This is a genomic window from Pseudoalteromonas sp. Ps84H-4 (genome assembly GCF_024124645.1).
Taxonomy (GTDB): Bacteria; Pseudomonadota; Gammaproteobacteria; order Enterobacterales; family Alteromonadaceae; genus Pseudoalteromonas; species Pseudoalteromonas lipolytica_C.
This window is the reverse complement of record NZ_JAMXSK010000012.1, coordinates 1-57,671: the sequence shown is the minus strand read 5'-3', so window position 1 is coordinate 57,671 and position 57,671 is coordinate 1. Positions and strand designations below refer to the sequence as shown.

Sequence of the window (57,671 nt, the reverse complement as noted above, 5' to 3'; positions counted from 1 at the left end):
ACGTGCCGGCGTCACACTGGCTCTAGGTTTACCACTTTTACAAACGGCAGTGTTACTGCTTGCTGGAGAACGAATTTTTGCAAGGAGCTCATTATGACCGTTTTAATTCAAGCACAAGGCTTGTCAAAAAACTACGGGGCTAAACGAGCGCTCGATAACGTTAGCTTTGAAATAAATAAAGGGGCACCAGTGGCGCTGGTTGGTCCAAATGGTGCGGGTAAAACAACCTTATTCAGCTTGTTATGTGGCTATATTTTACCAAGTTCAGGAAAGCTATCGGTAATGGGGCATAACCCAGGTAGTGCGGCGTTATTTGGTAAATTAACTGCGTTACCACAAGATGCCCAGCTTGATCCCCGTTTTAGTATTGCGCATCAACTTAACTTTTATGGTCAATTACAAGGGCTCAGTGGCGCGGTTCGTAAAAAAGAAACGGCTCGGGTTTTAGAGCTAGTTGGTTTGTCAGAAGTGGCTAAGCAGCGACCGGATGACCTTTCTCATGGTATGCGTAAGCGAGTGACTATTGCACAAGCTTTAATTGGTTCACCCGAAATAGTGATGCTTGATGAAGCAACAGCGGGTCTTGACCCAATCCATGCCCGTGAGGTTCGAGAACTGGTAAGCTCTTTAAGTAACGAGGCAACATTTATTTTAAGCTCCCATGACTTAACTGAGCTTGAGCGTTTATGCTCACAAGTTTTACACCTAGATAAAGGGGTATTAAGTGAGCATCAAGCCCGTTCTAGCACCCAAGATAACAAACACTTTATTACGCTACAGTTGAATCAACAATATGAAGATGTAGAAGCAAAGCTTGCAGGCCTTGCCCATGTACATCATGTTTATATGAGCCAAGCAAAAGAATATGTGATCGAGTTTGAGAAAACAGCTGAGCCTTTTGATATCAATCTTCTACACTTTTGTTATCAACAAGGTTGGCAGTATCGTCAACTGGTGAATGGTCACACACTCGAAAACCAAATTTTTCATAAGGAGAGCTAGTTATGGGTCTATTAAGTGGATTAATGGGTAACGCAAGTGAAGTCGATAATGATGATTTAGAAGAGCTGCTTGCCAATACTCTGATTGATGGTGAAACAGTTCAAAAAGCCTATAAAGTCATTCGTGATATGTTTATCTTTACCAATAAGAGATTAATTATTATTGATAAACAAGGTGTTACTGGTTCTAAAGTTGAAATGTTGAGCATTGCTTACTCAAAAATTACTAAGTTTAGTAAAGAAAGTGCCGGGCATTTTGACTTAGATGCTGAACTGAAAATTTGGGTTGGTTCAGATCCAACGCCAATCAGTAAAGACTTTAAAGCAGGAGATAACATTAATGAGGTTTACAGAATTATTAGTGAATTCTCTTTATAAGGTACTGAAATTATAGACTTTAAATTATAAGTTGGCTTTGAATAGAATTATTCGGCCAACTTTTTCTTTACATTTACCGACACTTTATTACAATTAATCAAGTAAAAACAAACGCTTAGTTAAGTTTCCGTTCAGTTTTCTCACGTTAGCATGTGCCCAACTTAGCCATCAGGCTAGTTTTCAACAGCAATGAAACAATGTTAATAGGGAAATCTGTTTATGAAAAAGTTAGCAGTTATTATTTCGAGTATGCTTCTGTCAACTTCCGCGACTGCTGCGGATAGTTACCAATCAATCAGCCATTTAGGGTACATGGACACCGATGGCAACGACACAGTAAGTGTTGATTCAACATATTACTTCGCGCCAAAGAAAACGATGGGTCCATACGACCAGTTTGAATACATCAACAAAACAACCAATGTATTTGGTTCTTACTCTGATGACGACTTTGGTGATGTAACTAACATCGGCGGTGAGTACTTCGTACAAGATTTTGTAATCGGTGCGGGTTACAGCAACTACGATTACGGTTCAGACACTGATTTATTCAATGTGTCTGCAGGTTACTTCTTTAATCCTAACCTTCTTCTTAAAGCGACATTTATCGATGTAGAAGACGGTGACAACACGGTAATGTTCGACCTTAAATACAATCACCAGCTTAACAGCACGGATTACTTAGGTTTCACATTCACAGCTGACGATGAGTTTGATTACCGTGCTGTAAATGCAAAATACTTCATGGATCTTCAACAAGGTAACTACTTAACAATTGAAGGTACTATTGCTGATACAGATGATAGCGGTAGCTCTTGGGAACTAGGTTCTAACTACTACTTCTCTAAAGCAACGTCAGCATTTGTAACGTTTAATAAAGAAGATGACTACAGCTTTGGTGCACAGCACTTCTTTAACAAAAACGTTGGTTTAAAAGCAGGTTATGCAAACAACTGGGATGACTCAGACTACGATGCATACTTTGCAAACGTAAGCTTACAGTTTTAATCATTAATTTGATGATATAAAAAAGCCCGCATTATGCGGGCTTTTTCGTTTTTGTTATTACCAACCGCACTGGCGGCCTTTATTTTGCTCATCAAGGTATTTTTGTAACGGTGCAAAGTAATCTAAGATTGCTGTTGCATCCATTTCTTCTTTACCAGTGATAGTGGCAAGGGCTTCTTGCCATGGGCGGCTTGAGCCCATTTCTAACATTGCATTTAGTTTTTCACCCGCCTCAGCAGAGTTGTATACAGAACAACGGTGAATCGCTTCTTTATTACCGGCAATTTCACATAAACTTCTGTGGAAGTCGAATTGTAAAATGTGCGCTAAGAAATAACGTGTGTAAGGTGTGTTACCCGGTACGTGATACTTAGCACCTGGATCGAAGTCTGCTTCGCTACGTGCGATAGGCGCTTGTACACCTTGATACTTTTCGCGTAACTCCCACCACGCTTTGTTGTAGTTCTCTGGCGTTACTTCACCTGAGAAAACTTTCCAGCGCCATTGGTCTACTAATAAACCAAATGGGATAAATGCTACTTTGTCTAATGCCATTTTCATTAACAGGCCGATATCTTTAGATTCATCAGGCACTTCGTCTAATAAACCAATTTCTTTTAAATAACCTGGTGTCACAGAAAGAGCAATGGTGTCACCAATCGCTTCGTGGAAACCATCGTTCGCACTTTCTTGATAATAAATAGGTTGCGTGTTGTACGCGCGTTGGTAGAAATTATGACCTAACTCATGGTGAATAACAGAGAACTCTTCACCTGTACGTTGAATACACATTTTAATACGTAGGTCGTCTTTACTATCTATGTTCCATGCTGATGCATGACACTGTACGTCACGATCTTGTGGTTTAGTGAATAATGAGCGCTCATAGAAGGTCTCTGGCAATGGTGCAAAACCCATTGAGGTGAAGAACTTCTCAGCGCCACGTACCATTTTTAGTTCGTCGTAATCGTGCTCAGCTAATAGTTCTGTTACGTCATAACCAGGATCGGCATTTTCTGGTGCAACAACATCGTAAATGTTACCCCAAGTTTGTGCCCACATATTACCTAGCAGGTGTGCTGGGATAGGTTGGTCTTGAGGTACTTTATCTTCGCCATATTTTTCACCTAACTTGGCACGAACATGACAATGTAATGAATCATAAAGCGGTTTAACTTGGCCCCAAATACGGTCAAGTTCTTTTGCAAAATCATCGGCTGGCATATCGTATTTACTACGCCACATAGCGCCTGTATCTGCATAACCTAGCTCTTTTGCACCTTCATTGGTCAGTGCAACTTGTTGCTCATAAAGCGGGCGCATAGGTTTTGAAACTTGACGCCAACCTTGCCATAAATCAAGCAATTCATTGTAATCACGACTCGTTGCCATTTTAGCTGTCATTTCGCCAAGGCTTAAACAGCTACCATCTTCTTTACAGTATTTACCTTTGCCATAAATACCTCCTAACTCAGCCACTAATTGTGAGAGCTTTGCTGTTTTTTCAGCATCTTGTGGTGCAGGTAAAGTGAGCGCTAGTTTAAGTTTATCTAGTTTACGACGTGCATCATAATCAAGCTCTAAACTATCGAATTTTGCAGCTTCATTTGCTAGGCGGACTACGGCTTCGGTCATTTTGCGATTTACTTCAGCAGATAATTCAGCAGTATCGTGAGTGATGAAGTTGGCATAAATCCATTCAGCGCGACTTGATTCTAAATATAGTGCGCTTAATTCTTTTTCAGTATCGGCGATAAATTTATCAGCATCTTGTGCTGTTACTTGGCTTGATTTGACTTCAGCAGTTGTTGTTTTAGTGCTCGTAGCGTCGTCATTACAGCCAGTAAGCGCTAATGCACTTGCGACCATTAATGCGCTGATGCTCAGCTTATATGGAGTCTTCATTTTTATTCCCTAGAAGTTTGTTGTTTTTTATTGCTTTAGCATAATAGCAGTGTCTTACTAAACCACAAACAGTGCGTACTAAAACAACTGAAGTTACCGCTGCTTACGTTGTATTTATGGCACGATCAGTCATACTTGAGAAAACTGACTTAAATAAAAGGATTGCACAATGACGACCGTAATTATTTTGCTATTGGTTGCTGTAATTGTGATTTTTGCAGTGAAAGACATTCGCATTAATCTTGTTACGCGGCCCACGTTTAGTATGTTTAAAAAAGTGTTGCCACCTTTATCTCAAACAGAACGCGAAGCGATGGAAGCGGGCGATGTGTGGTGGGATGGTGAGTTATTTAGCGGTAACCCCGATTGGCAAAAATTACACGGTTTTCCCAAGCCTGAATTAAGTGACAAAGAGCGCGCATTTATGAGCGAGCAAGTCGAAACCTTGCTAGCCATGCTTGATGATTATCAAATCGTGCAAAAAGATAAAGACCTACCAAAAGAAGTTTGGGATTACTTAAAAAAAGAAGGCTTTTTTGCTCTAATTATTCCAGAAGAGTTTGGAGGGAAAGAGTTTTCAGCAATCGCTAACTCAACGATTGTAGCGAAAATTGCCACCAAAAGTTTAACTGCAGCAGTTACGGTAATGGTGCCAAATAGTTTAGGCCCCGGTGAGCTGCTTTTACATTACGGTACTAAAGAGCAACAAGAGCGTTGGTTACCAAGCTTAGCTAAAGGTGATGATGTGCCTTGTTTTGCTTTAACAGGCCCTGAGGCCGGATCGGATGCGGGCAGTATTCCTGATACTGGTGTGGTTTGTAAGGGCATGCATAACGGTGAAGAAGTGATTGGCTTAAAACTTAACTGGTCAAAACGCTATATCACCCTTGCACCCATTGCTACAGTACTTGGTCTTGCATTTAAAATGTACGACCCAGATGGCTTATTAGGTGATAAAAAAGAGCTCGGTATTACTTGTGCGCTCATCCCTACAGACCATGAAGGTGTGCAAACTGGCGAGCGTCATTATCCGCTGAACATGGCATTTATGAATGGTACCACCTACGGTAAAGATGTATTTATACCACTTGATTGGATTATTGGTGGTGAAAAGGGGGCTGGTAGAGGTTGGCGTATGCTAGTTGAATGTTTAAGTGCAGGCCGTGGTATTTCGTTACCGGCACTTAGCACCGCAACAGGTCATTTAGCGTCAAGAATGACATCGGCTTATGCAACAGTGCGTCAGCAGTTTGGTGTTTCGATTGGTCAATTTGAAGGTGTGCAAGAGGCACTCGCACGTATTGGTGGCTTGACCTACATGCTAGAGTCAGCAAGGTTAATGACTGCTGGAGCGATTGATTTAAAACTGAGCCCTTCGGTTGTTACTGCTATAGCTAAATATCATATGACTGAAATGGGGCGTACAGTGATGAATGATGCCATGGATATTCATTCAGGCAAGGGCATTCAAGTGGGCCCTAATAACTATTTAGCCCATGGTTATATGGGGATCCCCGTGTCAATTACCGTTGAAGGTGCAAACATTTTAACTCGTAACTTGATGATATTTGGTCAAGGTGCGACTCGCTGTCATCCGTTTGTTTTAAAAGAAATGGAAGCAGCCGCAATGGAAGATCATGATGTTGCATTGAAAGAATTTGACTCGTTACTGCTTCAACACATTCTATTTGCTGCAAGCAATGCAGGCATGGCATTTGTACATGCTTTAACTCGCAGTTATTTTGCAAAAGCGCCGGTGTGTGGGGCAACCTCGGTGTATTACAAACAATTAAGCCGTATGAGTCGTGGCTTAGCGTTTTGTACAGATGTCGCCATGCTAGTGTTAGGGGGCGAGTTAAAACGTAAAGAGATGATCTCGGCGCGTCTAGGAGACGTGCTTAGCCATTTGTATCTTGCATCATGTGTTTTGAAGCGCTATGAAGACGAAGGGCGTCAACAAGCAGATTTACCTTTTGTAAAATACGCGGTTGAGCATTCGCTATTTTGTATTGGCCAAGCATTCGATGGTTTCTTTAAGAACTTCTCTAACCCTGTGGTCAATTTCTTATTAAAACGCATTGTGTTCCCTGTGGGAAATCATTATCACCGTCCTAGTGATGATATTGCTCAGACTATTTGTGAGCATATGAGTAAACCAGGCGTCTTCAGAGACAGACTCACGCACCTTTGTTATGTTGATGAAAATGCAGGTACCGGGGTAATGGAAAATGCGTTTATCGCGATGATTGATACCCATGAAGATTTTAAACAATTACGCAAATGGCAAAAAGAAGGCACGATTGGTCGTCACTTAGAATTGGAAGATGCGATAGCTGCTGCTGCGGATAAAAACCTCATAAATGAAACCGTAGCTACACGAATGAATGAGGCGAACTCGCTTCGCAAGCAGGCAATAGCAGTAGATAACTTTGCGCCTGGGGAATTGTAGTATAGTAGATATTAATGAAAGCCTTGCTAGTGTAAGGCTTTCATTTTCATACTCTTAGTGAAGACCATTACGTATAATGTTTTCTGCTTCACTGATCGGCATAGGGCGGGCCTTGAGAAAACCTTGGCCAAACTTACACTGAGTTTGTTTTAAAATAGCAAGTTGCTCATTTGTTTCAATACCCTCGGCTACAACATCTAATTGTAGAGATTGTGCTAAGGATAAAATCGCATCTACTAATGGGTTTTGTCCTTTACTTAAGTGATCAATGAAGCTTTTATCTATTTTTAAAATGTGGATTGGTAGTTGATGCAAATATCCAAGTGCAGAATAACCAGTGCCAAAGTCATCTAGACATAATTTAACTTCTAGTGGCGATAATCCCTCAATAATTTTAGTCGCAAGCTCTAAATTTCCAATCAAGCCAGATTCTGTGATCTCAATGCAAAGCGAGCCTAAAGGTAATTGATGCTTTGCGTATAATGCGTGTATTTGCGAAACAAAGTCTAAACTTGCAAAGTGTCGTGAGGAAACATTAACAGTGACTCTACCAAATGATAGGCCTTGTTTTGTCCAATTGGCTATTTGTTGCGCAGCTAAATCTAGAAGATGTAAATCTAGATTGATTATTTGACCAGTATCTTCTGCAACAGGAATAAAGTCGGCAGGAGAGACAAAACCTTTGGTTGGATGATGCCAGCGAACAAGTGCCTCAAAACCAACAACCTGTGTATCTTGAATTGTGAATATGGGCTGGTAATAAAGCTCAAACTCATTGTGCTCAATGCCATGTTGTAAGTCATTTTCAATGTCGGCATGATTTTTTAACTTTTTGCGCATGGTATTGTTAAATAACTTAACTTGCCCACGGCCTGACGACTTGGCTTCATACATAGCTGCATCGGCATGTTGCAAAAGTTTATAAGCCTTATCATTTGTGCTTTCACAGAATGCTACGCCAATACTGGTTGATGCTTGTAATAAATGACCATCAATATTCAGTGGTTTTGCTAAAGCTGCCTTAATACGCTCAAGAGCATCTTGAACTTGTTGTTTATCGGTAATGTTTTCCATGAAAATGGCAAATTCATCTCCACCTAATCTAGCAAATGTATCTGTATTTCGGATCGTACCTTGTATGAGCTCGCAGATTTTTACTAAAAAATGATCTCCCACTTCATGGCCGAGTGAGTCATTGATGCTCTTAAAACGATCAAAATCTAAATAGAGTAGAGCATGGTGTGTGCCTTTATTTGCGCGTGCTAAGCGCAAAATACCATGTTTTATTCGTTCGATGAGGAGTGATCTATTTGCCAGTCCGGTAAGTTCGTCATGTAATGCACGATGTTCTAGCTCCTGACGTGATAACTGCCTGTCGATTGCCATACTGATTTGGCGGCTGACATAAGTAAGTAAAGCACGGTCATGTTCATTATAGTGGTAGTGTTTACTGTAACTTTGAACTGCAATGACTCCACTTATTCGATCATTTACTTTAAATGGCACACCAAGCCAAGACTCTGCTTGTCGACCAACCATTTTAAAATGACCCGCATCAATATGTTGTTGAAACGCCTCTTTATTAAACAACAGTGATTTATCGATTTTTAAAAGGTAGTAAGAGGCCGTATCTTTTAAGAGTTCTTTAGAAATTTTAGTATGTGCATTAGAACGGACACCTTCTTCGATAATATAAACTAAATCTAAAACATCACTTTGTTTATCATATAGCCCAATGAAAAAGTTATCTGCTCTGAGTAACGAGGTGATAATGCTATGTAAAGACTCAAAAAAGCTATCGAGTTCACTTGACTGATAAGTAAGGTTGGCGATTTGCAACATGCAATTTTCCAACTTTTGAGCATCGTTCAATTGTTTTACTGTTTGCTGAAGGTTTTCTACAGTTCTGACTTGATTTAACTTTGCACTGAGTAAATGTGCGACTGTAGATAAAATTTCTAAATGGGCGTCATTAAAATAGTTTTTTTGCGGGTGCTCGCAATCAATAACACCTAATACCTTTTCTTTATATACTAAAGGAACACAGAGTTCAGAAAGTGCAGGGCGGGCATCGGCAATATAGCGTTCGTCTTTTGTTACATCACCAATCATTAACGGTTTACCGGTTGAAGCGACATACCCAGTAATACCTTGCTCAAAACTAATTTCGGTGCGCACAATATGGTATGTATCGTCTGCGAGAGTGGTTCCCATAGACGCAACTTCTCTTAATGTACGAGACTCATCATCGACTAAAAATATGACACATTCTATAAATCCAAGCCTGCTTACTACTTGCGAAGTCACATACTCTAATAATTCTTCAACAGTATCTAATTGCATTAGCGATGAAGAGAATTGATTAATAATATGGAGCTGGTCAGTTTTGACCTCAAGTGCAAACGCTGTATCTAAATTCTTAGACATAGAAAGAAAAGTAACCCAAATGTTTTATTAACTTATTACGGTAACCTACTATCAAACTATCTACAAAGTTATTTTCAAAAAAAACAGCAACTGGTGTAAACTAGGCATCTGAACACAAACTTCAAAAAATAACTTCGTTATTTGTATAAAGTTTGCGCTATCCCTCTAACTTTAGCCGTGGAAACCAGCAATGTCAGATATAAATAAGATTGAAACACTAACAATTACCCGCCCAGACGATTGGCATATTCATTTACGTGACGGTGATCAGCTAACCGATACTGTACGTGATGCAAGCCGCTATATGGGGCGTGCGATTATTATGCCAAACCTTGTTCCACCGGCCACATGCACTGACAGTGCTTTATCATATTATGAGCGAATTAAAGCCGCAGGTCCTCAGGGTGATTTTGAACCTTTGATGGTGCTTTATTTAACGGACAAAACCTCACCAGAAGAAATCAAAAAAGCAAAAGCAACGGGTAAAATTGTTGCGGCAAAATTATACCCTGCGGGTGCAACAACTAATTCAGACTCAGGTGTCACATCAATCAAAAATATTTACCCAGTACTTGAGGCAATGCAAGAAGTAGGGATGTTGCTGCTAGTGCATGGTGAAGTGACAGATTCATCAATTGATATCTTTGACCGTGAAAAAGTTTTCCTCGATACAATTTTAGCCGATGTAGTAACTGACTTCCCTAAACTTAAAATAGTACTTGAGCATATTACGACTAAAGATGCCGTAGAGTTTGTTAATAACGCACCTGATAATGTAGCGGCGACAATCACAGCTCACCACTTACTTTATAACCGTAACCACATGCTAGCGGGCGGTATTCGTCCACATTATTATTGTTTACCAATTTTAAAACGTAATATTCATCAGCAAGCATTGATTGCTGCAGCGACAAGCGGTAGCAAAAAGTTTTTCTTAGGCACAGATTCTGCGCCTCATTATAAAGATAAAAAAGAAGCTGCGTGTGGCTGTGCAGGTGCTTACACAGCACATGCAGCGATTGAATTATATGCTGAAGCATTTGAAGAGGCGGGAGCCTTAGATAAGCTTGAAGGTTTTGCGAGCCATTTTGGCCCTGACTTCTACGGTTTAGAGCGTAATAAAGACACGATCACACTGGTAAGAGAAAGCTGGACTGTTCCTGCAAGTTACAAACTAGGAGACTCTGAGGTAGTGCCGATCAAAGCTGAAGCTAACATGGATTGGCAAGTTAAGTAAGCGAGCTTACTGTTAGCTAATATTATTCAGAAGCCCAACATTACGTTGGGCTTTTTTATTATTTTTTAATTGTTTAGAAATATGCCTGTCATATTTAAAAGTTTAGCCGTTGACCTCAAAATAATTTTCGATTAATAGAGCTAAAAGCTATTTAATGTGTTAGTCTTAAATTGCTTTGAGTTTTTGCGTATAGAATTTACGGATAATGTGCGGCTTGTTCGGTTACCGGTTGGTTATTGGTTCTTCCTGTACTTTACCCCCTAGTTTTTGGGCATTCACTCAGGGAGGATAGAGCCATTATGGCTGAATTTTAATAATTGACTTACAGGAAAATTTGGTATGTCAAACACGGTTACTGGTAAAGTTAAGTTCTTCAACGAAGCAAAAGGCTTCGGTTTTATTGAACAAGAAAATGGTCCTGACGTATTTGTACACTTCAGTGCTATCACAGGTACAGGCTTCCGCACTTTAAGCGAAGGCCAACAAGTATCTTTCGGCATCAAACAAGGTCAAAAAGGCCCTGAAGCTGAGAACGTAGAAGTAGCATAATTCGTTATGCGAAACTAAGTATTTTGGTGAAACAGTTTCTGTTTCACCAAAATTCATTTATACCTCTTATCAATTTTTTCTACCTCATTCATACTACGCTTTCTCCTAAACCATTTTCTTCTACTTCTTATATAAATAATCCCTTTGTACCTCATACTTGGTAGTCTGTACCGAATTACTAATCCCCCAAAGGCATTGTCTCGGGTTTTTTTAGTCAGACATTAAGCTAAAAGTTCGATAACAATCCTCTAAAAGCTACTCTCCATAACTAAAGTATTATATGCTTCATAGACGGGATTTACTCAATGCAACATTGACTGTTGTATTGGCTAGTAGTTTTGATCAACAGGTTAAGTTACCTCTTTTTTATAATGTTTGAGATATTTTCAACAATCTCAAAATTACCCGCTAAACTTAAAGTATTCACAAGTGGAATAAATTCTGAGTAACTTATACTTGTTTGATGAAATATAATGAAGGTTCGCTAATCGATGAGCATAGGAAACAATATACTTTTGGTAGACGACCACCCAATGGTTGCAACAGCAATCAAGATGGTACTATCAAAGTCAACTCTGGTTAATGAAGTAAAAGCTGTTGCGAGTCAAAAGGAAGCATTACAGTTTTTAAAAAGTAATAATGTCGCGCTAGCTATTTTAGATATCGAATTAGAAGATTCAGATGGCTTTAGTTTATACAAACGCGCAGTTAGCAGTGGCTTCTCTGGTAAAGTGCTATTTTTATCAGCAAAGCAAGATAAACACATTATTCGAACAGCGGCTAAATTAGGCGCGCAAGGTTTTGTTAACAAGGCTGAAAGCTTAGAGGATATTTCATCTGCAGTAGAGATGATTTTAAGGGGTTATACCTTCTTTCCTCAAGAGCATTTAATAGCATCTGAAAAAGATATTGATGAATTACTGACAGAGCGAGAGCTTGCAGTGATGAATTACTTACTACAGGGCCTCTCAAACAAAGATATCGGTGAAAAGCTGTTTATTAGTAACAAAACAGTAAGTACGTACAAGACAAAAATCTTTGAAAAGCTTGAGGTTGATTCAATTATCTCTTTAGCAAAGCTTGTTAAAGACCGCGCCATATTTTGAGACTCTCACCCTTAGCGGTGAGAGATAAATTCTCGCTCATCCTTGTGTTTAGTAAGGCAATTGTGCATTTACTAAACATTACCTACTGATGAGTGCATAAAAATTCTGCAAATTAGATTTTTTAGATCACTAAATAGAATTTTTTTTTAAATTTTCTTATGCCTTTTCTGGTTTTATTAAATGTTACATTTATGTTTAAGGTTGAACCCAGCATGAACGTGGTGTTTGCTAGTAAAGGGCTTTAGAACCTTCCCCTTGATGGGTCTGTTATATTTTTGTTAATTGATTGTTCGAGCTATTTTCCTATCAACGACGAGTTACCAAATTTTTCGGACGAAAGCCGAACATCAAGTTGACAGACTCTGATGCATTTAGCATTATTGGAGGGTTGATATCTATTAAAAGATATCAGGGTTGTCTTCTTCGGAAGGTAATTAAATTATAAAAGTAACATTACTTAATTGGTTGGGAACTATGTCTGTTAAAATCAGAAAGAGTCTTGTAGCATCAGCGTTGGTTGGCGCTTTTGCATTTGCAAGCAGCAATGTGATTGCAGATCCTTTGAAAGATGTGCAAGATGCAGGTCAACAAATTCAAAAGGCTGCTGTTAAGTCTCAAACTAAAATTGACAATGTATATGGTCAAACTCAGGAGCTAATCGCTGAGTACCGTAGCGTTGTTGACGAAACTGAGCTAATGAAGGTGTATAATGATCACGTAGCACGTTTGGTCGCTGACCAAAACGCGTCTATCGAATCGTTTGACCGTCAAATCGCAACAATCGATAACACGAAACAAAACGTTGTGCCTTTGATGTATCGCATGATCGATACGCTTGAGCAATTCATCAAAGCGGACGTTCCGTTCAATCTTGAAAACCGCCTAGCACGTGTTGAAAGACTACGTGACATCATGGCATCAGCTTCAGTTACTACATCTGAAAAATTCCGCCAAGTTCTTGAAGCTTACACTGTTGAAACTGCATACAGCTCAGCTGTTACAGCTTCACAAGGTACGCTTGAAGTTGATGGCAAAAACATCAACGTAGACTTCGGTCGTTTAGGTCGTATCACTTACGTAGCACAGTCTTTTGACCTTAAGCACGCGTGGGTGTGGGATAACAACACTAAACAGTGGAAAGAATTAGGTGAAGAATACCTAAAACCTGTTAAAGAAGTTATCCGTATGGCGCGTAAACAAGCGACATTAGAACTTGTTAAACTACCAATCTTTGGCGCGGAGTAATCAATAATGAAGAAACTATTTAAAGGTTTTGCTGTTGCAGCAGTACTATCTGTTTCTGCAGGTACCGCGCTTAATGCACACGCAAACACTGATGCTTTAGACAAAATTCTTGAGCAAGTTAAGCAAGAACGTATTTCTGAAGGTAAATTAAACAAGCAACGTGAACAAGAGTTCCTTTCAGCTCGTGCTGACAAGCAAGCGTTACTTAACAAAGCAAAAAGCGATCTAGCTGCTGAAAAAGCACGTGGTGACCGTTTATCTAAAGAATACGCACAAAACGAAAATACTTTAGCTGAGAAAGAGCAAGCTCTTTTAAATGCTCAAGGTACGTTAGGTGAGATGTTCGGTGTTGTACGTCGTGCAGCTGCTGATGCAATCGGTTCAATCGAAGCATCACTTGTTTCTGCTGAAAAACCAGGACGTGCTGAAGTACTTCGCTCACTAGCTGCTGCGAAAGAGCTTCCAACTGTACGTGAACTTGAAGAACTTTGGATTTCTCTTCAAACTGAAATGACTGAATCAGCTAAAGTTTCAACTTTCGAAACTGAAGTTGCAGGTCTTGACGGTTCATCTTCAATGAAGAAAGTAACGCGTATTGGTAACTTCAACTTAGTTACTGACGAAGGTTACTTAATCTACTCTCCAGAAACTAAAGCGATCCAACCTCTAGGTAAGCAACCTGATAGCTACATCCTAGCGGGTATCAGCGATTTAGAAAAAACTTCTGCAGATAACTACGCTGGCGTATACATCGACCCGACTCGCGGCGCGATCTTACGTATCAACACGCAGAAGAAATCGTTAATGGAATACTACGAGCAAGGTGCTGAAGTAGGTTACATCATCACAGTATTACTTGTTGTTGGTCTACTTATCTTCATCGTTCGTTTCATTGATCTTGCGCTTACTAGCACTAAGATTAAGAGCCAGCTTAAAAACCTTTCTACTCCGAATACAAACAACCCACTGGGTCGTATTCTTAAGGTTTACGCTGACAACAAGAATCAAGACGTTGAAAACCTTGAGCTTAAACTTGACGAAGCAATTCTACGTGAAACGCCTCGCATCGAAGCTGGTATCAACATCATCAAGATCTTGGCAGCAATCGCTCCATTACTAGGTCTACTAGGTACGGTTATCGGTATGATCCTAACGTTCCAAACAATCACATTGTTCGGTACAGGTGATCCGAAGATCATGGCTGGTAACATCTCTCTAGCACTTGTTACTACTGCGCTAGGTCTAATTGCAGCTCTACCACTTATCCTACTTCACTCAATTGTTGCGGGTCGTAGTAAGTCGGTTTTACATGTCCTTGATGAGCAAAGCGCTGGTATTATCGCTGCTCACGCGGAGAAGGAGAAAGCCTAATGCTAGTCCTGATGGAGATCTGGGAATCTATCAGGGATTTTGTTGGCACAGGCGGCCAGGTTTTATACGTGGTCGCGATAGCACTCTTTCTTATGTGGGTTTTAATGATTGAGCGCTATTGGTTCCTACTAGCTGAGTTTCCTCGTATGACGAAGGATATCGTAGCTCAGTGGGATGCCCGCCAAGACACTACGTCTTGGTACGCACACAGAATCCGTGAAGCATGGATTTCTGAAGCGTCTGAAAAATTAGATCAGCGTATGTTGTTGATTAAGACATTAGTAGCTGTTTGTCCTTTAATCGGCTTACTAGGTACTGTAACGGGTATGATCGCGGTTTTCGAAACCATGGCTACTCAAGGTACTGGTAACGCACGTTTAATGGCATCAGGTATTTCAATGGCAACAATCCCAACAATGGCTGGAATGGTTGCGGCACTATCTGGAGTATTCTTTAGCTCACGCCTTGAGGCAAGAGCGAGAATGGCGAAAGCTAAACTTGTAGATAGCATGCCTCATCACTAGAGAGAGAATTAAATATGGCACGTAAACAACGTTTTCGTGAAGAAGAAGAAGCAGCGGTTGACATGACGCCAATGCTTGACATCGTATTTATCATGCTTATTTTCTTTATCGTAACTACATCGTTCGTTAAAGAGGCTGGTATCGAAGTCAATAAACCTAAAGCAGCTGCAGCTACGAAGCAAAAAAATGCAAACATTTTTGTTGCTATCCGTGCTGACGGTGCAATCTGGATTGATAAACAACAAGTAGACGTTGAGCGTGTATCAGCTAAACTTGAAAGTTTATTAGCAGAACAACCTACTGAAGTTGTAATTTTGCAAGCTGATAAAGAAGCAAAACACGGCGTAGTAGTTAAAGTTATGGACCAGATCAAAGCGACGGGTGATAACCTTAAAATTTCAATAGCTGGAGATCAGTAATGATTCGTTTTCTGTTTTCACTGATTGCAGGTGGGGCAGTTACTTTCGGCTTGTTCTACTTCATGGCGTACCTCATCTCCGGTGGAGCTGATCGTGCGACTGAACAAAAAGAACAGATTGTAGTCGAAATTATGACGAATCCGCCTGAATCTAAGGTGCAGGAGAGGAAGCGTGTTCCGCCTCCGCCTCCGCCACCGCCAAAGCAGCCGCCTAAACCGCAGCCGCCTCAGCCGGAAAACAGCAACCCAAATACTGGTGGTTTGTCATTTAATATGCCAAGCATCGATGTGGGAAGCACAGCTGGTGGCCTAAGTGGTCCTGGTGCATTTGGACGTGATGGTGATGCTACACCTATCGTTCGTATTGAACCAAAATACCCAACGCAAGCAGCGCGTGATGGTAAAGAAGGTTGGGTTCAACTTTCATTCACTATCAACGAAGTAGGTGGTGTAGAAGATATCGAAGTGATCGATGCAGATCCTAAACGTATCTTCGACCGCGAAGCTAAGCGAGCGTTATCTAAGTGGAAATACCGTCCAAAAGTTATTGATGGTAAGCCACAAAAGCAATTTGGTCTTCAAGTACAACTAGACTTTAAACTTAATCAAGGCAACTAAGGAGGCGAGTAATGAGAAATTTATCTAAAGTAACTGCTCTTGCGCTTCTTATGTCACTTTCGGGTGTGGTATTTACTGCACCTGCTTTAGCGGCGCCAGACTACGCGAAAATTGAAGAGCGTAAAAAAGCAAAAACTAAAGTTATGGGTGAGCGCGTTGGTAAGAAAGTAATTAAAGCGTTTGACTTGTACAATGAAGAAAAGCTTGACGAAGCCATTGCATTGCTTAAAGAAATTGATGCATCGGATGACTTCGACAGAGCAACTGTTGACCGTTATTTAGGTCAAATGTACGCTCAAAAAGAGCAGTACCAGTTAGCTATCAAGCACATTCAAGCAGCTGTTAAACCTGATGTTTTAAACTTTGCTGACCAAGAGCAAGGCCTAAAACTATTAGGTGACATGTACGCAGGTACAGAGCAATATGCAAAAGCAAAAGAAGCTTATGCAGCTTGGATGGACTTCACAGGTGAGGAAGACGACAAAGTTTATACACGTATTGCACAAGCAAACTACGAGTTAAAACTTTATAAAGACGTACTTCCTGCTGCAAACAAAGCAATCGAATTGGCAAAAGAGCCTGCTAAAGCCTCTTACCAATTAAAGCTTGCTGCCTATTTTGAACTTAAACAGTACAAAAACATGGTAGAAGTAGCTGAAGAGATTGTTCGTGTTTGGCCTGAAGACAAAAAAGCCTGGGTTGGTTTGGGTAAATATTACCTACAAACCGAAGACTTCAAGAAAGGTCTTGCGACCATGGAAGTTGCCTATAAAAATGGCTATTTTGAAAATGAAGTTGAATACAAAGTACTTTCTAACTTCTATTCGTTAAACGATATTCCTTACAAAGCAGCAGTTGTGCTTGAAAAGGCAATTAACGAAAATAAAGTTAAGCGTAATAAGCAAAATATCAGTGCAGTGGCATCTAATTACCACCGCTCAAAAGATATTGAGAAAGCAGCTAAATACTATGAAGAAGCGGCTAAATTTGATGACGATGCAGAGCTTTACCGCAAAGCAGGTTCATTACTTTTACAATCGCAAAACTATAGTGCAGCCGTTGTTCGTTTGAACAAGGCGTTAGAGTTAGGTTCTGATAAAAAAGGAACTATCTACTCTGACTTAGCTGAAGCTTATTACTACCAAGAGAAGTACAAGCAAGCTTATAACGCTATCACTAAAGCAATGGACGATCCGCGTACGCGTAAATTCGCGAAGAGCTGGTCAACCTTCATCAAAGATAAAGCGAACCGTAATGGCGTGAAAATCTAATTGATGTTGTTTTAAATTAAAAAGCCCCTCTGGGGCTTTTTTTATGGAATTTTATAATGCTAAGACAGATCGTATTTTTACTTGTCGCAAGTGTGATGATAACAGCTTGCTCAGAGCAACCTCCTCGTTTCAATCACTTTGATGAAGGCCAGCAAGCACTCAGTAACATAAATAACTTACTATCTAATCAATCAAGCTCAGATTCGGTAACAAGTTGGCCTTTTTCGAACGAGTATTTACAAGCTCGTCACCTCAATTATCAAGGCTTGAAAAGTATCGCGCTAGATGAATCGCAACAGGCGCAATTAAATTACCTGATCATCGCTGAGCGTTATCCAGAACGTTATTTTGTTTGGCCAGAGCAGCGCGATGTTGTTAGTCGTGCAATTAATAAAAAAGATTATTCTGCTCAAAAATTAGCTAAGTGGTTGGAATTAGTACAAACACAATTAATGCAAGCAGAGGAAAGTAGTTTAAAACTAAATAAAATTGAGCTTAAGTTGTTACATTCAATGGTGCAAAACCACCTAACTAATAATGATGATGAAGTGGTACACTCAGCACTTTCAAAGCTTGAACAATATTTATCTCAATACACACCACGTAGCAAGTTAGGTTTAGTGGGGCTTGCAAATGGTAAAGATTGGTACCAGAGCAAGTTGAATTACTTTGGAGCGAAAACGCAACCTCCTCTTACGTGGCTTAGCAATATTCAGTCTCAATTAAAGCAAATAGCGATACACAATGTGGCGTTTCATTTACCGACCTCACACAGTACTCCTCTAGTAATGCAGTTTTTTAGTCAAGATGAGAATGTGGCGGGTCTTGACTGGCAGCTCGAATATCGAGACCCTTTACAAAGTAAGCGGGAGTTATCAGCGGGCGAGCAGTATTTTTGGTTAGTGATGATGGAAACAGATCTTGGTATTCATTATCACACTTGGAGTGAACAGCAAGCGCGAGTAAATCTAATAAAGCGTTTGGGGGTGACGAAACAAGAAGCTGATTGGCTTATCGAAGATATTATTCTTTATCCTGCAACGAGCTTTATATTTTCTTCATAATACCTTGCTGCGCTCTAAGGAGCGCAGCTTCTACAGCGTTGGCTAGCAGGGTCTGCTAATAAGCGTTCATCATCAATTTTTTCTTCGCAATCACAACAATAGCCATATTGCCCAATGTCTATTTGGCATAACGCCGCCTCTAGCTTTTCGAGTCTAGAAATTAAAATTTGATATTCAGGACCCAGCTTATTTGAGGTTAATTCTAGCCAATCTGCAGGAGGGGTTTCGCTTAACTGCGAAAGCAATTGTTGGTGATAGCCTTGATCAGAATTAGTTAGCATATCGAGTAAACGTTGTCTAACCTGCGCAAGTTCTGCAGATAACTTTGTTTGAATTTCAGTATTGTTCATCGCGTTTATTCCAAGTGGGCAATACTGACATTATCAAACAAAACAAGTTAGCTAGTTATGATTTGCATCAATACTCGGCGCTTTGGCATACTTTCTAAGTACATCTGCAACTTCATTTTTGGCTTTTAAACGCCTAATCTCATCAAAAAGTGCGTTGGCCTGTGGGTACTGGCGTTTTAGGTATCCAAGCCACTGCTTGGTTCGAGAAGCAAAATATTTCTCACACTTGCTTTCATCTTGATGCATAGAAGAGTGAATAATATGGTAAATCACATGCTCCCAAAGCATCGGAGTGTACTGCTCATTTTCGACATGTGCTTTTATTTGCTTTGCTAAATCAGGCATTGCTAGAGCACCACGACCAAGCATTAAGTCTTGGCAATGACTGCGTTTTTGACACAGCAATGCATCTTCAACTTGCCAAATTTCACCATTAGCAACCACAGCAATGTTTTTATTTTTGATTAACGGAGGGATCTTTTCCCAATATGCCGGTGGATTATATCCATCTCTTTTCGTTCTTGCATGAATAGCAAGACTTGATGCACCCGCACTGACAACAGCATCAACAATTTCTTGGCTGTTGCTATCGTCATCAAACCCTAGTCTGATTTTTGCACTGACCTCATGACGTGGATCAACTGCATCACGTACGGCTTTGATTATTTCGTACATGTGCTCAGGATCTTTCAAAAGTACAGCACCACCTTTACTTTTATTAACAGTTTTTGCTGGGCAGCCAAAATTTAAGTCGATACCATGAGATCCTAAGCGTATTGCCTTGACTGCATTTTCAGCCAATGCATTAGGAACTTGGCCTAGTAATTGAATCCGCACTGGTGTTCCAGCACGGGTATAACCACCGGCTTTTAATTCAGGGCAATAACGATGAAATACACGCTCGGGTAGTGTGTCTTCAACGACACGAACAAACTCTGTAACGCATAAATCAAATCCACCTAAATCAGTGAGTAGCTGTCTCATTTTGAAATCGACAACTCCCTCCATTGGTGCTAAAACTAGTCGCATGATACCTGTATACTAAATAAAAATTGGACGCGTATTCTACCTGCTATTCTATATTTGATAAATCGTAATTTGCTTTATCATCGGTTTCAGAAAATAATTTAGTAATTTTGAAAGTAATTTTCAGTTCGCAGGTCTTGTTTAATAACCCTTTATAAAAAAGAGAGTCGATAATGAACACAGTTAAGAAAAATTCAATTGCATTAACATTAGGTGCGGTTGTGGTTGGTGCGTCAAGTTTTGCAGCCACTGATGCTAACGCTAACCCATTTGAATTTCAGCAAATGCAAGCTGGTTATCAGCTAGATGCCGCTGAAGGTAAATGTGGCGAAGGTAAGTGTGGTGGCGATAAAAAAGCTGAAAAAGAAGGTAAGTGCGGCGAAGGTAAATGCGGCGGCGACAAAAAAGCAGCTAAAGAAGGCAAGTGCGGCGAAGGTAAATGCGGCGCAGATAAAAAAGCAGCTAAAGAAGGTAAGTGCGGCGAAGGTAAATGCGGTGCAGATAAAAAAGCAGCTAAAGAAGGTAAGTGCGGCGAAGGTAAATGCGGTGCAGACAAAAAAGCAGCTAAAGAAGGTAAGTGCGGCGAAGGTAAATGTGGCGCAGACAAAAAAGCAGCTAAAGAAGGTAAGTGCGGCGAAGGTAAATGCGGTGCAGACAAAAAAGCAGCTAAAGAAGGTAAGTGTGGCGAAGGTAAATGTGGCTCTAACCACTAAGCGCTCATTTAGCTTTTGAAAGGGCCGTAATGGCCCTTTTTAGTAGGAGGTAGTATGTTAAAAGAATCAGTAGCTGATTTTGGGCAAATTGGCTTAGGTTTACGCCGGGAAATGCTTGATGAAATGCTCATCGATGTTCCTAAACCCATTGAGTTTTTAGAAGTTGCACCAGAAAACTGGCTAAAGCTTGGAGGGCGTTTTGGTAAACAATTTAACCAGCTTACCGAGCAGCATGCCTTTGTTTGTCATGGTTTATCGTTATCAATTGGCTCACCTGCAGCGCTTGATATTGACTTTGTAAAATCACTTAAAACCTTCTTTAAAGAGCATAATATTCGTTTGTTTAGTGAGCACTTAAGCTACTGTTCGGGCGAAGGGCACATGTACGATTTGATGCCTATTCCGTTTACTGAAGATGCAATTAAGCATGTCTCCTCGCGGATCAGACAAGTACAAGATATTCTTGAACAGCCAATTGCTATTGAAAATGTATCTTACTACGGTGCCCCTGGGCAGCAAATGACTGAACTTGAGTTTACTAATGCAGTTTTAGAGGAAGCTGATTGCCAACTATTGCTTGATGTAAACAATATCTATGTAAACTCTATTAATCATGGTTATGATGCTGAGCAATTCTTAGCAGCATTACCAACTAAACGTATCGCTTATGGTCATGTTGCGGGCCATTACACTGAGGCTGAAGACTTACTCGTTGATACCCATGGTGCGCCAGTTATCGATCCTGTTTGGCAATTGCTTGAAAAAGCCTACGCAGTACATGGAGTTTTTCCTACTTTGTTAGAGCGTGACTTTAATATTCCACCTATGGCTGAGTTATTAGCTGAGCTGAAAACTATTGAAGCCTTGCAGCACGCAGCCAATAAGCAAAACCAAGTAACGGTGAAACACAGTGCATAATCATTTTACGCAAGTACAACAAGCGTTTATGGCGCATATTCGCGACCCTGAGAATAATGCTAAGCCTAGTGATGTTGAAGAGCGTCGCATGGCGATTTACCGCGATTTATTTTTTAATAATGTGGATGGTTTTGTCAGCTCTGCATATCCAGTACTTAAAAGTTTATATTCAGAGCAAGCTTGGCACAGACTCGTTAGGCAATTTTTCAGTCAGCACAACTGTAAATCTCCTTATTTTTTAGATATAGCAGGCGAGTTTTTGTCCTTTCTTGCTAATGACTATGAAATGCAAAGTAATGATCCTGCGTTCATGTTAGAACTGGCTCATTATGAGTGGGTTGAGCTCGATGTGTCGGTTGCTAAAAAACTTGCAAATGAAGTTGGCTTATCGGCTCATCAAGTGACAAGTTCCCCATTATATTTAAGTTCACTGGCTCGTAATTTGAGTTATAGCTTCCCAGTTCATACCATCAGTGTCGATAACCAGCCGAGTGAGCCCGCAGCTGAGGCAAGCTATTTTGTGGTATATCGGGATGGCGATGACGAAGTGCAGTTTTTATCAACAAATGCGATGACCGCATTACTACTTAATATTATTGAATCTCAGCCAGGTATAAACTTAAATGATGTATGCCAAGTAGTTGCAGAGCATGCTCCTCAATTTAGCCAAGAGCAGCTTTATCAGGGAGCGCTCAATACCTTAAGTGCCATGGTAGAGCGTGGTATCGTAGTTACTAATACATTGGTTTAAAAATCGGCTAAACCCCTTTATTGATGAGGGCAGTTCGACTATTATGTCCGCCTTATTTTGTCGTGCTTAAATAAAGGTAGTAACTATGTCGAATGATAAAGACTTTAAAGATCCGTTCAATGCAACTTATTTCATTGCGTTTTTAGCAGTATTCGGTGGCATTGGCTGTCTTAACGCTATTCTGGGTTGGATCACATCTTTATCTTAATCTGCGTAAGCAAATTTAAGACACTAGGCTGCACCATGCAGCCTTTTTTGTTGTAGTTAGGTGATTAATTTCGAAACTTGCTACCGACTTTCCACTAAGGTGATGTTATACTCTCGAGCTTTGTTAGATAAACTTTTTGAGCAGTATAATTATGACTCAAGCAACTTCAACGCTCATCAAACAGAGCATTGCAACGATCGCTGATTACCCTAAGCCGGGCATTATGTTCCGCGATGTAACAACTTTAATGGCTAACGCTGAGGCATTTAAAGCAACGATAGACAGCTTTATTGCGGCATATAAAGACCAAGGTTTTACTAAAATCATTGGTACTGAATCTCGTGGTTTTATTTTTGGTGCGCCACTTTCTTATGCTCTTGGTATTCCATTTATTCCAGTTCGTAAACCAGGCAAACTTCCTCGCGAAGTGATTTCACAAAACTACCAATTAGAATATGGTGAAGATACGCTTGAACTTCATACAGACGCTATCGTTTCTGGTGATAAAGTGTTATTAGTAGATGACTTACTTGCCACAGGTGGCACAATTGAAGCAACAGCAAAATTAGTTGCAAAACTGGGTGGTAATGCAACGGATGCCGCATTTGTTGTATCTTTACCTGAGCTTGGTGGTGAACAACGTGTTGCTGATATGGGCATCAAAATCTTAAAGTTGGTTGAATTCGAAGGCGAATAATTAATGAGTTATCAGGTTCTAGCAAGGAAATGGCGACCACAAACCTTTCACGAGTTAGTGGGGCAGTCTCATGTTAAACAGGCATTGGTTAATGCATTAACACAAAATAGACTCCATCATGCCTATCTCTTTACTGGAACTCGTGGGGTGGGTAAAACAACCATCGCACGAATATTCGCAAAAAGCCTCAACTGCGATAAGGGTATCTCTGCTGAGCCGTGCGGCCAATGTTCAAGCTGTACTGACATTGAAGCTGGTCGTTATATTGATTTGTTAGAAATCGATGCGGCATCACGTACCAAAGTAGAAGATACCCGCGAAATCCTTGATAACGTTCAATACGCGCCAACACGTGGTCGTTACAAGGTATACCTAATCGACGAAGTTCACATGCTGTCAAAGCATAGTTTCAATGCATTACTAAAAACATTGGAAGAGCCACCAGAGCATGTGAAGTTTTTATTAGCGACAACCGATCCGCAAAAACTGCCCGTGACGATTTTATCGCGTTGCTTACAGTTTAATTTAAATGCTTTGTCGCAATCAGAAATTCATGATCAGCTTGCCTATGTTCTTAATCAAGAACAGCTAAGTTTTGATGATAAATCGCTGTCAATTTTAGCGAAAGCAGCTGATGGTAGTATGCGTGACGCACTGAGTCTTACAGACCAAGCAATTGCGCAAACCAATGGCAATATTAATCATCAAGCAGTGCAAACTATGCTTGGCTTAATGGATACCCAATATAGCCAAACCATGTTAGCAGCGTTACTGTGCCAAGATGGCGATGCATTACTTCAAGAAGTAAAAGCAGTGGTTAGCCGAAACCCTAACTTTGTAGCCTTGCTCGACGATTTAATCGCCCTGACGCACCTTATTCAGCTTGTGCAACTCGTGCCTAGTGCTGCGGCACTTGATGAGACTAACCGTGAATTTATTGAGCAGGTGGCACAAACAACTGATGCACAGCAAATGCAGGTGTATTACCAGTTGCTATTAAATGGTAAAAAGGATTTGCAATGGGCACCCGATGCTAAACTTGGTTTTGAAATGATCATGTTGCGACTGCTCGCATTTCAACCAACGCAATTTGCACAAAACCAAACACCCACGAATACCCAGCAGCAGGTTAAACCAAGTGGTGCCGGAGCACTACGTGATATTTTAAAAAAATCAACGGCGCAACGTGAGCAAGCAGCTTCAGAGCAAGCATCAGTAGCACAAAGTTCAGTGCATACAACTTCTGTGCCTTCAGAGCCTCAGCCAACACAAGTTGAAGCTGAGCCTATTCAAGCAGCCAAAGCAGAAACAGCACATAGCCATGAGCCTGCCCAGCAAGTTGAAGCAACAGCAGTAGAGCAGCCTAATGCTAATCAACAGCCTCAGCAATCCGCTCAGCCAGCTGAAACTGAAGTCAAACCAGCGCCACAACAGCAGAGTAGCTCAGAGCACATTCCAGCAGCTGATTATTCTTCACCAGAGTACTCTACATCTGACTATTCTTCGCAAGACTATATGGATGAGTACGATGCACAAATGGATTCATCACTTGCTGCGCAATATGATGATGTGATGAATAGCGCTTATGATCAGGGCTTTAGCGCAAATGAAGCACCTGCGCCTCAGCAACAGCAAACTGCACCCGCACAATTGCAACAACAGCAAAGTCAGGCGCAATCGGCCATTGCTCGTATTTTACAAGACCGCAATATCTCAGGTGCTGGTCGCTTAAGTAGTGCGGCAACGCAAACGAATGTTAAAGCAGAACAACAGCCTGAAGCTAAGCCAACATTAGAACCGCCAGCGCAACAAAGCACAGCCACGACCAATACTCAGCCTCAGCAGCAAGCAATGGCTGCTGAAGTAAAAAAGCCCATCCCCCAGCAAACGGGGGAGAGCAGCAATAAAGTAAAAAAAGTCGATTTTCGAGAAAAGCATCAAACAATCACTGAAAACCTAGCGCCTGAATTGCTTGAGCAAATTAACCCGCAAAAAGCGCCAGAGCCAGTAGCTGAAGAAGCCAGTATTCCGGTTCCAGATGATTTTGAAAGCCCGATCAGCAGTATTAAATTTGCACACGAACAAGACGAGTGGGCGTATTTAATAAAGCGTATGGGACTTGGTGGCCGCATGCGCCAATTTGCGCTGCATTCGATCTTTACCAAGCAGAATAATCAGTTACATATTGAAGTTGACTCATCACAGCGCCATTTAGACAGCGCAGTGCTTAGACAAAAGCTCAATGCTGCATTAAGTGAAATTTATGGTCATAATGTAGAGCTTAGTATCGAGTTTGCTGATGGCGTAATTGATTCACCGTATTTGATTCAACAAAAAATTGATGCGGGTCGTCATCAACAAGCGATTGATGTAATAAATAGCGATGAAAATATAGTGCAATTTCAGCAGTTATTTAGCGCTATAATCGATGAAAACAGTATTCAGGCATTGTAATTAGTTGCAATAGCCCTTATCTTCATGCCAATTAAAGTAGTTTAGAAAGAGAGACAGTTATGTTTAAAGGTGGAATGGGTAACATGATGAAGCAAGCGCAGCAAATGCAAGAGCGCATGCAAAAAGCCCAAGAAGAAATCGCAAACCTTGAAGTTGTAGGTGAAGCAGGTGCAGGCCTAGTTAAAGTAACTATGCTTGGTAACCACAATGTTCGTCGTGTTGAATTAGATGACAGCCTAATGGAAGACGACAAAGACATGATCGAAGATTTATTAGCGGCAGCGTGTAACGATGCTGTACGTCGTGTTGCTGAAGAAACTCAAGAGCGCATGAGCAAAGTAACTGGCGGTATGCAATTACCACCAGGTATGAAAATGCCATTCTAAGTGATCTTGTATGCAACTATCTCCTAGTTTAACACAGCTAATTGAAGCGCTAAGATGCCAGCCGGGCATAGGCCCAAAGTCGGCACAGCGTATCGCTTTTCATTTGCTTGAGCGTGACCGTCAGGGTGGTAAACAGCTTGGCCATGCATTAACCAAAGCAATGGATGAAGTAGGGCATTGTCAATCTTGTCGCACTTTCACAGAGCAAGCTGTGTGCGATATTTGTTCAAGTGTTAAACGCCAAGATAGTGGTTTACTGTGTGTGGTTGAGTCACCAACCGACGTACTCGCTATTGAGCAAACCGGTCAATATCAAGGGCTTTACTTTGTTTTAATGGGTCACTTGTCGCCAATTGATGGTATAGGACCAAAAGAAATTGGCCTTGATATCCTTGAAAGCAAGTTGCAACAAGGCGGTATTAATGAGGTGATCCTCGCAACCAATCCAAGCGTTGAAGGTGAAACAACAGCTCACTATATTGCTGAGCTTTGTCATAAGTATCAGGTAGGCGCATCTCGTATTGCGCACGGTGTCCCTGTTGGTGGTGAGCTAGACTTACTCGATGGTATGACGCTGATGCACGCATTTAGCGGACGACGCGCCGTAAATCAAAACTAATACCTGATATGGTATCAAAAGCCTGCTTTATGCAGGCTTTTTTGTAGTTAGCCCCCGAATTTACCCGCTAATTTAATTTTTTGCCTTGAAGTTCCAAAAGCCTGCCCCATATATGAGTCATAGTGCAGATTAGACACTTTGTTAATTGGAGATTTACACAATGACTGCAGCACAAAAAGAAACATTAGGCTTTCAAACAGAAGTCAAACAACTATTAAACCTGATGATTCATTCTCTTTATTCTAATAAAGAGATATTCCTACGTGAGCTGGTATCAAACGCGTCAGATGCAGCAGATAAATTACGTTTCCTAGCGCTTTCTAATGGCGATTTATACGAAAACGATGCCGATCTAAAAGTACGTATTAGTGCCGATAAAGAAGCAAACACGGTAACCATTACTGATAACGGTATTGGTATGAGCCGTGAAGATGTGATCAATTCACTGGGTACCATTGCAAAATCAGGCACCGCAGAATTTTTCCAAAACCTAACAGGCGACCAAAGCAAAGATTCACAATTGATTGGTCAATTTGGTGTTGGTTTTTACTCTGCATTTATCGTTGCAGATAACGTAACCGTGCGTACTCGTAAAGCAGGTGAAAGCCAAGGTATTGAATGGCAATCTGCAGGTGAGGGCGAGTACACATTACAAGAGATTGACAAGCCAACACGCGGTACCGAAATCATTCTACACTTACGTGAAGATGAGAAAGAATTTGCTGATGAGTACCGTTTACGTAGCATCGTAACTAAATATTCAGACCATATTTCTATTCCAGTTGAAATGTATAAAGCAGAAGTACCTGAATCTGAAGGTCCTGATGGTGAGAAAATCCCAGCGCAGCCGGGCGAGTGGGAAGGTATTAACCGCGCAACTGCACTTTGGACTCGCGATAAGTCAGAAGTAACAGATGAAGAGTACAAAGAGTTTTATAAGCACATTGGTCATGACTGGGAAGAGCCACTAAGCTGGGCTCACAACAAGGTTGAAGGTAAAACTGAATACACAAGCTTGTTATACATCCCGAAAAAAGCACCATTCGATTTATGGAATCGTGACCGTCAAACTGGTTTAAAACTGTATGTACAACGCGTTTTCATCATGGATGACGCAGAGCAGTTTATGCCAAGTTACTTACGCTTTGTGAAAGGTCTACTTGACTCAAACGACTTACCACTTAACGTGTCGCGTGAAATTTTACAAGACAACAAAGTAACGCAAGCGATCCGTAAAGGTTGTACATCACGCGTACTTAAAATGCTTGAGCGTATGGCGAAAAACCGTGAAGAAGATTACCAAACGTTCTGGAACGAGTTTGGTCAGGTGTTAAAAGAAGGTCCCGCTGAGGATATGGCAAATAAAGAAGCCATTGCTAAGCTACTGCGTTTCTCTTCTACACATACTGACGAAAGCACGCAAAATGTATCGCTTGAGCAATACATCGAACGTATGAAACCAGAGCAGGATAAGATCTACTATGTGGTTGCTGACTCATTTGCTGCAGCGAAAAACTCACCACACTTAGAAATCTTCCGTAAGAAAGGCATCGAAGTATTGCTATTGAGCGATCGTGTTGATGAGTGGATGATGAGCTACTTAACTGAGTTCAACGAAAAATCATTCCAGTCAATTACCCGTGGTGACTTAGATTTAGGCAACATGGATGACGAAGAAACCAAAAAAGCGCAAGAAGAGTCAGAAAAAGAAGTAGCTGGTCTAGTTGAACGTATTAAGTCAGCACTTGGCGACAGCGTGAAAGATGTGCGCTTTACGCACCGTCTAACTGATTCTCCAGCATGTGTTGTTGCCGATGAACACGATATGAGTTCACAAATGCAAAAGTTAATGGAATCTGTTGGTCAAACTGTGCCTGAGCAAAAGCCTATTTTTGAGCTTAACCCAGAGCATCAGCTTGTTAAACACTTAAACGTTGAGCAAGATGAAGACAAGTTCAGCCAGTGGTCTCATGTCCTGCTTGACCAAGCATTATTAGCAGAGCGCGGTACTCTAAAAGACCCTGCTGGCTTTGTAACTCGCTTGAACAAGCTTATGCTAGATTTAAGCAAATAAGCGTTTTAGCTGAATGAGTTGGAAAAGGGAGCAGTGCTCCCTTTTTTATTGCTGCTAATATAGGCAATTGGTATAAGTTACTTGAGGTATAGCCTCAGTTGTGGAAGAATTCAGGCTCTAAGAACAAAACTCCACTGATCGACCATAATTTAAGATTAGTATCACACAGAGGACAATGATATGCGCATTATTCTTTTGGGCGCGCCGGGTGCAGGTAAAGGTACTCAAGCTCAGTTTTTGATGGACAAATACGGTATTCCACAAATTTCTACGGGCGATATGCTGCGTGCAGCAATCAAAGAAGGTACACCACTTGGTCTTGAAGCTAAAAAAGTAATGGATGCAGGTCAATTAGTATCTGATGAAATTATTATTGGTCTAGTTAAAGAGCGCATCGCTAAACCAGATTGCGAAAAAGGTTTCTTACTAGATGGTTTCCCGCGTACTATTCCTCAAGCTGATGCAATGAAAGAGAATGGTGTGGTGGTTGATCACGTTATTGAATTTGACGTTGCTGACGAAATTATCGTTGAGCGTATGGGCGGTCGTCGTGTACACCCAGGTTCTGGTCGTGTTTATCACGTAGTTTATAACCCACCTAAAGTTGATGGTAAAGATGACATTACAGGTGAAGACCTAATCATTCGTGATGACGATACTGAAGAAACAGTACGTAAGCGTTTAGGTATCTACCACGACCAAACTAAGCCATTAGTTGATTATTACCAAGCTGAAGCAAAAGCAGGCAACACTCAGTACCATAAACTAGACGGTACCCAAGCTGTTGAAGCTGTTAGCCAACAACTTGGTGAGCTATTAGGTTAATTAACCTTTTAGATTCATTAATAAAAAAACCGCCTCAGGGCGGTTTTTTTGTATCTGTTTAACTGTCTTCTGATATTACAGTTTCTTCAATGCGGCAATAGCACCGTCGTAATCAGGCTCTTTTGAGAGGTTATCGACTAGTTGCTTGTAAACGATGTTATGTTCTTTATCGAGCACAAATACTGCACGAGTTAATAAGCCCATATCTTTGATAATTAAGCCGTAGTTCTTACCAAAGTCACGCCATACAGAATCAGATAAGGTGACGACTTTGTCGATATTTTCTGCTTTACAGAAACGTTTTTGTGCAAACGGTAAATCAGCACTTAATGTGAGCATAGCTATGTTCGGGTACTCAGCAGCTACTTTTTCATTAAAGTGTTTGGTTTGAATGCTACACACCCCTGTATCCAAGCTTGGTACAACGCTAAGCAAAACAGCTTGACCTTGATAATTGTCTAATGTGACAGGTGTAAAGCTATCATCTACTACTTTAAAATTAGGTGCTTTTTGACCGACTTCAACCCCTTGTCCTAGTAGGGTAACAGGCTTTGACTGAGCTGATACCTTACCAGCATCAAGACTATTTTCTGGTAAGTCATTTGCGTAACTAAACGTACAAACTGCACTGAGTGCAAAAATAAGTGGGCGTAACATAATATAATTCCTTCAAATTAACGCATTTAAGCTGAGTGTATTATACTCATCTAATTGCTCCAAGGTTTACTCTAATTTAAAATTGTAAAAAACGAGCAGTTTGATTAACATGTGTCCGTGCCGCTATTTTTTATGAATTAAAATAAGAATAAAGTTAGCACTCTTAAAGATGGCTAGTAAAAAAGTGTGGGTTTAGAGAGAGTATATGTCAACATCGGTATTAGTTTGTGATGATTCAAAGTTAGCTCGTCGGCAATTAGCGCGCTCTTTACCCGATGATTGGGATATTAAAATTGAGTTTGCTGAAGACGGTGTGCACTGTATTGAGCAAATCAAAAAAATTCAGCCTGAAATACTATTTCTTGATTTAAATATGCCTGAGATGGATGGCTATGAAGTACTTCAAGCCATTCAAGACCAAGATCTTCATGTGCTTACCGTGGTTGTTTCAGGTGATATCCAACCTAATGCTCATCAACGTGTGCTTGAGTTAGGCGCCATTGATTTTATTCAAAAACCTTGCTCTGCAGAAAAGCTTGCTAATATCATTGAACACCATGGTATTAAAGACAAAGCCATGCGTGAGCGTCTATCACACCGGCTGGGCGAACAAGTTGACCCCGATGTACGTGATATCTATCAAGAGCTTACCAATGTTGCAATGGGACAAGCAGGGGACTTGCTTGCACGCTTACTGAATGTGTTTGTAAAGTTGCCTATCCCGAATGTTAATATCCTAGAAGTTAATGAACTAGACATGGCACTGCGTTCTATTGATGCCAATGCGACTACCTCTGGGGTTTGCCAAGGCTTTATAGGCGGCGGTGTTTCTGGTGAAGCTTTGCTACTGTTAAATGACTCAAGCTTTAAAGAAATTGCGTCACTCATGAATTACGAAGGCGAGCTTAACAACAAGATTGAGCTTGAGTTGCTAATGGATGTGAGCAATATTCTGATCGGGGCTATTTTAAGTGGTCTTTCAAAGCAGCTTGATATGCGCTTTAGTCAAGGGCACCCTGTGGTTCTGGGTCAACATTGTGATGTGTCTGATTTGGTAAAGGCTAATAAATCTCGCTGGCAACGAACGTTGGCGATTGAGATCAGCTATGGCATCGAAAATCATAATATTAATTGTGATTTAATGCTGCTATTTACTGAGGATTCGCTCAAAACCTTAAAATACAAAGTCGCTTATTTACTAGAAGATTAAACTATGCCTGCATCTGATTTTAATATGAATGAACTCCATTGGTTAATGGATATGTTTAATACTGTTGATGTAGGTCTTGTGGTGCTTGATAGGGACTACAAAGTCTGCATTTGGAATGGGTTTATGGAAAACCATTCAGGCTTGTTACCAAGTGCCGTGAAAGACAAAGATTTGTTTGATTTGTTTCCATCAATAGACGAGAAATGGTTCCGTAGCAAATCAGAGTCAGTGTTCATTTTAAATAATCGCTCTTTTACTATCTGGGAGCAGCAGCCTTATATTTTCCGCTTTAAAAATTACCGCCCAATTACTGGTAAAGCGGATCATATGTATCAAAATGCCACCTTTATTCCTTTAACCACGACCACTGGTGAAGTGTCTCATATCTGTATCATTATTTATGATGTAACCGATGAAGCGGTAAATAAAAAAGAGCTAGAAGAAGCCAATAGTAAGCTTGAGCAAATGAGTCGAACTGATGCCCTTACAAAATTAACGAATAGGGGATATTGGGAAGAAAAACTGCGTAAAGAGCATATGCGTATCGTACGCAGTGGCGGCTGCAGTACCTTATTAATGTTTGACATTGACCACTTTAAAAAGGTCAATGATGAACACGGTCACCGTGGCGGTGATGAAGCGCTGCGTCACATTGCTGATTTACTTAGAAAAACATTACGTGAAACTGATTTGGCAGGTCGCTATGGTGGCGAAGAGTTTGCAGTAACTTTACTGGATACTGATCTCGATGGTGCGCATATTTTTGCTGAACGTCTGCGTTCAATGATTGAGAACTCGTCAATTTATTTTGGTGAAAAACAAATTCAGTTAACCGTCAGTATTGGTTTTGCTTGTTTTGACGAAAAGTTCGATCGTTATGAAAAGTGGGTTGAAGCTGCAGATAAAGCTTTATATCACTCTAAAGAAAACGGCCGTAATAAAGTTACAGCGTATTCAGATTTATAACTTAACGGAAAAGGGCGAAACTTCACCCTTTTTTACACTCCAATTGGTGGTAATACGAGAATATCTGTTTTTAACAGTTTCATGACCTTCTCAGCGGTATTACCGATTAAATGCCCTTTTATGCCCGTGTTACCCACTGACCCCATAATTACTAAATCAGCATTAAGTTTTGCGGCGACACTAGGTATAACTTGTTCAACCACCCCAGCTTTAATTTTGAGTTGCTCTTTTAAATTATGAGCTTCAATTAGTGCACGTTGCGCAACCGGTAATTTTTCATAAGCGTTAGTTACCTGCTCATCAGAAAAAACAATCCCTAAATCTCGCAAGAAAGGCGACACATGGACAGTATAGCAGGCAAAAAATTCGCTCTGATAATCCTCTGCGAAGGCAAGGCCGGTTTTTATAATTGCTTCATTTAAACAGTATTTTGTGGCTTTCTCGCTACCTAAATCGAGCGCGGCGAGTACATTGGTATTGTTACGCCACTTGTTGTCAGCAGCTAGGTAAAGAGGCAGCGGGCTAAATCGAATAAGCTGCCAGTCAAGCTCGCTAAATTGCGTTTGTTCATCAATATGGCGGGTTTTAATTACCATCTCATAGTCTGAGGTGGTTACTTCGTTAGCCAGCCACTGCACGGGGCTCTCGTGCCACAGTGTTTGTAATGTGTAACTACCGACTTCTAAATAGTCATTAATTAGCGGACTTAATGAGGTACGCAGTTTCGCTAACTCTTTATCTTGAATAGCCAAAGCTTCATCTGGCGGAAGAGAAAATAAAATGCTACTGGTGTCTTCATAGCTAAAAGCAACAATATCAATATGCTTAACCCCTTTAGCTTTTTGTTTAGCGTGTAATAACGACGTTTTTGCATCGTCGACAGAATCGATGATAACCAGTAACTTTTTATTCATTCGGTTCACTCTGTAGTGTGTCGGGCATCACTTTTTGGGCATTCTCCCAGTAGTGACACTTCCCCTGTTGAAGACTCTTGTTCCAGTTTTACCTTAAAGCCCCATAACCTGTAAAGGTGTTTTAATACTTCATCTTTTGAGTTTGCTAAGGGGATATTGTTATGTGGCACATAGCGTAAGGTCAAAGAGCGGTCACCTCTAACATCAACATCGTAAACTTGAATATTGGGTTCGTGGTTACTTAAATTGTATTGCGCTGACAAACTTTCACGTACTTGGTGATAACCCATTTCATCATGAATTGCACCCACATTTAGGGTGGGTTCTTTTTCATGGTCAATAATAGTAAATAACTTAAAATCGCGGATAATTTTTGGCGATAAGAACTGGCTTATAAAGCTCTCGTCTTTAAAGTTTTGCATTGCAAAGTGCAGCGTTTCTAACCAATCACTGCCGGCATACTCCGGAAACCATCTTTTATCTTCCTCGGTCGGGTTTTCACAAATACGACGAATATCAACCATCATGTTAAAACCAAGGGCGTAAGGATTAATCCCTGAATAATAATTACTGTTGTAAGGCGGTTGGTACACAACATTGGTGTGGCTTTGTAAGAACTCGAGCATAAAGGCATCGGTGAGCTTACCTTCATCATACAGATGGTTCAAAATGGTGTAATGCCAGAATGTTGCCCAGCCTTCATTCATTACTTGAGTTTGTTTTTGCGGATAAAAATATTGCGAAATTTTACGCACAATACGGATTACTTCACGCTGCCATGATTCAAGTAATGGGGCATTTTTTTCGATGAAATATAAAATATTTTCTTGCGGTTCTTCAGGAAAACGGCGCTCACGTTTTTTAGACTCTTGTTGCGAGGTAGGAATAGTGCGCCACAGCTCATTCACTTGTGATTGTAAGTAATCTTCGCGCTCTTGCTGGCGTTTTTGTTCTTCATAAAGCGAAATACGTTGTGGGCGCTTATAGCGATCCACACCGTAATTCATTAATGCATGGCATGAGTCGATGAGATTCTCGACCTCATTAATGCCATATTTTTCTTCGCATTTGGCAATGTAGTTTTTTGCAAATAATAAGTAGTCGATGATTGAGCTGGCGTCGGTCCAAGTCTTAAATAAGTAATTACCTTTAAAAAATGAGTTGTGACCATAGCAGGCGTGGGCCATAACCAAGGCTTGCATTGGCAGTGTGTTTTCTTCCATTAAATAGGCAATACACGGGTCTGAGTTAATAACAATTTCATAAGCGAGGCCCATTTGCCCACGTTTATAGTTTTGCTCAGTTTGAATGAATTTTTTACCATACGACCAGTGGCTGTAGCCAATTGGCATACCCACACTCGAATAGGCATCCATCATCTGTTCTGCAGTGATCACCTCAATTTGATTCGGGTAGGTATCGAGTTTATAAATTTTCGCGACCCGTTCAATCTCAGTTTGATACTCTGCTAATAAATCAAATGTCCAATCAGGACCGTCGCTAATACGTTTATCGGCCATACTTTACCTCACTCGCAAGGCTATGCGGCGCCTTGCTGCTGACGATTCTTTTTAAATAATTCACGGAAAATTGGGTAAATGTCCTCAACGCCACGAATATGTTGCATTGCAAAGTTGTCGTGGGTTTGCGCTATTGATTGATACTCTCGCCATAAGCTTTGGTGAGCACGGGCTGTGATTTCAATATACGCATAGTAGCGTACTGCTTTTAGAAGCTTGTTACGTAAAATTTCTCCACAATTTGGTGAGTCATCTGCCCAGTTGTCGCCATCAGACGCTTGCGCTGCATATATATTCCACTCTTCAGGGTTATAGCGTTCAGCGATGATTTCGTTCATCAGTTTTAATGCGCTGGAGACGATGGTGCCACCCGTTTCTTGAGAATAGAAAAACTCTTGCTCATCGACTTCTTTCGCTTGGGTATGATGGCGAATATAAACGACTTCTATATTTTTGTAGCTACGGGTTAAAAATTGATAAAGCAAAATATAAAAGCGTTTTGCCATGTCTTTAGTCGCTTGATCCATCGAGCCGGACACATCCATTAAACAAAACATCACAGCTTTGCTTGTGGGGTGTGGTCGTTTTTCATAATTACGAAAACGTAAATCGTAATTATCGATAAATGGCACTGCTTTAATGCGACTTTGCAGCTCCTCAATTTGCCGTTCAAGCAAAGCGATAGCCGCTTTATCTGGCTGATCTTCGGCTTTTAAAAGCGCTAACTGACCTTCAAGTTCAGCAAGATGGCGCTTTTTTCCAGCAGTCATTGCAACTCTTCGCGCAAGTGAGCCCTGTAAAGAGCGCACAATATCAATGTTGCTTGGCATGCCATCGTTACAAAAACCGGCTCGATGGGTTTTCATTTGCACCAGTTTATCGAGCTGGTTTTGTTGCAGGTTAGGCAGCTCTAAGTCTTCAAACAATAAGTCTAAGTATTCATCTTTTGAAATAGAGAACACAAAGTCGTCTTGTCCTTCACCCGAATCACTGGCTTCCCCCTCGCCAGAGCCACCACCTTGACCGCCTCCTTGCGGGCGCTTAATTTTGTCGCCCGTAGAGAATTGGTCATTGCCTGGATGGATCTGTTCACGGTCACCACCACGTCCTTGATGAAAAATAGGCTCACTGATATCACGTTGCGGAATAGAAATACTCTCACCGCTGGTGGTATCGGTTACGCTACGCTTATTAATGGCATCAGACACCGCTTCTTTAATCTGTTTTTTGTAACGCCTGATGAACCGTTGACGATTCAAGGTACTTTTGTTTTTTCCGTTCAGGCGTCGGTCAATAAAATGCGCCATAACAACCCCCTTAAAACAAACGTTTTTTACTGCGATTTTCTAACGCGTAAATACCATTCAGAAAGTAAACGTACTTGTTTTTGGGTATAGCCTTTCTCAACCATACGATTGACAAAGTCTTCGTGTTTTTTCTGATCTTCAGCTGATGTTTTCGCATTGAACGAAATAACCGGCAGGAGATCTTCTGTATTTGAGAACATTTTCTTCTCAATAACCGTGCGAAGTTTTTCGTAGCTAGTCCAAAGCGGATTCTTGCCTTGGTTGTGCGCGCGTGCACGCAGTACGAAATTGACTATTTCATTACGGAAATCTTTCGGATTTGAAATGCCCGCAGGTTTTTCAATCTTTTCAAGCTCTGCGTTAAGTGCTGCACGGTCAAATAGCTGGCCGGTATCTGGGTCACGGTATTCTTGATCTTGGATCCAAAAATCAGCATAGGTGACATAACGGTCAAAGATGTTTTGCCCGTATTCTGAGTAAGATTCTAAATAGGCCGTTTGTAACTCTTTACCAATAAACTCTACGTATTGAGGAATGAGGTAGCCTTTTAAGTGACTTAAGTAACGCTCTTCAACATCGGCTGAAAACTGTTCACGCTCAATTTGTTGCTCAAGCACATAAAATAAGTGCACAGGGTTGGCAGCTACTTCGGTAGTATCGAAGTTAAATACCCGCGACAGAATCTTAAACGCAAAGCGGGTAGAAAGCCCAGTCATGCCTTCATCAACACCTGCGTAGTCGCGGTATTCTTGATACGACTTCGCTTTCGGATCGGTGTCTTTTAAGCTTTCGCCGTCATACACCCGCATTTTTGAATAAATGCTTGAGTTTTCTGGCTCTTTCATGCGTGAAAGGGTGGTAAATTGCGCCAGTGTTTTTAATGTACCGGGTGCACAAGGGGCGTCATGTAACTCACTATTTTCGAGTAGTTTATTGTAAATTTTAACCTCTTCAGAAACACGTAAACAATAAGGTACTTTGACGATGTAAACACGGTCTAAAAATGCTTCATTGTTTTTATTGTTCTTGAATGTTTGCCACTCAGATTCATTAGAGTGAGCCAGAATCATACCATTAAACGGTAGGGCGCTAATGCCTTCTGTGCCGTTGTAGTTACCTTCTTGCGTTGCTGTAAGTAGTGGGTGTAGCACCTTGATTGGTGCTTTAAACATTTCCACAAACTCCATTAAACCTTGGTTAGCTAAACAAAGTGCACCGGAGTAGGCATACGCATCGGGGTCATTTTGTGCAAAGTGCTCAAGCTGGCGAATATCGACTTTACCAACGAGCGCTGAAATGTCTTGGTTGTTTTCATCGCCGGGCTCAGTTTTAGCAATCGCAACTTGATTTAAAATAGATGGGTAGCGCTTAACCACTCTAAATTGGCTAATGTCACCATTAAATTCACTTAAGCGTTTTGCAGCCCACGGTGACATCACCGTTTTTAAATAACGCGGTTTAATGCCATATTCTTTTTCTAAAAGCTCGGCGTCTTCATTTGGATCAAATAAGGCTAAAGGGTGGTCATTAACAGGCGAGCCTTTAATTGAATAAATAGGTACTTGTTGCATTAAGTATTTTAGTTTTTCAGCAATGGATGATTTACCACCCCCTACAGGGCCAAGTAAATACAGCACTTGCTTACATTCTTCTAAGCCTTGCGCAGCATGTTTTAGATAAGAGACGATTTGCTCTATGGCATCTTCCATACCATAAAAATCGTGAAATGCCGGGTAGCGTGCAACTACACGATTTGAAAACAGCCTGCTTAAGCGCGCATCGGTTGATGTGTCGATAATTTCAGGTTCGCCAATAGCCATCAATAACCGTTCAGGTGCGCTGGCATAAGCTGATTTATCCTTCTTACAGATCTCGAGAAATTCCTCAATACTGTATTCTTCTTCTTGCGCTGCTTCGTATCGTGATTGGTAATGCTCAAAAATACTCATAGAGACCTCCGAAAACCCGCTAAAATGACGTGTAATTAGATTAAGAGAAAAGCAAAGGTTAATTAAAGCTTAGTCACGATTTTGAATTTTTGCGCAAGAAAATTAAGAATTTAATTGAAAAAAGCTCATCCTGATTAGGCTTTTTGGGTGAGTGGTTGGCTGCGGGTCAGAAGGGGCGTGCAAAGGGCAATAAAAAAGACGCCGAAGCGTCTTTTTTGATTACTGTTTGTAACAGAAGATTAAGCGAAGTTAGCGTTCGCGAAGTCCCAGTTAACTAATGCCCAGAAACCTTTTAGGTAATCAGGACGTACGTTACGGTAATCGATGTAGTAAGCGTGTTCCCACAGATCCACAGTTAGGATTGGAGTAACACCTTCATCAGTTAATGGCGTTGCAGCATTTGACGTGTTTACGATATCAAGTGTGCCATCAGCTAGTTTAACTAACCAAGTCCAGCTTGAACCGAAGTTGTTTACTGCTTTGTCGTTTAACGCTTCTTTGAATGCGTCGAAAGAACCCCATTTAGCGTTGATCGCGTCAGCGATTGCGCCTGTAGGCTCGCCACCACCGTTTGGAGATAGGCTGTTCCAGTAGAAAGTGTGGTTCCAGATTTGTGCAGCATTGTTAAATACGCCACCTTCTGAAGAACATACGATTTCTTCTAAAGATTTGTTTTCGAATTCTGTGCCTGGGATCAGACCGTTTAATTTCACAACGTAAGTGTTGTGGTGTTTACCGTGGTGAAACTCTAGAGTCTCTTTTGAAATATGTGGCTCTAATGCATCGATTGCGTATGGTAGTGACGGTAGTTCAAATGCCATTTTTTATCTCCATCTTCTTGGTTGATAGTCCACTCAGTTATAGGTAATAGCAAGGTAAACAGCGTACTTCCCTATACCAAGTGGTATTATAGTGTTACTATAATTGTTGAGTATTTTACTCAAGTTTTAGCAAACAGCAATGCTATTGCTAAAGACTATTTTAAATTGTGGCTACGAATGCCGATTTAAGTTATATATCTGAGGCCACTGTGAAACTTTTTCAAGGCCAATGTAGTAAGCTAATGTCTTTTTTGAGGTTGTAAATGGAAACCATCGATAAAATTAAACAGCAAATTTCTGAAAATCCAATCCTTCTTTACATGAAAGGATCACCAAAGTTACCTAACTGTGGTTTTTCTTCACAAGCATCACAAGCACTTATGGCATGTGGTGAGCAGTTTGCTTACGTTGACATTCTACTTAACCCAGATATCCGTGCAGAGTTACCTGCATACGCAAACTGGCCAACATTCCCACAATTATGGGTAGAAGGCGAGCTTATCGGTGGTTGTGACATTATCATCGAAATGTTTCAACGTGGTGAATTACAGCCACTAATCACTGAAACAGCTGCAAAGTACAAAGAAAAAGACGCTGAATAATTATATTTAGTGTAGAAAAAAGCCGCAAACTGCGGCTTTTTTTATAGCCATTCGCTTAAGATTAGTAAGCGGTGGTATTACCCGGGTAATAAAACATGCACGCTCAAACCACCGTGCTCACGGTTATGTAGGCTAATTTGCCCGTGGTGCGCTTCAACTATTTCTCTGCACAGTGCTAGCCCTAAACCACTGCCAGTTGCTTTGGTTGAGTAAAAGGGGATTAGTGCGTTGGCCATTACAGCCTCACTCATACCCTTGCCTTTATCACTCACTGTGATGTGTGTGCCAATTGTTTCTTGTTGCACAGTTAAGCTGACATCTTCGGGGTTTGAACCCGATTCATAGGCATTTTTTAATAGGTTTATAAGTAATTGTTCGAGCTGAGTGTGATCAGCATCAGTTATTACACGTTCATCAAGTGATACCTTAACCTGCCACTGACTTTTTAATTGCTCAATCAGCGTCGGCCAGTTAATCGTTGATAGTTGAGGGGTGGGTAACTTGGCAAATTTACCATAGCCTTGCACAAACTCATTAAGGTGTTTTATGCGGTCTTCAATGGTGGTAAATACCCGTTTTAAGCGTGGCTCGTCGACTTCTTTTGTTAATAGTTGCGCGCTATGAAGCATCGATGACATTGGCCCTAGTGAGTTGTTAAGCTCATGGCTAATGATACGAATGACTTTTTTCCATACCTCTACTTCTTGGCGGCTTAGTTCACGGGTCAGTTGTTTAAAAACATAAAGTTGATGAAACTGATTATTAAGTAATAATCGGCCTGTTGCCATATGCCAAGTTTGTGATTCTTGATCTGCTTTATCGAGGGTAAATAAGCCATCAACGCCTTTGTGAATGGCACGCGTTAATTGCTCGCAGCTTGAATCTAATAAGTTTTCGAGCTTGGCACCTTCAAGGGCTGACTTAGCATCGAGTAAGCTACGAGCACTGTGGTTGCTATACACAATAAAGCCTTGGTCGTTAGTCAAAAGCACAGCTTGCGGGGAGCTTTGCAGTACTTTGTCGAGCATCAACTCACGCTGATATATCCATTGCTTTTCTTGGCGAAGCTGTTTTGCGGTTTGGTTATAAAGCCGGCATAAATCACCTAGCTCATCACTGCCATCATAGGCTAATAATGTAGCCAGCTCACCATCTTTAAAATTAAGCAACCCGGTTTCGAGTGAGTTCATGCCATCAATAAGCGGGGTTGATAATTGCGCGGCAAAAAGTCCGCTGATCAAAGCGCAAGCGAGCAGGGCTAATAGGCTGTAAAACAAGCTTATACCCGCAAAGTAACAAACCAACATAAGTGGCAATGCAGACGCTGCCATGCATAAGGTTATGATTTTATATCGAAACGAAAAACGCATTAGTATTCAATCTTAAATTTATCAAGCCTGCGATAAAGCGCTTGGCGACTTAGGCCAAAATGGCGAGCCACTTTAGCAATCACACCTTTGTACTCGCGCATGGCAAGTTCAATCTCTTGTTTGTTAGGCTCTGCTCTTGTTTGTGATGGGCTGTTTGTTTCAACTTGTAAGCCAAAATCAGCAAGCTCAATCACCCCTGTGGGTTTTAAAACGCCAGCGCGTTTACAGGCATTTTCAAGCTCACGAACATTACCCGGCCAGCTATGGGCGAGCAGGGCTTTTTCTGTACTAAGCGACAGTGTGCGCTCAGGTAAAAAGTGTGCGACCAAAGCTAAAATATCATCTGGGCGATGGGCAAGGCTTGGTAAATTTAACTCAATAACATTTAAGCGGTAGTAAAGGTCTTCCCGAAATTGACCTGTTTTAATTGCATGGCTTAAATCTTCATTGGTTGCTGAAATCACCCGCACATTCACTTTACGTGTTTGTGTTGAGCCTAAACGTTCAAATTCACCAGTTTGTAAAATGCGTAATAATTTCATTTGCCCAGAAAGTGGTAAGTTACCAATTTCGTCTAAAAATAGGGTGCCACCATCGGCCGCTTCAAAACGACCAATACGCTGTTTTGTAATACCTGTATAGGCGCCCGCTTCGGCACCAAATAACTCAGCCTCAATAAGTTCGCTAGGCAAAGCACCGGCATTAACAGTGATAAAGGGTTTATCTGCTAATAATGAATTGGCCTGTATTATTTGCGCAATGCGTTCTTTACCACTGCCGTTAGGGCCTGTGATCAGCACTGAAATATCCGATTTAGCCACTTGAATCGCAAGATTAACAATGTGCTCCATAGCGGTACTTTTATAAACCAAGCCCACCAAATTTGCTTGTTGCACAGATGCGTCACGCTCTTGCTGGTGGCGGGTAAAGGTTTCGTTTTGCTGTTTTGCTTTACCCAGCTCTATTAGGTTATTTACACAAGTAAGTAGCTTGGCATCGTCCCATGGTTTTGGTAAATAATCAGCAGCCCCTGCTTTGACAAGTTCAACCGCAGTAGAAAGCTCTGTCCATGCGGTGATCAAAATAATCGGTAGGTGAGGATTAATGTCTCGTAAGGCATAAAAAAGTTCCTTGCCTTCTTCGCCGGAAGTGGTGTCGGCGGTAAAGTTCATGTCTTGAATAACAAGCGCTATGCGTTGGTATTGTACGGCCTGAATTGCCTCAAACGGGTTACTTGCTGTAACAACATCAAAACCGTGAATTTCGAGTAATAACGACAATGCATCCAAAATGGCTGGGTTATCATCGACGATAAGTATTTTTTCCATATTATTGTTTTAGTTATTTTCCTAATAAGGGTGCAAGATGAATGCTACACTGTTAATCCAGTGTAGCATAGGTTGGGAGAACTAAATTGTTCGAGTTGCAATGCTCGGTGAGATATTCGCCGCCCGTTTTGCAGGTGCAAGTACCGCTAATAAACTCATAACGAACACTGCCAGCGCTGTAGCAAGCACGTAGCTAATATCAAGCTGAGCTATTGAAAAGTGCTGCATGAGCAACTGGCCTAAATACACGGCAGCAATCACACCAATCACTAAACCAACAACACATATCATGGCGTTTTCAACTAAGAAGTAGCTGATGATGGCTGACTTTCTGGCACCTAAAGCGCGGCGAGTGCCTATTTGCTTAGTACGCTTGCTAATATTGAACAGCGTTAGGCCGAAAATACCTAGGGCTGTCACCAACACTAAAATAGTAATTAGTACAATCAGCATGCGCATCATTAATGTATCTTCAGCCATGTATGACTCTTTATCGTCATCTAAGCCACGAATGCGAGAGATAACGCGTTTGTTGTAGTTTTTTAGCATGGCTTCTTCAACACGGTTCATGACTGATTGACGTTGACCTGGCTCTGTTCTAACTACAAAGCGTGCATTTGTTCCAGGCTTAATAAAAGGCAGCAGTGCTACGTTATCTGGACGGCTGTCTTTAAGCCATGGGCCTTTCATTAGATCAATAACACCAATTATTTTCATTGGAATGTCACCAAAGTAGACTGTTTGGCCTAAACCATTGCCGTCAGGGAACAGCTCATCGAGTAGGGTTTTAGTGACAACGGTTACTTTTGAAAGCTCATCATAGTTATCGGTAACGATCACTTCGTCTTCAGTGTAGTTACGCCCAGCAATGAGTTTAACGCCATAGGTATTAATGCCATGCTCATCGATAAACATGTAAGAAGTACGGGCTGATTTACTCTCTTCAGGTGCTGGTTTTAAGCTAAAATCTGACGAAGAACCACTGCCCGAAAGCGGTGTGTTACTCGAATAAGCAGCATCAACTACCCCAGGTATTTGACGAAGCATGGCTTCATCAAGCTCATATTGCTGAGACGGAGACACATCTTTGCCAAACATCATGACATTAAAAACGAAAATGTCTTGTTCAGGGTAGCCTGTTTCTTGGCTTAAATAGCTAATCCTGTCTTGAATAATAAACGCCGCATTACTAACAATTGCAGTGGTGATGGCAATTTGGATCAGCAATAAAATAGCGCCAACTTTTGAGCGGCATAAGGCGTGAAAGATAGGTTTGATTTCTAACATGGTGTCTTCCTTATTGGCTCTTAAGGTAAATTGCTGGGTTGGTTTTACACACCAGCCAAGCAGGGTACAGACCCGCTATAACACAGGTGCTAATTGCAATCACAGGTGCGCTGAGTAACATGCTCAAGTCCATTGTGGCTAAGCTTTGGTAGTAGCTATAGCTTTGACGTACGCCTAATAACCCCACTTGCGCCAAAATAATTCCGAAGATGCCACCTAAGAAACCTAACATGGCTACCTCAACAATATGTTGAAAGAATATTTGGCGTTTACTGGCACCTAATGCACGGCGTACACCGACCTCAGGAGCGCGACGTAAAAATTTCGCAAGTAACAAGCCTAAGATGTTGGCAAGGCATACCGCTAAAAACATAAAGCTTAGGCCAACCAGAATTTCGTTGTCTTCGCTGACAACATTGTTGTACTTCATCCACTCATTTACATCACGTAGGGTGGCGGTTAATTTTTCACGGTTAAAACGACCTAGCTTCTGTTGTTCTTGCATATAGGCCATTAAAAAGTCTTGGTAAGCTTGCTTTTCTGCAGGTGTTTTTAGTTCAACCCAAAACTGTAACCACACCATTTCTGAATTGAGCTTGTCATTAAAGGTATTGGTTTTTTCGTGCTTCCAACCATTGGTATTACCCCAGTTTTCAAGCTGGCGTGCTTTCATTAGGCTAAATGGTAAAAACAGTTGTTCGGTTTTATTAAATGCACCGTTATTCAAGTCATAGTATTTAGTAGTGATATCCCAATCATCAATCACGCCAATGACTTCGTAACTAGCATCATCGAGGTACACCATTTTGCCTACGGGGTTTTCACCTGCGAATAGTTTGTCGTTTAATTCTTTATTGATAACCACGACAGGTGCTGCATCGGCTTCTTGTTGCGCGCTCCAAACCCCACCATAAATAAACGATAGGTTAAACATATCGAAAAAATCAGGGGTGGTTAGACGGGCTTGACCAATAAAAGGTTTAACTTTATCTGAGTCTAAATAAACCGAAAAACCCGTTCTAACCATAGTGACACGTTTGCCACCAGCTTTGGCCTGGTTAAGATTAACCGCATCTTGATAGGTTAATTGCAGTGGCATGTTATCGACTGTCCACCACGTACGGCCTTCATCCATGGTTTGTAACTGCACAGAATAAAGATCGCTACTTTTTTCAGGAATAGGGTCTGCCGACATCATGTGATACACAGATAAACTTGTCATGGTTACGCCAATACCAATGGCAATAGCCAGCACCATTAAAAAGCTTACTAGTGGCGTGCGCTTAAAGCTGCGCCAGCTTAAATCTAAATAATGAAGGAACATGGTTACACTCCAGCCGCTTTAAGGTTTTGGGTGCCTTGATACAAAGTGAAGTCTGCGAGTTGGCCATCAACAACTTGGATATTACGAGGTGCTCTGCGGGCAAGCTCTGGATCATGGGTTACCATGATGATGGTTGCGCCATCACGGTTGATTTGCTCAAGCAGCTCCATTACCTGACGCGCCATTAGGCTATCTAAATTACCAGTTGGCTCATCGGCGAGTAAAAAGCGTGGTTCACCTGCAAGGGCTCTTGCAATGGCCACACGTTGCTGTTGACCACCAGAAAGTTGTTGCGGTAAGTGTTTAGCGCGTGAGGCTAAACCAACTTGCTCAAGGCATTGTTCAATTCGGCGTTTACGCTCAGCAGCTTTGATACCGCGATAACGCAGTGGTACTTCAATATTTTCATACAAGTTCAAATCTGGAATAAGGTTGAAGCCTTGGAAAATAAAACCAATTTTTTGATTACGGAGATCTGCGCGCTGGTTGTCATTTAATTTACCCACATCAATACCGTCTAGCATGTATTGGCCTTCGCTAAACGGCTCCAACATACCGGCAATGTTTAAAAAGGTGGTTTTACCTGAGCCACTCGGACCCGTTACGGCAATAAATTCACCTTCTTCTACTTGTAGGTTGAAGTCGCGAAGGGCGTGCGTTTGTACCATATCTGTTTGATATACTTTGCTGATGTTGTTCATTGTAAGCATGTTGATTATTCCTTTTATTTGTTAGCGTAAAACCAGTGTGGGTGCTTTTTTAAAGCGATCGTAATTCGAGATAATTAACTTATCGCCAGGCTCTACGCCTTCGATAATCTCGACAGCATTGATACTGCTTGCACCGGTTTTTATATCGATTAAATAAGCCATGTCACCGTCAACTTTATAAGCATGGGTGCCACCTTGTTGTAAGAATGCGCCGCGTTTTACCTGCAATACATTGTCGCGATTCTCTAATAAAATACGTGCGGTTAAGCGTTGGTTTTGGCGAATGCCAGAAATCTCATTGTCAAAGCGTACGCGGGTAGTGACCTCGCGATTATTCACTTCAGGCGAAATAGCCGATAGGGTGCCTGTTACATGACGTGCGCCTAAAGTAAGTTCTACTTGCATACCAAGACCTAGCTCGTTGGCGTAGCTTTCTGGTACTTGCAGTTCTGCTTCAAAGTTACTTAAATCGACCAATGTCATTAACGGTTGGCTTTGTGTTACCGCCTCTTTTTGTTGCACTAATAAGTTACCCACAATGCCGCTTACGCTGGCTGTAATGGTGAGTTCATTTACTTGCCTTAGTAAGTCATCAACAATCAATTGCTGACGCGCCAGATCGCGCTCTGCTGCTTTTAGCTCAAATGCGAGGGTATCTTTAGCTAAGCTGACTTCTTGCTCAGCATGCTTATAAGAAAGCTTGGCACGAGCTAAATCATCAACGGCTTTTTCTAAATCTATTTGGCTGATTAAATGTTTCTCGATAGAGATTTTAGCGCGACGGTTTTCTCTATCTGCGGCATTTAGTTCTACCTGAGCTAAATCGAGTGCTTTGGTAAGGCTCAGCTTTTGCCTGCGCGCTTCAAGTTGCTTGCGTTGTAATTCGCCTTCTAATCGCGCTAATACTGATTGTTGTTGTTTTAATTCGTTGGTTAGCTCAGGGCTGGTAACGGTTGCAATCACTTCATTTACTTCAACGCTATCACCGGCTTTTACTTTTAAATCGACAAAACCACGTTCAGGGCTATAAACCTTTGGCGCATTAGCTGCAACGATTTTACCGCTCGCTGCCACATCTCTGGTGAGCGTCTTTTGGCTCACTTCACTAATTTGTAGGCTTGCTGCATCAACCGAAATGCTGCCATCGTTACTGGCAAACAAAGCTTGAAAGCCAAGCGCACCAACAAGTATTAGACCCGCTGCTAACATAAGTGGTTTTTTTATAGTGTTTTTCTTAGCCACGGTAATATCTTGGGCGCTGGTATCCTTAATCATCATAACTCCTTACGATTCTCAAAACACACAATCATGAAGCCAACGGCAAGCATGGTAAGTGGAGAAGCCATAAACAAACTGATAGTGAACATTTTGAAATCCTCAATTTCGCTGATGTCTTATCTATACTAGTAGCGTGCCAAAATTTAATGTATTGATTTTTAATGCATTTTATTTTGTTTAATGAGTTACTGCCTGTCCGCGGACAGAAAAAGTGTCCGCAGCGGACACTTTTAAATTGCTGTTTGTTGACGCATAGGTAAAGAAACTCAGTCATTGCGACTAAGGTAGTCTGCTCAGATACATAGTTTGTAACTATGCTAAAGCCAAGAGTAAATAATGATGCAACTGTGCTAGGTGAGACCCCATAAAAAGCTGCATTGATATTCATAAGTTGAATAATTATTCATTTGTTGGTGCAGTTTACGTTAACGTAAAGGTGCGGGTTTTTAGATTGGTTTTTTACAAGTTGTTAAATTTGACACCAGTGTCATAAAAAAATAACGGTAAAAATACGTCTAAATGTAAAGAAATTGCTTAGTATTTAATATGTGCCTCCAAGTGAGAAATATTCAAGAATATGAATATGTATTCAAATCTCTATTGACTCATGGAACAATTGGCGATAGTTTTGTTCGTCTGCTAGCACTGTCGCAAAAGACTGAATCGCTAGTCGTTGTAGCAAGGGGAGGGGTCTATGTTATATGACTCAAAATTAGAAAAAGATAATTGTGGCTTTGGCTTAATAGCCCAGGTCAATGGTCAAGCGAGTCATCGCTTGATTCGAACAGCAATCACGGGCTTAGATCGCATGGAACACCGAGGCGGTATTTCTGCAGATGGCAAAACCGGTGATGGCTGTGGTTTATTAATGCAAAAACCCGATAGTTTCTTTCGTGCTATTGCCAGCGAACATGATTGGCATTTAGGTAAGAACTACGCAGTCGGCATGGTATTTTTAAATGCTGATCCTGTACTTGCACAAACAGCTAAAGATGTGCTGAGTGAAGAACTTGAAAAAGAAACCTTGAGTATTCAGGGGTGGCGTGTAGTGCCAACAGATTCATCATGTTTAGGGCCAATTGCAAAAAAACAACTACCGGGCTTTGAACAAATTTTTGTGAGCGCACCAGAAGGCTGGCGTCCAAAAGATTTAGAGCGTCGCTTGTATGTAGCTCGTCGTCGTGCAGAAAAGCGCCTCGAAAACGATGAACATTTTTATATTGCCAGCTTATCTGGTTTAGTTACCGTCTATAAAGGCTTAATGATGCCTGTAGACTTACCTAACTTTTATTTAGATTTAGCTGACATTCGCATGACCAGTGCGATTTGTGTATTCCACCAACGTTTCTCTACTAATACACAACCTCGTTGGCCATTAGCGCAACCATTCCGCTATTTAGCGCATAATGGTGAAATTAATACTATTCAAGGTAACCGCCAGTGGGCTCGTGCCCGTGCGTACAAGTTTGCCTCACCACTTATTCCTGATTTGCAATCAGCAGCGCCTTTTGTGAATGAAAGCGGCTCTGACTCTTCAAGCTTAGATAATATGCTTGAGTTGTTCTTAGCGGGTGGTATGGATTTATTCCGTGCTATGCGTATGCTTGTGCCACCAGCATGGCAAAAGAACCGTGCCATGGATGATGACTTACGTGCATTTTATGACTTCAACTCAATGCACATGGAACCATGGGATGGCCCGGCAGGTATTGTAATGTCTGACGGTCGTTTTGCAGCCTGTAACCTTGACCGTAATGGCTTGCGTCCAGCTCGCTATGTAATCACTCAAGATGGTTTCATTACCCTTGCCTCAGAAGTAGGTATTTGGGACTACGCACCAGACGAAGTGGTTGAGAAAGGCCGTGTTGGCCCTGGTGAGCTATTAGTTATTGATACTCATCAAGGGAAGATTTGGCATTCAGATGAGATTGACCAAGACCTTAAATCACGCCATCCATATAAAGCATGGCTAGAAGCAAACGTTAAGCGTTTAACACCGTTTGAGCAACTCTCAGAGAAAGATGCGGGCAACCGTTCATTTGATGATGAAACTCTGCTTAAGTACCAAAAAATGTTTGGTTACACCAACGAAGAACTTGATAGCGTTATTCGTGTAATGGGCGAAAATGGTCAAGAAGCAACAGGCTCAATGGGTGATGACACGCCATTTGCGGTACTTTCAGAAGGTCATCGTTCACTGTTCGATTACTTCAGACAAAAATTCGCGCAAGTAACCAATCCACCGATTGATCCACTTCGTGAAAATCACGTTATGTCTTTAGCTACTTGTATTGGTAGTGAGCAAAACGTATTTAATGAAACAACAGGCCATGCTAAGCGTTTACAGTTTGATACGCCAATTTTGATGTATGCAGACATGCAACAGCTTATCAATGCTGACGATGAGCATTACAGCTATTGTAAAATTGATATTACTTACACCAAAGAAGAAGGTTTAGAGAAAGCGATCACCCGTATCTGTGATGAAGCGCAAGCAAAAGCAGCGTCGGGCTGTGTCATGCTTATTCTAAGTGACCGTAACTTTAGTGAAACGCACTTGCCTATCCCGGCTGCAATGGCGGTAGGGTCTGTTCAAAAACGTTTAGTTGATAACAACTTACGCTGTGAATCAAATATCATTATTGAATCGGGCAGTGTCCGTGATGCACACCAATTTGCTGTATTACTAGGCTTTGGTGCAACAGCAATTTATCCGTATCTTGCGTATGAATCGTTAGTTGCGATGACTGACAAAAAGATCTTAAACAAGAGCTACTGTGAAGTAACCCTTGCTTATCGTAATGCGATAAATAAAGGTCTATATAAAATCATGTCGAAAATGGGCATTAGTACTGTTGCTTCGTATCGCTGTTCGATGTTATTTGAGGCCGTAGGTTTATCAGATGCAGTTGTAGAAACCTGTTTTAATGGCGTGGCAAGTCGCATCAAAGGGGCTTGTTTTACTGACTTTGATGATGACCAACGCAAACTACATAAGTTGGCTTTTAGTAAACGTAAATTATTAAGCCACGGCGGCTTATTAAAATATGTTCATGGTGGTGAATACCATGCCTATAACCCAGACGTTATCCAAACACTGCAAAAAGCTGTGCGTTCTGGGGAATATAGCGACTATGTAGCCTACGCTGATTTAGTAAATAACCGCCCGATCACCAATTTACGTGACATGTTGGCAGTGAAAATACCTGAAGCTGGGGTGAATATCGATGACGTTGAGCCGGCAACTGAGCTCTACAAGCGTTTTGACTCAGCAGCAATGAGTATTGGTGCGTTATCGCCAGAGGCTCATGAAGCGCTCGCGATTGCAATGAACCGTTTAGGTGGTTGTTCAAACTCAGGCGAAGGTGGTGAAGACAAACTTCGCTACGGCACAGAGAAAAACTCGCGTATTAAGCAAGTTGCATCTGGCCGCTTTGGCGTAACACCGCACTACTTACGTAGCGCTGATGTAATTCAGATTAAAGTGGCGCAAGGTGCAAAACCAGGTGAGGGTGGTCAATTACCGGGTGAAAAAGTAACGCCGTATATTGCAAAATTACGTTACTCAGTGCCAGGTGTGACTTTGATTTCGCCTCCACCGCATCACGATATTTACTCGATTGAAGATTTAGCCCAGCTTATTTTCGATTTAAAACAAGTAAACCCAGATGCACTGATTTCGGTGAAACTTGTTTCTGAGCCGGGTGTAGGTACTATCGCAACTGGCGTAGCAAAAGCGTATGCCGATTTAATCACCATTGCTGGTTATGACGGTGGTACAGGTGCAAGCCCACTTACTTCTGTTAAGTATGCAGGAAGTCCTTGGGAGCTTGGTCTTGCTGAAACCCAGCAAGCGCTAGTAGAAAATGGTTTACGTCATCGTATTCGTCTACAAACTGATGGTGGCCTTAAAACGGGTTTAGATATCATCAAGGCGGCTATTTTAGGTGCTGAAAGCTTTGGCTTTGGTACTGGCCCTATGGTGGCACTTGGTTGTAAGTATCTGCGTATTTGTCACTTAAACAACTGTGCGACCGGTGTTGCAACGCAAGACGATACGCTTCGTCAAAAGCATTATCATGGTCTGCCAGAAATGGCGATGAACTACTTTAAGTTTATTGCCGAAGAAGCGCGCCAAATAATGGCAAGCTTAGGGGTTACTCGATTAACCGATTTAATTGGTCGTTTGGACCTGCTTGAAGCTATTGAAGGCAAAACAGAGAAGCAAAAGAAAGTAGATCTGTCGTCTGTGATTGCTGTGCCTAACAACCCTACGGGTGAAACCTTGTATTGTAGTGCGCCAAATAGCTCGCATTATTTAGGTCAGCTAAATGAAACCTTGCTTGAAAAAGCAAAACAAGCGATTGATGAAAAATCGGGCACCTCATTGGTAAGTCGTATTTGTAATACTGACCGCTCAGTGGGTGCGATGTTATCGGGCTATATTGCCTCTAAACATGGTAACCAAGGTATGGCTGCTGATCCTGTCTCTATTGAGCTTCATGGTACAGCGGGTCAATCATTTGGTGTATGGAATGCTGGTGGCCTTGAAATGACATTAGTAGGCGATGCGAATGACTATGTTGGTAAGGGGATGGCTGGCGGTAAGCTGGTAATTCGTCCACCGCTGGGTTCATCGTTCGAAAGCCACAAAGCGACTATTGCCGGTAATACCTGTTTATATGGTGCTACAGGCGGCAAATTATTTGCGGCAGGTTGTGCTGGTGAGCGTTTTGCAGTTCGTAACTCTGGTGTTCAAGCGGTTGTAGAAGGTGTTGGTGACAACGGCTGTGAATATATGACCGGTGGTGTGGTTTGCGTACTTGGCAAAGTAGGTATCAACTTTGGTGCAGGTATGACAGGTGGTTTTGCTTATATTCTTGATGAAGGCAATGACTTTGAAAAACGCATTAACCCTGAGCTTGTTGAAATTGTCACACTCGAAGGGTTGGCATCACACCAAGAACATTTACGCGGCCTAATTGCTGAGCATTTAGAGCTTACAGGCTCAAACCGCGCTGAGCAGATTTTAGCTAACTTTGATTTATACATTCCAATGTTTAAATTAGTTAAGCCAAAATCTAGTGATGTAAAAAGTTTACTCGGACACCGAGCGCGCAGCAGCGCAGAGCTTCGTGTTCAGGCTCAGTAAGGGGGTAGTATGAGCGAAAATGTATACCAGTTTATCGATGTACAACGTGTTGATCCGCGTAAAAAGCCAATTTCAGCACGTAAACAATCTTTCGTAGAAATCTACGAGCCATTTTCTGAGACACAAGTTAACTCACAGGCGGATCGCTGTTTAGATTGTGGTAATCCGTACTGTGAATGGAAATGCCCAGTACATAACTATATTCCACAATGGTTAAAGCTCATTCGTACTGGCCGTATTTTAGAAGCGGCAGAGCTGTCTCACCGTACAAATAGCTTACCAGAGGTGTGTGGACGAGTTTGTCCACAAGACCGTTTGTGTGAAGGCTCATGTACACTTGAAGAGGAATTCGGTGCTGTTACTATCGGTAATATCGAAAAGTACATCACAGATACAGCCTTTAAGATGGGCTGGAAACCAGATATGTCGTATGTGGTTTGGTCTGACAAAAAAGTAGCAATTATTGGTGCAGGCCCGGCAGGCCTGGGCTGTGCGGATATTTTAGTACGTAACGGTGTAAAACCTGTGGTGTTTGACCGTCATCCAGAAATTGGCGGACTTCTTACGTTTGGTATTCCTTCATTCAAGCTTGAAAAAGAAGTGATGCAAAAGCGTCGTGAAATTTTTACTGAAATGGGTGTCGAGTTTAAGTTAAACACTGAGGTTGGCGTAGATGTTACCCTTGATGAAATACTCGCTGAATATGATGCCGTGTTTTTAGGTGTTGGTACGTATCAAAGTATGCGTGCAGGACTTGAGAATGAAGACGCTGATGGTGTGTTTGATGCACTACCATTCCTAATTGGTAATACCAACCGTGTTATGGGCTATGCCGAAGACAAACAAGCTTATATCGATATGGCTAACGAAAAAGTCGTCGTGTTAGGCGGTGGTGATACAGCAATGGACTGTGTAAGAACCTCTATTCGCCAAGGTGCTACAAAAGTAACTTGTGCTTATCGTCGTGACGAAGAAAACATGCCAGGCTCAAAACGTGAAGTTAAAAATGCCCGTGAAGAGGGTGTTGAATTTACCTTTAACGTTCAACCTAAAGGTATTGTGGTTGACGAACAAGGCAAAGTTGCAGGCGTAAAAATGGTTAAAACTCAGTTGGGTGAACCAGATGAGAATGGCCGTCGTCGTGCCGAAGAAGTGGCCGGTTCTGAACATGTTATTGAAGCAACTAAAGTGCTAATGGCATTTGGTTTTAAACCTCATAAAATGGATTGGTTGGAGCCGTATGGCGTTGAAATTAACCATTGGGGTGGCATTAATGCTCCTGAGCAAGGAGAATTTACTCACCAAACAACGAACCCTAAAATCTTTGCGGGTGGTGATATAGTTCGCGGTTCAGATTTAGTTGTTACAGCTATTTTCGAAGGCCGAAATGCAGCTGAAGGTATAATGGAATATCTTGGCGTATAACTACTTAACTTAATGTACGATTTTGAAAGCAAGCCGATGGCTTGCTTTTTTTATGCTTAATCAAAGCAAAATCATCACCTCAACTAACATTTGATTTGTTGAGAGTAATCCCCGATAAAGAAAATGAAAAATCAGAACCAGCAACGTATAATTGCTCAGTAAAAATGGTTGGATTCTAATTTGTCTTCACAGTTTAGTGCTAGCTCCATATTTGCTCCACATTGTTACGCTTTAATGTTCCAAAGAAGTTTGGATCCAGTATGGACATTTGATGCTAACAACATGGAAAAAAAGAAAATGTTTTGCGAACACATTAATCATGAGCAACTAAACTGTTTTCAACCAAGTTCAAAATCTGAAAATGATTTACTTAATGAGGTTATGAAAAGTGAAGATCTGCACGATATTCTGACTATGGTTTTATTAGACGAAACCTTATCAGACGCGTTTAAAGCGATGGTTAGGAAGCAATTAAAAATAATAAAAAATATGAAACGGAAATAAAAATGTCGCAGATATTAGTCGTTGAAGACGACTTAGATATTGCAGAACAAGTGCTGTTGTTCTTCAATGCATCTGGCTTTACTACTCATCACATTACTGATGGCAGCGCCGTAGTGTCGTGGGTCAAAGAGAATAATCCAGATGCAATAATTCTAGATGTTATGTTACCTAATTTAGATGGCGTGGAGTGCATGAAGCAGATCCGCGCTTTTTCTATGGTACCCATTATTATGGTAACCGCTAAAGTTGAAGAGGCTGATAGGTTAAAAGGGTTAGAGCATGGTGCTGATGATTATGTGTGTAAACCTTTTAGTGGCGCAGAGCTTGTCATGCGTGTTAAGGCTATTTTAAGACGATGTACACTAATATCCCAGCAGCCAACTGAGATGCCTGCTACTATTTGTCTAAACGAAGATGCCTTAGAAGTTGAAATTCAAGGTGTATCGCTCGGTTTAACTAAGGTCGAATTTGACGTGTTTAAGCTTTTATATAAAGCACCAAAACGTGTTTTCTCAAGGCAGCAGATACTTGATCATATTCAACCTAATAACTTTGACATTACCGATCGTGTTATCGATAGCCATATCAAAAACATCCGCAAAAAACTTAAGAATTTAAAGTTCTCTCCTAAGATAGTCGCTTCTGTTTACGGCGCAGGCTATCGTTATGATGAACGTCAAATCAATTGATTTGGCGTTCATCGCTTTCACACCTTATTGCAAACGGTACGTTCACCTTTTCTAACAGAATGGCTAAATACATACACTGATAACTCTCTGGATTGAATATCCTGCCAAATTTGTTTACTAGGAAGTGGGCATAATGCGTAATGTAAATATTGGCTTAGCGCCTCACCTTCAAGAGCAATTGGAGTTGGCGTTTGTACATACACTTGAATTGCATTAGTTGAATATTTAATCTTGTTTAAACGCCAATGACCTAATAAAAACTGTTTTGCAAAAAACTGTGATATACGCTGTTTTGCAGATTCAGACAGTGGAGGGGACGTTACTGGCTTTTCATAGCTTACATAATAAAGCCCAGCACTTAATAGCAAGCTAGCGATAGCAGCACTGAAAGGAAGATGAGACTTTTTGGTTTTTTTAACTTTGTTTTGACGATGTTTACGCTCAACAGACTTAGCCCATTGAGCATGCTTTAATGACTCTGACATGGTTCCATTCCACAGTAGTTTATAGTGCTATTTAAGCAATAAAATGTGGTGAAAAAATGGAGAAGAAAGCGCTTATTTATTACTTAAAGGCAGTAAAATCCTGATACATAAACCACCTGACTTACCCGGTAATGCGCTAATATTACCAGACATTAGTTCTACAAAACTTTGACAGATCGAAAGCCCTAAACCAGAACCTCCTAATGCACGGCTACGAGACTCTTCAACACGATATAAACGGTCGAATAATTTGCCTATATGCGCTTTTCCTACCCCAGGAGAGGTATCATCAACTTGAATAAACAACTCTTGGTTGTTTGCTCTTACTTTAAGGCGAACATGGCCAGGGCTGTCTGTGTATAGGCAGGCATTAGTAAAAATATTGTTGAGAATTTGGTCAAGCTTTTGCTTATCTACGGTGATTTCAACTCCTTCAGCAATAACAATGTCAGCTAAAAATGTGAGTTGATGGCTGCAAACATAGCGGCGCATGTCTTGCTCATATTCAGTAAAAATATGTGCTGCATTATATTGTTGAAGATTTAATGTAAGAGTTTTGTTTTCAGCTTGAGATAACTGATATACATCGGATATCAAGTTATTTAGCTGTGCTATCTTGCCATTAATTTTGCTGTAGGCTAGGTCACGGTTTTCTTGAATATCGAGTTCCAGCGCTTCGATATGCAGTTTTAATACACTCAGTGGTGTGCGTAATTCATGGGATATATCTGCAAGCATTTTGTCTTTTTCAATCAAGCTATATTGATATAGCTTTGCTTTAAATAGAGCTTTTCGATGCTTAAAGTAATACAGCACTAAGGCAAGCGTACTGAACAATAAAACAATGCCGGCTGATAACAGCCATATCTGTTTTTCTAATCGCTGATTATTCATTTGAGCTGTAGCGAGTTTGTTTTTTTGTATCTCATCATCAATGCGCTGCTGTTGCTCGATTGCGGTTAATTGTTTTTTGTTCTTTTCAACAGCTTGATTTAAATGCTCTTCAAACAACGACTCGGCAAGTGTGTTTTTAAGTTTTAGCTGCTCAGCTGCTAGTTTGTAATCACCGATAAGTTCAGCATAAATCGCGGTATAACCGTGCTGTTTTTGATTCAATAAGCGGTTATCAATATCAGCGAGTAGTTCTTTTGTGTTACTTAAATAAAGGTTAATCAATATAGGGTTTTTTAGTGCTAGATGTAGTTCGATTAAATTAAAGTAAGAGTAAATTTTGCTTAATGTCGAGCCAGACTTAAGCGCAGCATTTAACCCTGATTCAGCACTACTGAGCGCCATATGTTGGTTGTCTATTTTTAAATACAATTGCATTAGCGTATGTTTCGCGGTAGCCATATTCTCATAGGCGTTGACGTCGGCTAAACGGGTATAGGCGTTATTTAATAAGGGGAGCGCCTGCTCTAAGTCACCTCGTTTATACACTAACTTGGCAAGTTGTAAGCTGGTGTCTGCAATATTCATTTGGTTTTTGGTTTTAATATCAAACTCAAGCGCTTTTTTATAGAAGTACTCAGATTGAGAAAGGTCATCAAGTCTTTGAGCAAGGTTTGCTAAGTTATAAAAGTTAGTGGCAACCAGTTCATAATTATCGCTGTTTTCTAACAAGCCCTGTGCTTTTACTTGATGGTGCATTGATTGTTCAAGATCATTAAGTGTGTCGTATAGCGAACCTAAATTGCTATGGCTTTGTGCTTGTAGATTTTTGTCTTCAAGTTCGTTTGCAAGCGCTAAGGCTGCCATGTAGTGCTTCTTTGCTTCAATTGTTTTTACTTGGCGGCGGTAGTTGATCCCCAACTCTTTTTGGATCTGGTATTGATCCTCTTTACTCAAATTAGCAATTTTTTGTAATGGCAGTAACAGTTCAATCGCCTCGTTGTAATGACCTTTTTTACGTAAAAGTGGCGCTTGAGCCATGGCAACATCATAGGTTGATGAAGTGCTATTATGATCTTTGTATTGCTCAAGAATTGTGAGGGCTTCACTGATTTTTCCTTGGTTTTCAAGGTCAGTGACTTGATTTAATAGAGAACTTGGCAGTGTGGTTGCTACACTCGCGCATGACAAAAAATAAATAGCGATAAGTAAAGAGTATTTCATTAGAGGTTAGAATGGGCTAAATGTGTACGCATACTAACGAGAAAATGTGTAGAAATTATGGAGTTATTAGTTAACGTTTTTCGCTATTTTATATTGTTTAGTGAAAAAGGATTGCTAATAATCTGTTTAAACCTTACATGTTATTATTTTTCACCTTTTTGTCTCATTATCAAAAATTTCTGATTGTTTTCAGATATCTGAAGCCTAAAATCAAGCTGAATATAATTTATACACAATTGGCATAATAATAAATAATTTATTTATCATTTTTGCTAGTAATAAAGTTTTGATTAATTCTCAGGCGAAAATACAATGAAAAAATCTATTTTATCTATATTGCCCGAATTCAGATAATAAGTGCACCACTCATGGTTAAACGGTGAGAAGAGATCAACTGCCTGTTGGTGGTACTCTATCGTCGCCAAACAAACAGAAGCATTTACCATGAGTTACAAGCAGTTGATCG

General features: G+C 41.1%; 50 protein-coding genes (1 of these 50 running past the window's edge). 32 read left to right on the top strand and 18 right to left on the bottom strand.

Annotated elements, in window-relative coordinates; translation table 11 throughout:
• From NH454_RS11915 to NH454_RS11900, 4 genes are all read left to right on the top strand, one after another.
• Positions 1-97 carry the end of an ABC transporter permease subunit gene (locus tag NH454_RS11915; RefSeq protein ID WP_253039182.1) on the top strand. It extends 722 nt beyond the left edge of the window, so the window shows 97 of its 819 coding nt (coding positions 723-819); its start codon lies off the left edge, out of view; it ends in the stop codon at positions 95-97.
• Positions 94-1,002 carry an ABC transporter ATP-binding protein gene (locus tag NH454_RS11910; RefSeq protein ID WP_253039181.1) on the top strand — a complete coding sequence of 303 codons (909 nt, stop codon included), beginning with the start codon at positions 94-96 and terminating at the stop codon, positions 1,000-1,002. Before NH454_RS11915 ends, NH454_RS11910 begins: the two co-directional genes overlap by 4 nt.
• A 2-nt stretch (positions 1,003-1,004) precedes the next feature.
• On the top strand, positions 1,005-1,379 hold the full coding sequence (locus NH454_RS11905) for a PH domain-containing protein (protein ID WP_135924205.1): 375 nt from the start codon (positions 1,005-1,007) through the stop codon (positions 1,377-1,379).
• A gap of 219 nt (positions 1,380-1,598) precedes the next feature.
• Positions 1,599-2,387 (top strand): putative porin, encoded by a 789-nt coding sequence (locus tag NH454_RS11900; protein ID WP_253039180.1) that lies wholly within the window; start codon positions 1,599-1,601, stop codon positions 2,385-2,387.
• 57 nt (positions 2,388-2,444) lie between these two features.
• Here the strand turns inward: NH454_RS11900 and NH454_RS11895 are convergent, their stop codons facing one another.
• A complete protein-coding gene (locus NH454_RS11895; RefSeq protein ID WP_253039179.1) occupies positions 2,445-4,292 on the bottom strand; it encodes a M2 family metallopeptidase in 1,848 nt (615 codons plus the stop codon).
• Between the two features lie 169 nt (positions 4,293-4,461).
• On the opposite strand from NH454_RS11895, the gene NH454_RS11890 reads away from it, so the two are divergent.
• Positions 4,462-6,741, top strand: a complete 2,280-nt coding sequence (locus NH454_RS11890; RefSeq protein WP_135924208.1) for an acyl-CoA dehydrogenase — start codon at positions 4,462-4,464, stop codon at positions 6,739-6,741.
• Between the two features lie 54 nt (positions 6,742-6,795).
• Here NH454_RS11890 and NH454_RS11885 read toward each other — a convergent pair whose 3' ends face one another.
• Complete coding sequence (locus NH454_RS11885; protein WP_253039178.1) at positions 6,796-9,168, bottom strand: EAL domain-containing protein; 2,373 nt, start codon at positions 9,166-9,168, stop codon at positions 6,796-6,798.
• 190 nt (positions 9,169-9,358) lie between these two features.
• Here NH454_RS11885 and pyrC point away from each other — a divergent pair, with 190 nt between their 5' ends.
• The 10 genes from pyrC (at position 9,359) to NH454_RS11835 (ending at position 18,571) form a co-directional block, all read left to right on the top strand.
• Positions 9,359-10,405 carry a dihydroorotase gene (pyrC, locus tag NH454_RS11880; RefSeq protein ID WP_135924210.1) on the top strand — a complete coding sequence of 349 codons (1,047 nt, stop codon included), beginning with the start codon at positions 9,359-9,361 and terminating at the stop codon, positions 10,403-10,405.
• A gap of 339 nt (positions 10,406-10,744) precedes the next feature.
• Positions 10,745-10,954, top strand: coding sequence for a cold-shock protein (locus NH454_RS11875; RefSeq protein WP_036967526.1), 210 nt, complete (start codon positions 10,745-10,747; stop codon positions 10,952-10,954).
• Positions 10,955-11,445: 491 nt separating this feature from the next.
• Positions 11,446-12,060 carry a response regulator transcription factor gene (locus NH454_RS11870; protein ID WP_135924211.1) on the top strand — a complete coding sequence of 205 codons (615 nt, stop codon included), beginning with the start codon at positions 11,446-11,448 and terminating at the stop codon, positions 12,058-12,060.
• 474 nt (positions 12,061-12,534) lie between these two features.
• Positions 12,535-13,305, top strand: a complete 771-nt coding sequence (locus NH454_RS11865; protein ID WP_135924212.1) for a DUF3450 domain-containing protein — start codon at positions 12,535-12,537, stop codon at positions 13,303-13,305.
• A gap of 6 nt (positions 13,306-13,311) precedes the next feature.
• Positions 13,312-14,676, top strand: a complete 1,365-nt coding sequence (locus tag NH454_RS11860; protein WP_135924213.1) for a MotA/TolQ/ExbB proton channel family protein — start codon at positions 13,312-13,314, stop codon at positions 14,674-14,676.
• Positions 14,676-15,200 carry a MotA/TolQ/ExbB proton channel family protein gene (locus tag NH454_RS11855; protein ID WP_135924214.1) on the top strand — a complete coding sequence of 175 codons (525 nt, stop codon included), beginning with the start codon at positions 14,676-14,678 and terminating at the stop codon, positions 15,198-15,200. The genes NH454_RS11860 and NH454_RS11855 overlap by 1 nt, the downstream gene beginning before the upstream one ends.
• A 14-nt stretch (positions 15,201-15,214) precedes the next feature.
• Entirely contained in the window at positions 15,215-15,619 is a 405-nt protein-coding gene (locus tag NH454_RS11850; protein ID WP_054551557.1) for a biopolymer transporter ExbD, read from the top strand.
• On the top strand, positions 15,619-16,236 hold the full coding sequence (locus NH454_RS11845) for an energy transducer TonB (RefSeq protein ID WP_135924215.1): 618 nt from the start codon (positions 15,619-15,621) through the stop codon (positions 16,234-16,236). Before NH454_RS11850 ends, NH454_RS11845 begins: the two co-directional genes overlap by 1 nt.
• An 11-nt stretch (positions 16,237-16,247) precedes the next feature.
• Positions 16,248-17,507, top strand: a complete 1,260-nt coding sequence (locus NH454_RS11840) for a tetratricopeptide repeat protein (protein ID WP_253039177.1) — start codon at positions 16,248-16,250, stop codon at positions 17,505-17,507.
• A gap of 56 nt (positions 17,508-17,563) precedes the next feature.
• A complete protein-coding gene (locus tag NH454_RS11835; protein WP_253039176.1) occupies positions 17,564-18,571 on the top strand; it encodes a hypothetical protein in 1,008 nt (335 codons plus the stop codon).
• A gap of 14 nt (positions 18,572-18,585) precedes the next feature.
• Here the strand turns inward: NH454_RS11835 and NH454_RS11830 are convergent, their stop codons facing one another.
• Positions 18,586-18,921 (bottom strand): TraR/DksA C4-type zinc finger protein, encoded by a 336-nt coding sequence (locus tag NH454_RS11830; protein ID WP_135924218.1) that lies wholly within the window; start codon positions 18,919-18,921, stop codon positions 18,586-18,588.
• Positions 18,922-18,972: 51 nt separating this feature from the next.
• Positions 18,973-19,950 carry a tRNA-dihydrouridine synthase gene (locus NH454_RS11825; RefSeq protein ID WP_138557976.1) on the bottom strand — a complete coding sequence of 326 codons (978 nt, stop codon included), beginning with the start codon at positions 19,948-19,950 and terminating at the stop codon, positions 18,973-18,975.
• 170 nt (positions 19,951-20,120) lie between these two features.
• On the opposite strand from NH454_RS11825, the gene NH454_RS11820 reads away from it, so the two are divergent.
• From NH454_RS11820 to adk, 10 genes are all read left to right on the top strand, one after another.
• Positions 20,121-20,660, top strand: a complete 540-nt coding sequence (locus NH454_RS11820) for a hypothetical protein (protein WP_253039175.1) — start codon at positions 20,121-20,123, stop codon at positions 20,658-20,660.
• 54 nt (positions 20,661-20,714) lie between these two features.
• On the top strand, positions 20,715-21,578 hold the full coding sequence (locus tag NH454_RS11815; protein ID WP_253039174.1) for a DUF692 domain-containing protein: 864 nt from the start codon (positions 20,715-20,717) through the stop codon (positions 21,576-21,578).
• On the top strand, positions 21,571-22,329 hold the full coding sequence (locus NH454_RS11810) for a putative DNA-binding domain-containing protein (RefSeq protein ID WP_366030802.1): 759 nt from the start codon (positions 21,571-21,573) through the stop codon (positions 22,327-22,329). The genes NH454_RS11815 and NH454_RS11810 overlap by 8 nt, the downstream gene beginning before the upstream one ends.
• 85 nt (positions 22,330-22,414) lie before the next feature.
• Positions 22,415-22,537, top strand: coding sequence for a hypothetical protein (locus tag NH454_RS22360; RefSeq protein WP_254907726.1), 123 nt, complete (start codon positions 22,415-22,417; stop codon positions 22,535-22,537).
• A gap of 151 nt (positions 22,538-22,688) precedes the next feature.
• A complete protein-coding gene (gene apt, locus NH454_RS11805; protein ID WP_135924222.1) occupies positions 22,689-23,234 on the top strand; it encodes an adenine phosphoribosyltransferase in 546 nt (181 codons plus the stop codon).
• A gap of 3 nt (positions 23,235-23,237) precedes the next feature.
• Complete coding sequence (gene dnaX, locus NH454_RS11800) at positions 23,238-25,688, top strand: DNA polymerase III subunit gamma/tau (RefSeq protein ID WP_253039172.1); 2,451 nt, start codon at positions 23,238-23,240, stop codon at positions 25,686-25,688.
• A 59-nt stretch (positions 25,689-25,747) separates the two neighbouring features.
• Positions 25,748-26,074, top strand: coding sequence for a YbaB/EbfC family nucleoid-associated protein (locus NH454_RS11795; protein WP_054551547.1), 327 nt, complete (start codon positions 25,748-25,750; stop codon positions 26,072-26,074).
• A 10-nt stretch (positions 26,075-26,084) separates the two neighbouring features.
• The gene (recR, locus tag NH454_RS11790; protein WP_054551546.1) at positions 26,085-26,693 is read left to right on the top strand and encodes a recombination mediator RecR; all 609 of its coding nucleotides are present in this window, start codon (positions 26,085-26,087) and stop codon (positions 26,691-26,693) included.
• A gap of 160 nt (positions 26,694-26,853) precedes the next feature.
• On the top strand, positions 26,854-28,767 hold the full coding sequence (gene htpG, locus NH454_RS11785; protein ID WP_135924224.1) for a molecular chaperone HtpG: 1,914 nt from the start codon (positions 26,854-26,856) through the stop codon (positions 28,765-28,767).
• Positions 28,768-28,947: 180 nt separating this feature from the next.
• Positions 28,948-29,592 carry an adenylate kinase gene (adk, locus tag NH454_RS11780; protein WP_036967590.1) on the top strand — a complete coding sequence of 215 codons (645 nt, stop codon included), beginning with the start codon at positions 28,948-28,950 and terminating at the stop codon, positions 29,590-29,592.
• Positions 29,593-29,667: 75 nt separating this feature from the next.
• Here adk and tpx read toward each other — a convergent pair whose 3' ends face one another.
• Positions 29,668-30,249, bottom strand: coding sequence for a thiol peroxidase (gene tpx / locus NH454_RS11775; protein WP_135924225.1), 582 nt, complete (start codon positions 30,247-30,249; stop codon positions 29,668-29,670).
• A gap of 205 nt (positions 30,250-30,454) precedes the next feature.
• Between tpx and NH454_RS11770 the strand changes: the two genes are divergently transcribed.
• Entirely contained in the window at positions 30,455-31,459 is a 1,005-nt protein-coding gene (locus tag NH454_RS11770; protein ID WP_135924226.1) for a response regulator, read from the top strand.
• Positions 31,460-31,462: 3 nt separating this feature from the next.
• Complete coding sequence (locus tag NH454_RS11765) at positions 31,463-32,425, top strand: diguanylate cyclase (RefSeq protein WP_253039171.1); 963 nt, start codon at positions 31,463-31,465, stop codon at positions 32,423-32,425.
• Positions 32,426-32,457: 32 nt separating this feature from the next.
• Here NH454_RS11765 and NH454_RS11760 read toward each other — a convergent pair whose 3' ends face one another.
• The 5 genes from NH454_RS11760 to NH454_RS11740 form a co-directional block, all read right to left on the bottom strand.
• On the bottom strand, positions 32,458-33,339 hold the full coding sequence (locus NH454_RS11760; protein ID WP_199525744.1) for a universal stress protein: 882 nt from the start codon (positions 33,337-33,339) through the stop codon (positions 32,458-32,460).
• Between the two features lie 5 nt (positions 33,340-33,344).
• Entirely contained in the window at positions 33,345-34,859 is a 1,515-nt protein-coding gene (locus NH454_RS11755; protein WP_235383191.1) for a SpoVR family protein, read from the bottom strand.
• A gap of 20 nt (positions 34,860-34,879) precedes the next feature.
• Positions 34,880-36,166 (bottom strand): YeaH/YhbH family protein, encoded by a 1,287-nt coding sequence (locus NH454_RS11750; protein ID WP_135924230.1) that lies wholly within the window; start codon positions 36,164-36,166, stop codon positions 34,880-34,882.
• A 26-nt stretch (positions 36,167-36,192) separates the two neighbouring features.
• The gene (locus NH454_RS11745; protein WP_135924231.1) at positions 36,193-38,115 is read right to left on the bottom strand and encodes a PrkA family serine protein kinase; all 1,923 of its coding nucleotides are present in this window, start codon (positions 38,113-38,115) and stop codon (positions 36,193-36,195) included.
• A gap of 239 nt (positions 38,116-38,354) precedes the next feature.
• Complete coding sequence (locus NH454_RS11740) at positions 38,355-38,936, bottom strand: Fe-Mn family superoxide dismutase (RefSeq protein ID WP_054551537.1); 582 nt, start codon at positions 38,934-38,936, stop codon at positions 38,355-38,357.
• A gap of 263 nt (positions 38,937-39,199) precedes the next feature.
• Between NH454_RS11740 and NH454_RS11735 the strand changes: the two genes are divergently transcribed.
• A complete protein-coding gene (locus NH454_RS11735) occupies positions 39,200-39,538 on the top strand; it encodes a Grx4 family monothiol glutaredoxin (RefSeq protein WP_054551536.1) in 339 nt (112 codons plus the stop codon).
• Positions 39,539-39,615: 77 nt separating this feature from the next.
• Here NH454_RS11735 and NH454_RS11730 read toward each other — a convergent pair whose 3' ends face one another.
• The 6 genes from NH454_RS11730 to NH454_RS11705 form a co-directional block, all read right to left on the bottom strand.
• Complete coding sequence (locus tag NH454_RS11730; protein ID WP_235383192.1) at positions 39,616-40,869, bottom strand: ATP-binding protein; 1,254 nt, start codon at positions 40,867-40,869, stop codon at positions 39,616-39,618.
• A 38-nt stretch (positions 40,870-40,907) separates the two neighbouring features.
• Positions 40,908-42,236, bottom strand: a complete 1,329-nt coding sequence (locus NH454_RS11725; protein ID WP_235383193.1) for a sigma-54 dependent transcriptional regulator — start codon at positions 42,234-42,236, stop codon at positions 40,908-40,910.
• A gap of 81 nt (positions 42,237-42,317) precedes the next feature.
• Positions 42,318-43,523, bottom strand: a complete 1,206-nt coding sequence (locus NH454_RS11720) for an FtsX-like permease family protein (protein WP_235383194.1) — start codon at positions 43,521-43,523, stop codon at positions 42,318-42,320.
• Between the two features lie 10 nt (positions 43,524-43,533).
• The gene (locus NH454_RS11715) at positions 43,534-44,847 is read right to left on the bottom strand and encodes an ABC transporter permease (RefSeq protein WP_062564569.1); all 1,314 of its coding nucleotides are present in this window, start codon (positions 44,845-44,847) and stop codon (positions 43,534-43,536) included.
• Positions 44,848-44,849: 2 nt separating this feature from the next.
• Positions 44,850-45,557, bottom strand: coding sequence for an ABC transporter ATP-binding protein (locus tag NH454_RS11710; protein WP_054551528.1), 708 nt, complete (start codon positions 45,555-45,557; stop codon positions 44,850-44,852).
• Positions 45,558-45,578: 21 nt separating this feature from the next.
• Entirely contained in the window at positions 45,579-46,832 is a 1,254-nt protein-coding gene (locus NH454_RS11705) for an efflux RND transporter periplasmic adaptor subunit (RefSeq protein WP_235383204.1), read from the bottom strand.
• 697 nt (positions 46,833-47,529) lie between these two features.
• Between NH454_RS11705 and gltB the strand changes: the two genes are divergently transcribed.
• The 4 genes from gltB to NH454_RS11685 all read left to right on the top strand — a co-directional run bounded on the left by gltB (position 47,530) and on the right by NH454_RS11685 (position 54,605).
• On the top strand, positions 47,530-51,987 hold the full coding sequence (gene gltB, locus NH454_RS11700) for a glutamate synthase large subunit (protein WP_235383195.1): 4,458 nt from the start codon (positions 47,530-47,532) through the stop codon (positions 51,985-51,987).
• 9 nt (positions 51,988-51,996) lie between these two features.
• Positions 51,997-53,412: an FAD-dependent oxidoreductase gene (locus tag NH454_RS11695; protein WP_135924238.1), complete on the top strand. Its 1,416-nt coding sequence runs from the start codon at positions 51,997-51,999 to the stop codon at positions 53,410-53,412.
• Between the two features lie 180 nt (positions 53,413-53,592).
• Complete coding sequence (locus NH454_RS11690) at positions 53,593-53,916, top strand: hypothetical protein (RefSeq protein ID WP_253039170.1); 324 nt, start codon at positions 53,593-53,595, stop codon at positions 53,914-53,916.
• 2 nt (positions 53,917-53,918) lie between these two features.
• The gene (locus NH454_RS11685; protein WP_235383197.1) at positions 53,919-54,605 is read left to right on the top strand and encodes a response regulator; all 687 of its coding nucleotides are present in this window, start codon (positions 53,919-53,921) and stop codon (positions 54,603-54,605) included.
• Positions 54,606-54,622: 17 nt separating this feature from the next.
• Here the strand turns inward: NH454_RS11685 and NH454_RS11680 are convergent, their stop codons facing one another.
• Together NH454_RS11680 and NH454_RS11675 are read right to left on the bottom strand one after the other, a co-directional pair.
• Positions 54,623-55,090 carry a hypothetical protein gene (locus tag NH454_RS11680; protein WP_235383198.1) on the bottom strand — a complete coding sequence of 156 codons (468 nt, stop codon included), beginning with the start codon at positions 55,088-55,090 and terminating at the stop codon, positions 54,623-54,625.
• Between the two features lie 72 nt (positions 55,091-55,162).
• On the bottom strand, positions 55,163-57,205 hold the full coding sequence (locus NH454_RS11675) for an ATP-binding protein (protein ID WP_253039169.1): 2,043 nt from the start codon (positions 57,203-57,205) through the stop codon (positions 55,163-55,165).
• Positions 57,206-57,671: the final 466 nt, after the last annotated feature.

Bases quoted from the DNA above. Each gene is read 5' to 3' on its own strand.
- NH454_RS11735 (WP_054551536.1), top strand. From the start codon at position 39,200: ATGGAAACCATCGATAAAATTAAACAGCAAATTTCTGAAAATCCAATC.
- NH454_RS11890 (WP_135924208.1), top strand. From the start codon at position 4,462: ATGACGACCGTAATTATTTTGCTATTGGTTGCTGTAATTGTGATTTTT.
- NH454_RS11740 (WP_054551537.1), bottom strand. From the start codon at position 38,936: ATGGCATTTGAACTACCGTCACTACCATACGCAATCGATGCATTAGAG.
- NH454_RS11885 (WP_253039178.1), bottom strand. From the start codon at position 9,168: ATGTCTAAGAATTTAGATACAGCGTTTGCACTTGAGGTCAAAACTGAC.
- NH454_RS11855 (WP_135924214.1), top strand. From the start codon at position 14,676: ATGCTAGTCCTGATGGAGATCTGGGAATCTATCAGGGATTTTGTTGGC.
- NH454_RS11850 (WP_054551557.1), top strand. From the start codon at position 15,215: ATGGCACGTAAACAACGTTTTCGTGAAGAAGAAGAAGCAGCGGTTGAC.
- NH454_RS11710 (WP_054551528.1), bottom strand. From the start codon at position 45,557: ATGCTTACAATGAACAACATCAGCAAAGTATATCAAACAGATATGGTA.
- NH454_RS11730 (WP_235383192.1), bottom strand. From the start codon at position 40,869: ATGGCAGCGTCTGCATTGCCACTTATGTTGGTTTGTTACTTTGCGGGT.
- NH454_RS11750 (WP_135924230.1), bottom strand. From the start codon at position 36,166: ATGGCGCATTTTATTGACCGACGCCTGAACGGAAAAAACAAAAGTACC.
- NH454_RS11875 (WP_036967526.1), top strand. From the start codon at position 10,745: ATGTCAAACACGGTTACTGGTAAAGTTAAGTTCTTCAACGAAGCAAAA.
- NH454_RS11755 (WP_235383191.1), bottom strand. From the start codon at position 34,859: ATGGCCGATAAACGTATTAGCGACGGTCCTGATTGGACATTTGATTTA.
- NH454_RS11815 (WP_253039174.1), top strand. From the start codon at position 20,715: ATGTTAAAAGAATCAGTAGCTGATTTTGGGCAAATTGGCTTAGGTTTA.
- apt (WP_135924222.1), top strand. From the start codon at position 22,689: ATGACTCAAGCAACTTCAACGCTCATCAAACAGAGCATTGCAACGATC.
- NH454_RS11910 (WP_253039181.1), top strand. From the start codon at position 94: ATGACCGTTTTAATTCAAGCACAAGGCTTGTCAAAAAACTACGGGGCT.
- recR (WP_054551546.1), top strand. From the start codon at position 26,085: ATGCAACTATCTCCTAGTTTAACACAGCTAATTGAAGCGCTAAGATGC.
- NH454_RS11675 (WP_253039169.1), bottom strand. From the start codon at position 57,205: ATGAAATACTCTTTACTTATCGCTATTTATTTTTTGTCATGCGCGAGT.
- NH454_RS11725 (WP_235383193.1), bottom strand. From the start codon at position 42,236: ATGGAAAAAATACTTATCGTCGATGATAACCCAGCCATTTTGGATGCA.
- NH454_RS11760 (WP_199525744.1), bottom strand. From the start codon at position 33,339: ATGAATAAAAAGTTACTGGTTATCATCGATTCTGTCGACGATGCAAAA.
- NH454_RS11825 (WP_138557976.1), bottom strand. From the start codon at position 19,950: ATGCGACTAGTTTTAGCACCAATGGAGGGAGTTGTCGATTTCAAAATG.
- NH454_RS11840 (WP_253039177.1), top strand. From the start codon at position 16,248: ATGAGAAATTTATCTAAAGTAACTGCTCTTGCGCTTCTTATGTCACTT.
- NH454_RS11900 (WP_253039180.1), top strand. From the start codon at position 1,599: ATGAAAAAGTTAGCAGTTATTATTTCGAGTATGCTTCTGTCAACTTCC.
- NH454_RS11905 (WP_135924205.1), top strand. From the start codon at position 1,005: ATGGGTCTATTAAGTGGATTAATGGGTAACGCAAGTGAAGTCGATAAT.
- NH454_RS11745 (WP_135924231.1), bottom strand. From the start codon at position 38,115: ATGAGTATTTTTGAGCATTACCAATCACGATACGAAGCAGCGCAAGAA.
- adk (WP_036967590.1), top strand. From the start codon at position 28,948: ATGCGCATTATTCTTTTGGGCGCGCCGGGTGCAGGTAAAGGTACTCAA.
- gltB (WP_235383195.1), top strand. From the start codon at position 47,530: ATGTTATATGACTCAAAATTAGAAAAAGATAATTGTGGCTTTGGCTTA.
- NH454_RS11870 (WP_135924211.1), top strand. From the start codon at position 11,446: ATGAGCATAGGAAACAATATACTTTTGGTAGACGACCACCCAATGGTT.
- NH454_RS11830 (WP_135924218.1), bottom strand. From the start codon at position 18,921: ATGAACAATACTGAAATTCAAACAAAGTTATCTGCAGAACTTGCGCAG.
- NH454_RS11720 (WP_235383194.1), bottom strand. From the start codon at position 43,523: ATGTTAGAAATCAAACCTATCTTTCACGCCTTATGCCGCTCAAAAGTT.
- pyrC (WP_135924210.1), top strand. From the start codon at position 9,359: ATGTCAGATATAAATAAGATTGAAACACTAACAATTACCCGCCCAGAC.
- NH454_RS11860 (WP_135924213.1), top strand. From the start codon at position 13,312: ATGAAGAAACTATTTAAAGGTTTTGCTGTTGCAGCAGTACTATCTGTT.
- NH454_RS22360 (WP_254907726.1), top strand. From the start codon at position 22,415: ATGTCGAATGATAAAGACTTTAAAGATCCGTTCAATGCAACTTATTTC.
- NH454_RS11765 (WP_253039171.1), top strand. From the start codon at position 31,463: ATGCCTGCATCTGATTTTAATATGAATGAACTCCATTGGTTAATGGAT.
- NH454_RS11680 (WP_235383198.1), bottom strand. From the start codon at position 55,090: ATGTCAGAGTCATTAAAGCATGCTCAATGGGCTAAGTCTGTTGAGCGT.
- htpG (WP_135924224.1), top strand. From the start codon at position 26,854: ATGACTGCAGCACAAAAAGAAACATTAGGCTTTCAAACAGAAGTCAAA.
- NH454_RS11835 (WP_253039176.1), top strand. From the start codon at position 17,564: ATGCTAAGACAGATCGTATTTTTACTTGTCGCAAGTGTGATGATAACA.
- dnaX (WP_253039172.1), top strand. From the start codon at position 23,238: ATGAGTTATCAGGTTCTAGCAAGGAAATGGCGACCACAAACCTTTCAC.
- NH454_RS11685 (WP_235383197.1), top strand. From the start codon at position 53,919: ATGTCGCAGATATTAGTCGTTGAAGACGACTTAGATATTGCAGAACAA.
- NH454_RS11715 (WP_062564569.1), bottom strand. From the start codon at position 44,847: ATGTTCCTTCATTATTTAGATTTAAGCTGGCGCAGCTTTAAGCGCACG.
- NH454_RS11895 (WP_253039179.1), bottom strand. From the start codon at position 4,292: ATGAAGACTCCATATAAGCTGAGCATCAGCGCATTAATGGTCGCAAGT.
- NH454_RS11705 (WP_235383204.1), bottom strand. From the start codon at position 46,832: ATGATTAAGGATACCAGCGCCCAAGATATTACCGTGGCTAAGAAAAAC.
- NH454_RS11820 (WP_253039175.1), top strand. From the start codon at position 20,121: ATGAACACAGTTAAGAAAAATTCAATTGCATTAACATTAGGTGCGGTT.
- tpx (WP_135924225.1), bottom strand. From the start codon at position 30,249: ATGTTACGCCCACTTATTTTTGCACTCAGTGCAGTTTGTACGTTTAGT.
- NH454_RS11845 (WP_135924215.1), top strand. From the start codon at position 15,619: ATGATTCGTTTTCTGTTTTCACTGATTGCAGGTGGGGCAGTTACTTTC.
- NH454_RS11795 (WP_054551547.1), top strand. From the start codon at position 25,748: ATGTTTAAAGGTGGAATGGGTAACATGATGAAGCAAGCGCAGCAAATG.
- NH454_RS11865 (WP_135924212.1), top strand. From the start codon at position 12,535: ATGTCTGTTAAAATCAGAAAGAGTCTTGTAGCATCAGCGTTGGTTGGC.
- NH454_RS11695 (WP_135924238.1), top strand. From the start codon at position 51,997: ATGAGCGAAAATGTATACCAGTTTATCGATGTACAACGTGTTGATCCG.
- NH454_RS11770 (WP_135924226.1), top strand. From the start codon at position 30,455: ATGTCAACATCGGTATTAGTTTGTGATGATTCAAAGTTAGCTCGTCGG.